Here is a 55,988-nt window from a genome sequence, read left to right as displayed (position 1 = left end):
GGCGGACGTACCGCTCGGGTTCTGCCACGGGGGCGATCGGTATCCGCGGATCGGGCCCGGAGCCCAACACCAGCGCTGCGGCCGGCGTGCCATCCACTTCCGCGATGTACGGGAGGTTCTCGGTCAGGTACCGATCGACCTGGTCGACCCGTCTGGGCTGTTCCGAGAACGGCTTCGTGCCCCACTGCTCGGTGTTGCCGCGGTCGTTCATCCAAGCCACCGCGGAGTCGAGCATGGCCAGGACGGCAGGCGCGTCGGCCGGTCCACCGCGTCTGATGAATACGTCGCGGGTGGTGTCGTCCATGGCGGAATGGTAATCCGCGCACAGGCCGATCACGACCGAGGGCGTCACTCGTCCTGACCCCGGCCCCCGGGTCCAGAACCTCCGGAGGCCAGGGTTCGATTCATCGCCGCCAGCAGGCGCTCAAGGGTTTTGCGGTCACTGTCGGTGAGGCCACGAAGGATGGCCGCCTCGTTGGCCAGATGTTCCTCGATGAGCCGGTCGGTCAGAGCCACTCCGGCCGGAGACAGCCCGACCACTCTGCCGCGCGCGTCGGCGGCGGAGACCGAGCGGAACACGAGGCCGCGAGCGATCAGTCGGTCCACCCGCTTGGTCACCGCCCCGGTGGTCACCAGCATCCGTTGGCTCAGTTGGCCCGCCGTGAGCGTGTATGGCTCGCCCTCGCGGCGCAGCGCCGCGAGCACGTCGAAGTCCGTCCTGCCCGTTCGCCTGGATCACCTCCCGCTGGCTCATGGAGGTCGCGAAGATGCGGCCGCTCGCATTGCGGTTCGAGGTGATGAGCCTCGCGGTGATCAACGAGCACCGCGACCTGGAGCCCTGGTACCGCGAATTCAACGACCGGGCGTGGGGGCCGGCCAGGGTGTGCGTGGCGGCAGCCACCCAACACGGCTCCGCCGCCCTCGCTCGGCTGTACCCGGCGCTCGGCCGCCGGATCCACGACGCCGGCGACAAGGACTTCGACACCGTCGTTCCGCTGGCCCTGGCCGAGGCCGGCCTCCCCGCCGACCTGGCCGACGCCGCCCATCGCGGCGACCTTGACCAACAGCTGCGGGCCAGCACCGCCCGCGCACAGCAACTGGTGGGCGAGGACCTCGGCACCCCGACTGTCGTCGTCGACGACGTGGCCTTCTTCGGTCCCGTACTGACCGCGATCCCCCGTGGGGAGGAGGCTGTCCGCGTCTTCGACGGCGCCCGCCTGCTCGCCGGCTGCCGGGCCTTCTCCGAGCTCAAACGCGCCCGATCCGACGGCCTCACCTTCGCCTAGCCCCACAACGTCGACTTCAGCGCCGACCGGAGCTACGGGTACGCGAAGGTCCGCTTCGGCCTTCGCCGGCTACCAGCCTCAGCGCTCGGGGTGCCCCCGGTGCGCCGCCCACTCGGGTGCGAGGATCGACATCACGGTGGCGTCAACCCAGTCGTCGCCATCGCGCAGGACCTGCCGCAGCACACCCTCGGCGACGAAGCCGACCTTCTCGTACACCCGCCGGGCCCGGGGGTTGAAGGCGAACACCTCCAGCGAGATGCGGTGCAGGCCGAGCCGCTCGAAACCGTGGCCGACGACCAGGCGTACCGCCTCGGTGCCCAGGCCGCGGTCGCGGCCGGCGGCGGTCAGCAGGGTGCGGAAGTTGCAGTTCCGGTTGACCGGGTCCCAGTTGTTGAGGACCACCTCGCCGACGCACGCCCCGGTGGCGCGGTCCACGACCGCCAGGTCGAGCCGGTCGGTCTGCGCGTTGCGACTGCCGTACCACGAATGCATCCGCTCCTCGTCGAAAGCGTCGTCGGCCGGGCTGCCGGTCAGCCGGGCCACCTCGCGGTCGGCCACCGCAGCCCGGAAGGTGTCCAGGTCGTCGTCGACGAAGGGACGCAGGATCACCCGCTCGCCGGTGAGGGTGGGTTTGATCGAGAAGTCGGGGGTCGCCTGGTCACTGGGCATCGACTGATCCTCGGTGGGACACCGGCGGCAGGCAACCGGATTCCGGCTGCTGGCCGGCGGCTTCGAGGGCCCGGCGCGACGTGCGCACCGCGGTCGAGGACACCGCGGCCAGTTCGGGCCGCGCCGGCAGGAACACCGTGGGGACACCCAGCGACTGGTTCATCGCGGCGAGCTGGTACTCGGCCCAGAGGTCGGTGGTGTTACGCACGCCGCGGACGATCACTCCTACCTCGTGGAGGCGGCAGTAGGTGGCGGTCAACCCTCTCCAGGCCGCAACGGTGACCGAGGTCCACTCGGCCGGCAGAACGGCCCGAACGGCGGCCGCTCGCTCCTCTTCCTCGCTGCCCGGCTGCTTGATGCTGTTGACCGCGACGAGCACCACCACTTCGTCGAAGAGAACGCGTGCCCGGTCCACCACGTTCAGATGCCCGGAGGTGAAGGGATCAAAGGTGCCGGGGTAGACGGCTCGCACGGGTACGCGACCAGGGGTCCGTCCTGTCGGGCGCGCTCCTGCCGATGCTTCGGATGTCACGGCCGCAGGACCCGCTGCGCGTCGCGGATGACCTGCGCGGAGGCGAGGACGGCCCACGAGGCGAAAAGTTCCCGGAAGTAGGCCCCGTGCCGCTCGGCCAGCGCAGCATCGTGCTCGATGACGTCCAGTTCGTTGACGATGCTCAGGTCCACGTGCGACCGAAGTTGGGCTTCACTCGGCGTTCTCACCTGGCCTGCGAAGCGGTCGAACACCTGGCCGGTCTTCGCCAGCTCCCGCCAGCTGCGTCCACGGTCGCAGGCGCCATACAGGTAGACGATCTCCTCGGCGTCAACGCCAACGAGATCCCGCAACACGGCACGATCCGCCCGGTCGAGCAGGGTGCGGTCGAACCCGTCGGTGCCGTATACGGCGTGGGTGAGGCCCGCGGCCTGCACGTCAGGGCCGCACCCGAGCGCGGCGAGTCGTTCGCTGACTCGACAGAGGTGGGCGTACAGGGTGCCGCCGGGATGGGCGATCTGCTCAGCTCCATGCCGGCGAAGCCAGACCCGGACGCCGTCGTCGGTGCTCATGGTTTGACTGTAGGTATCGGCTGTCGGATTCGGCGGCCATCGGGCGTGGGCAATATGTCACAACGCCGTGGATACGTGGCGACCCATCCGCGCACCCAAGGGAGCGACAGTGGTCGATCCCTTGACACTGGAGATGCGATCGCTAACACTTGTCCGCAACGCGATCGTAACGAGCCGAACACATTGTGTCTGTAGTGGCGTGACGGGTCGGCGACGTCGCGTCCGGGTGCGTCACCCGTCCCTGCAGTGTCGAAGTCCGAGGCCGGAAGCGGCCGATCGTTGTTAACGCTCACATACATGATCTCTCACTGACTGGTCAGCCCCTGCGCGAAGGAGAGAGACACATGTCGAGAGTCCTCGCCCGGCTCTGCGCGGTTGCGGCCGCCGCGTGCCTGCTGTTCACCACCTGGTCGGCGGCGACACCGAGGGAGGCGGCAGCGCTCGACCCGACCGTCGGCTACCTGATGGCGCACTTCACCGGCGAGTCGTCGACCGACCAGCAGATCTACCTCGCCCACAGCACCGACGGCCTCCGCTGGACCGACCTCAACAACGGCGGGCTCGTGCTGCGATCCACCGTCGGCACCCGTGGCGTCCGCGATCCCGCCCTGGTCCGCTCGCCCGGCGGCGACCGGTACTGGATCATCGCCACCGACCTGTGCATCGGCTGCGGTCAGGACTGGTCGACCGCGATCAACAACGGCAGCCGCAACCTTGTCGTGTGGGAGTCCACCGATCTGGTCAACTGGTCGGCGCCATGGCTGCTGAACGTCGCCGGCGCGATTCCGGACGGACGCAACGCCTGGGCGCCGGAGGCGATCTGGAACCCGGCCACCGGTGACTACGTCCTCTACTGGGCCACGAACGTCCCGCTCAACGGCGCGACCAAGCATCGCATCTACTCCGCGCGTACGGCGAACTTCCGCAGCATCACCACCCCGCAGGTCTACGTCGACCGGCCGGGAAACCAGGAGATCATCGACACCCAGATCGTCGAGGTGCCAGCCGGAGTCGGTGGCTACCGCTACGTCCGGGCCTCACGGGACGGCCAGATCGCCCTCGAAGGCAGCAACTCCATCCTCGGCACCTGGACCAGCCTCGGGAACCTGTCCGGCATCGGGCTGACCGGGGCGCAGGTCGAAGGCCCGATGTGGATGAAGTTCAACAACCGTAACGAGTGGGTGCTCTACCTCGACCAGTACTCCAGCGGACGCGGCTACCTGCCCGTCCTGACCACCAACCCGTCGAGCGTGAGTAGCTACCGGCTGCCGGCGTCCGGCTCGTACGCGATGGGTGGCACCAGGAAACGGCACGGTTCGATCCTCAACCTGACCGCAGCGGAACAGAACCGCGTGCTCGCCCGCTGGCCCGCCACCGCGGTCAACCGGATCCAGTCGTACAACTTCCAGGACCGGTACGTACGGCACTACGACTACGACGTCCGCATCGACCCGAACGTCAGCCCGGCCCAGGACAGCCAATGGCGGCTGGTGTCCGGCCTGGTCGGCTCCGGCACGGTCTCCATCCAGTCGGTCAACTACCCGGGCTACTACCTGCGCCACTACGGGTTCGACTTCCGACTGGAAGCCAACGACGGCACCGCCACCTTCGCCGCCGATGCCACCTTCCGGCAGGTCGCGGGCCTCGCCAACTCCTCGTGGACGTCGTTCCAGTCCTACAGCCACCCGGACCGCTACATCCGGCACTACAGCTACCTGCTCCGGCTCGACCCGATCCCCGACGCGCAGAGCCGTGCCGACGCCACCTTCCGCGTGACCAGCTGAACCTGGTCCCTGATCTAGGAGTTCCGACTGTGGCACCACACCGACGAGTGCTGTCCGCCCTGGTGACCGTGATGATGGCGACGGTTGGCGTCGTCGTCGCGTCGTCGCCGGCCACCGCCGCCACCAACCAGTTCCGAGGCATGAACTGGGCCGTGTTGGGTGACAACTTCGCCACCGGCCCGCTCGTCGTGCAGGGCCTGAGCTCGTCCGACAGCAACGCGACAGTACGGGCCAAGGCCAACGCCCTCTACGACGACCTGGCGTCCACCATGGGGGTCAACACCGTCCGGCTGCCCATCAACACGCACACGGTGGGGACGGCCTGGTGGGAGGCGTACCGCGGCGCCATCGACGCCGCCACCGCCCGCGGGTTCAAAGTCATCCTCGCCTACTGGGAGGACGGCGCCGCCTCCGGTGGCAGGATCACGAACCTCGCCGCGTGGAACGCGATGTGGTCCACGGTGACCAACACGTACGGCTCGAACACCAACGTCTACTTCGAGCCGATGAACGAGCCGCACGGCTACAGCTCGGCGGAGTGGCGCACTGTCGCGGCGAACTGGCTCAGCTACCACTACTCGGCGGTGCCCGGCCGGGTGCTCATCGGCGGCACCGGCTTCAGCCAGGATCTGCGGGACATCTGCAACGACAGCCGCTTCAACTCGACCCTGCTGTCCTTCCACTACTACGCGTTCTTCTACGGCGCGATGACCTACGACGCCTTCCGCAGCCACATCCAGACCCGCCTGGGCAATTGCGCCTCCCGCGCGGTCGCGACCGAGTTCGGGGCGCCCATGAACGACGGCCGCAACTACGCCGACGCGGGCAGCACCGACAACTTCGTGCGCTACATCCGGGCCATGGCCCAGGTCATGCGCGACAACCAGATGGGCGGCACCTACTGGCCCGCCCTCGGCGGCAAGCCGGGCACCATCGGATACGACTGGTACTCGATGTTCGCGCTCAGCGGCAGCGGCACCGACCTCAACCTGACCGTCCGCAACACCTCCGGCGCGGATCGGATCCGGTACGCCTGGGGCGACACCATCGGTGGTGGCCCGACGACGCCGCCGCCGTCGACCGGAACGTTCTACCGGATCGATGTGCGGCACAGCGGCAAGGCCATGGACGTCCAGCAACCGAACACCGACAACGGTGCGCGCGTCGGCCAGTACACGTACGGCGGCAACGCGTGGCAGCAGTGGCAGTTCCAGGATGCCGGCAGCGGTTACTGGCGCATCATCAGCCGACACAGCGGAAAGTGCCTCGATGTGGTGAGCGCGTCCACCGCCGACGGTGCCGAGCTCGTCCAGTACACCTGCGGCAGCGGCACCAACCAGCAGTTCCAGATGGTCGCCAACGGCGGCTACTTCCAGCTGCGGGCACGACACAGCAACAAGTGCGTGGACGTACCGGCGGCGGCGACCGCGGACGGGGTGGTCCTCAAGCAGTACTCGTGCAACACCGGCGCCAACCAGCAGTGGTCGCGCACCACCGTATGACGGTCGTTGCGACCTGACGACCGATGGTGAACCCACTACCTCAACTGCGCCGTGAGCGGGGGAACACTCAGCTGGGCCTGGCGTTGCGCTACCGTCAAGGCGCGCACCCCGGCGTCGATCAGCCGGAGTCCGCCGGCCGTCGATGGCCCGTGGGGACCCCCACCAGATCCAAGGAGAACGCGATGCCGGAGCCTGAGCCCGCCCAAGAAGCCCCCGCGGTGGCTGCCGACACCTCAACAACGGCCGAGACTGAGACCGACCCGCCTGTCGTTCCCGCGAATCGGGCTGCCCGACGCGCGAAGGGCAAGGTCGTCTCGCCTCAACCGCAGGGAAAGGGTCAGCACCTCGGCGGCCGTGGCTCGGTCCAGAGCCCTCGGCAGTGGGGTAACCGCCGGAGCGGCTGATCCGTTGATGGGCGTGGGAGGAGCGAGGGTGACGCAGCAGAGGGCACTGGTGGTTCGGGGCGGTTGGGAAGGGCACCAGCCGGTCAAGGCGACCGAGGTGTTCATCCCCTTCCTGAAACGAAGCGGCTATGCCGTGCGAGTCGAGGAGTCGACCGAGATCTACGCCGATGCCGCCGTAATGGCCGCGACCGACCTCGTCGTGCAGTGCATGACGATGTCGCAGATCACCGCGGAGCAGGTGGCGGGCCTCAGCGCGGCGGTCATCGCCGGTACCGGCTTCACCGGCTGGCACGGCGGCATCGTGGACGCGTTCCGCGCGTCATCGGAGTACCTGCATCTGGTGGGCGGCCAGTTCGCGACCCATCCGGGTCTGGAGCCGTGTGAACGTCACGGTGGTCCGGAGGACAACTTCCTGCCGCACACGGTGCGCGTCACCGACCTCGGTCGGGAGCACCCGATCACCGCGGGCATCGAGGACTTCGACCTGGTCACCGAGCAGTACTGGGTGCTGCACGACGACCTGATCGACGTCCTGGCCGTGACCACCCACCCGACGCAGCCGTGGCACCCGTGGCACCGGCCGGTCACCTCGCCGGCGATCTGGACCCGGCTCTGGGGTGCCGGGCGCATCGTCGTGACGACCCCCGGGCACAGCCTGGACGTGCTGGAGCACGAGAGCGTCCGTACCGTGATCGAGAGGGGAATGGTGTGGGCGACCCGCACCGCATCGGCGTCGTAGGTCTCGGGGTCATCTCCCGCGCGTACCTGGACACCCTCGCGGACCACCCGGAGGTGAGCGTCGTCGCGGTGGCCGACCTGGACGCCTCCCGGTCGGCTGCGGTCGCCGCCACGATTCCCGGGGCCGAGGCGTCAAGCGTCGAGCGGCTGCTCGCCCGCCCGGACGTGCAGACGGTGCTCAACCTGACCATTCCCGCGGCGCACGCCGACATCTCGCTGGCCGCGATCGAGGCGGGCAAGAACGTGTACGTCGAGAAGCCGCTCGCGGTGACATTCCCGGACGGGCGCGCCATCATCGAACGGGCCGCGTCGGCCGGTGTCCGCGTCGGGTGCGCGCCGGACACCGTCCTGGGCACGGGTACGCAGACCGCGCGGGCGGCGATCGACGGCGGGCTCATCGGACGCCCGATGTCCGCGTCGGCCGTCATGGTCACTCCGGGGCACGAGCGCTGGCATCCCAACCCGGACTTCTACTACGCCCCGGGCGGCGGGCCGTTGCTGGACATGGGGCCGTACTACATCTCGGCGCTCGTCCACCTGCTCGGGCCGGTTCGCGCGGTGACCGGTGCCGCCAGCCGCCTGCGTGCCGAGCGCGTCATCGGCTCAGGCCCGCGCACCGGCGAACGGATCCCGGTGGGGGTGGACACCCACGTCAGTGGCGTGCTCGAGCACGCCAACGGTGCGCTCTCCACCATCACCACGAGCTTCGACGGCGTCGCGACGACGGCCGCGCCGATCGAGGTGCACGGGGAGGCCGGCACGCTCGCCGTACCCGATCCGAACTACTTCGACGGTACGGTCCGCCACTTCGCGCTCGGCGGCAGCGAATGGCGCGTTCTCGAACCGCAGGCGGGCTACGCCGAGAGTTCCCGGGGCATCGGTCTGATCGACCTGGTCAGGGCCGACGATCAGCGTCCACCACGCGCTGGCGGCGACGTCGCGCTGCACGTGCTCGAAACGATGACCAGCCTGCTCCGGTCGGCGGCGGAAGGCCGGCGGATCGAGCTGACGACGGTGCTGGAACGGCCCACGGCGGTTTCGCTCACTCCGGTCGAGGAGTGGAAGGCGTACCACGCGTACGGACACTGAACGGGCCCAGACAGGACCGAGAGCGCCAGAAGGGGCGACCGCCCCGGCCGAAGCCGAGGCGGTCGGTCGCGGGATGCCCCCCGTATTCGCGCCCCGCGCGTACTCAGTGGTTGTTGTTGAGCCAGATGCAGGAGTTGTCGCTGCCGGTCCACCGCCAGCACATGTGGTCGCGGGTCTGCGGCCCGTACTCGCCATCCACCGAGATGCGGAGGTCGGACTGGACGCTGCGCAACGCGCTCTGGGTGTAGCCGCCGAAGTCGTTGTCGACTCCGCTGGGGCCGAGGTACTTTCCGTAGATCCCCTGCAACGTCCGCTGCAGTTCACCGACGCCGGAGCTGTGGTCGCCACGGGTCAGCAGGCAGTTGAAGTTGATGGTGCTGGAGACGTACGCCGGGATCCAGGCGGTCGCGCCCCGGGCGCCGGACCAGGTGGAGGTGTAGACGCCTGCGCCGTTGCAGTGCGGCAGGGCAGCCTGGGCGGGCGAGGCGATCGCCACCGCGCCGCCCACGGATGTGACGGTCAGCGCGACGGCGAGACCGAGGCGGAGGAGACGTCGGAGCATGGGAACCCCCTGGTCGAGGTAAGGTCGCACGCGCAACGCTGCGTCGCGCGGCTTGCCACACCATCGTTTCCTTCGCCGCTCAGCCCGGACAGGAGCCGGACCGGAGATTGACCGGCACTTCGGGCCCGTCAGCGCAGAGCGGCGAGCTTGGTGTCGATCCCGCCGGTGTCGGCGTCCGGCAAGGACACCAGGATGTCCCGTGCCCGCTGCCAGGCCAGGCGGGCCGAGGCGGCGTTGCCGGCGGCGAGGTGGGCGTCGCCGAGGCTGACCAACGCGTCCGCCTCCAACCGCCGGTGACCGATGTCGCGGCGCAGGCGGACCGCGTTCTCGTGGCAGGTGACCGCCTCCGTGAACGCGTTGAGCTGGAGGTGGGCGTGCCCGAGACTGGCCCAGGTGATCGCTTGGCCGAGCACGTTGTCGACCGACGTGAACAGGGCCAGCGCCTGTTCGCAGCTCTCAATCGCGGCGTGGTGGTCACCGAGTTGGCCGTGGGACCAGCCAACCGCGTTGAGCGCGAAAGCCTGGCCGGTGACGTGTCCGGCCTGCCGATGCAGGCGCAGCGCCTCCTGGGCGTGACCAAGGGCCTGCTCGGGCTGGCCGGTCCGGTCGCGGATCCACCCGAGGTTGAGCTCGACCCGGGCCTGCCCGGCGAGGTCGCCCAGCCGCCGGTACCGGTCGTACGCCAGTTCCAGGTGCCGCCGCGCGGTGGCGTACTGGTTCAGGGAGATGCCCGCGAAGCCGAGCACCCCGTGGGCGTACGCCTCGGCCCGGTCGTCGGCCAGCCGGACGGCCGCCGACAACGCCGCGTGCAGGCTGTTGGTCCAGTCCTCGACGTAGCCGCGTTGGTTGAGGTAGGTGGTGATCGCCCAGGCGAGGTGACTGGTGTGACGGTCGAAGCCGTGGTCGCTCGCCAGCCGCACGGCCGAGAGCAGCACCGCGTGTTCGTCGGTGAACCACTCCATGGCCTGGTCACGATCCGCCAGTGGCATTGGCGCGACCCCGGGCCCCGGCGGGTCGACCGGCAGCCGGTCGCGCTGCGGATAGAGCAGTTCGTCGGCGGCGTACGCGACGGACAGGTAGTGGTCGAGCAACCGGGAGCGGGCCGCGTGACGGCTCGCCTCGCTGTCCTCGGCCGCGGCCAGTTCGGTGGCGTACGCGCGGAGCAGATCGTGGTACGTGAACCGTCCGGGGCGGTGCTCGCTGAGCAGGTGCGCCCGGGTCAGCTCGGTCAGGTGGCGGTGGACCTGGGCGGGCGCGATCCCGGCGAGGCTGGCGGCCGCCGCAACGGCGAAGTCCGGGCCCGGGTGGACGCTCAGCAGCCGGAACAGCCGGGCGGTGTGCGCGTCGAGGGTCCGGTACGACCAGGACATGACCAGCCGCAGATTGGTGACGGCCTCGCCGCCGTCGAACGCGTCCAGACGCCCAGCCACCGGGCGAAGGTTCGCCGCCAGTTCCCTCAGGCGGAACTCGGCGTGGATGGCGGCCCGCGCGGCCACGACGGACAGCGCCAGGGGCAACCCGGCCGAGGCGTTGACGATGGCGTCGACGGCCTCGGGTTCGGCGGTCACGCGTTCCGCGCCGAGACGTCGGGCCAGCAGCTCGCGGGACTCGGCCGCCGACATGACGTCCAGTGTGATCGGGTGAGCGCCGTTGACACTGACCAGGCCCAGGAACTGGTCACGACTGGTCACGAGGACGAAGCTGCCCGGTGCGCCCGGCAGCAGCGGTCGTACCTGGTCGGCGTCACCGGCGTTGTCCAGGACGACCAGCACCCTCCGGCCGTTGAGCAGACTGCGGTAACGAGCGATCTGCTCCTCCAACGCGGTCGGCGGATGGTCACCCGGTCCGGCGAGAGCGTTGACGAATCCGGCGAGCGCCGTGCTCGGGCTGACCGGGGTACCGCCCGGGTCGAAACCGCGCAGGTTCACGTAGAGCTGGCCGTCGGGAAACTGCGGGGCCACGCGGTGCGCCCAGTGCACCGCGAGCGTGGTCTTTCCCACCCCGGCGGTGCCGGAGACGATGGCGAGGCCCATCGCTGTCGGCTGGTCCACCGCTCGGGCCAGGATCTCGTCGAGGCGAGCCAGCGCGCCGGCCCGGCCGGCGAAGCCGAAGCTGTCCGCGGGCAGCTGCGCCGGGACACCGCCCGAGGCGGCCGGCGTCGGCCTTCCGTCGAGGAACCGGTTCCGCTCCGGCCCCCGGAGGCCGAAGGCGTCGGCCAACAACAGCATCGTCGCAGGTCGTGGCCGGGCGATCCGTCCCGCCTCCAGGTCCCGGAGGTGCCGGACCGACAACCCCGTCTTCGCGGCCAGATCCTCCTGCGTCAACGCGCTGCGTCGCCGTAGCTCTCGTACGGCCTCCCCGAACACGGGGATCACGCTATCGACCACGGTCAGCGTGGACAATCGGGCAGGCGACGCAATAGCCCGTCAACCCGGCCGGCGCTCAAGCAGGACAGGCGCGGGTCGCGGAGTGTGCCGGTGGGCGGTGTCCGGTGCTCATCGTGGAGGGCCGAAGTGGTGGGCCAGCGAGGCGCGCAGCGTGTCGGGGTCCCCGGCGGACCAGGCGATGAAGCAGTCGGGGCGTACGAGCAACGCGGTGGCGGTCGTGCCCTCCAGTGCCCCGGTGACCACGTCGACCCGGTCCCGCCACGGCGCGGCTACCTCGGCGAAGGCGCCCGTGGAGTCCAGCAGCAGCGGCCGGGCGGTGCGGGTCAGCTCGGCGAGGCGTGTCGAACCGTGGTCGCCGTGCACGACCACGTCGGGGGCGCAGCGGCCGGCCAACGGGTCGGCGGGGTCGGCGGGGTAGTGGATGTCCGCGCCGGACATCAGCGCCGCGATGTGCCCGGTCACCTCCGGCTTGCGCAGCAGTTCGGCGAAGAGTTCCCGCAGGCCGGTGATCTCGTCGCCGGGGCCGATGAGCGCCGACTGCGCCTGAGTGGACATGACGACCCGTTCGGCGACGGGGCGACGCTCCGTCTCGTACGTGTCGAGCAGGCCCTGCGGTGCCCGGCCGTGCACCGTGGCGGCGAGTTTCCAACCCAGGTTGACCGCGTCCTGTAGGCCCAGGTTGAGGCCGGGGCCGCCGATCGCGGGGTGCACGTGCGCGGCGTCACCGACCAGCAGCACCCGGCCGGCGCGGTAGCGGGCGGCGATGCGGGTGTTGCGGCCGGTCAGCCGCCGCAGCAGGCCGGGGCCGTCAGGCGCGTTGAGGGGGATGTCGGCGCCGAGCACCCGGGCGACGCTGGCCCGCAACTCCGCCAGGTTCATCGGGGTCTCGTCGTCCGTCGGCGTGTCGGGCCACTCGGTCGTGCTCAGGATCGCCGGGCGGCCGGGGAACGGGGCCCAGGCGATCAGGCCGCGTGCGGTGCGGGTGTGCTGGAACGGCGGGACGACGCCGTAGCCGGGGACGCGCAGGCCGCCCGTCTCGGGGTCGAGGGATGACGCGGGCACGGTCACCGTGGCGGTGCGGGAGATCGACCGGTCGCTGGTGACACCGGGAAAGTCGATGCCGGCCAGACGGCGCACCGCGCTGCGGCCACCGTCGGCGCCGACGAGGAAACGGCAGGTGAGCTGCGTACCGTCGGCGAGGTCGACCTCGACCCCGTCGGGGCGTTGGTGGAGGTCGATGACCTCGTGGCCGCGGCGCAGGTCGACGCCGAGCTCGACGGCCCGAGCGGCGAGGGCGGCCTCGAGCTGGGCCTGCGGTACCCCGAGCACGTAGTGCGGGTTCTCCGCGAGCACCGTGAGGTCCAGCGGGAACGCGCCGAAGGTGAAGGCGGGTTGGGGGATCGGCGGGGTGCTCTCACCGCTGAGTTGTGCGTAGAGGCCGCGCCGGTCGAGCAGGCGGACGACCTGGCCAACGAGGCCGTTGGCGCGAGCCTCGCCGGTGGGCGCGGTGTGGCGTTCGAGGACGACGGGGTGGACGCCGGCGAGGGCCAGTTCGCAGGCGAGCATGAGGCCGTTGGGGCCTGCTCCGACGATGACGACATCGATCATGATCGTGATCCTTTCGGGGTGTGCGTCATCGCCACGGCGGGCGCGGCACATGGCCGGTCCGCCGCGGGAGTGTGACGCGGCTTGAGACGTGGGTGAGGTTGTGCCCTGGGCGAGGGGCGGCTCAGTGCGACGGGGCAGGGAGGCCGGCGGCGACCTGGGTGAAGGCGTCGGTGATGAGGCGTTCGATCGGGGCGGGCGGGTCGGCGCTGTCGAGATAGTGCTGCATGGCGACGGCGACGGCTGCGCTGGCGGCGGCCGCGACGAGCCTCGGATACATGTCGGTGGCGAGGTCGGTGCCGGTGCGCTCGGCGACAGCGGCGGCAAGCTCGGCCTCGGCGATCGCGGCGGCGCGCAGCCGTTCGCCCTGTAGGGCGGGCTCGGCGAGCATGGTGCGTACGCCGGCAACCCACTGCGCGTGGCCGGGGGAGGGCATCGCCTCGACCTCGGGGCCGCGGGTGAACTGCTCCAGCGCGGCCTGGGTGAGCGCTGCCCAGAGCGGCTCGTCGGCGGGACGTTCACGCAGCGCGGCGGCGGTGCGCAGGCTGCGGTCGAGGTGGCGGGAGGCGATCGCCTCGGCCTTGCTGGAGAAGTAGTTGTTGAAGGTGCGGGGGGAGACACCGACCGCCTCGGCGATGTCCTCGACGCGGACGTTGTCGTAGCCGCGCTCTGCGGTGAGGTGGATCGCGGCCCAGCCGAGCGCCGCCCGCGTCTCGGCCTTCTTGCGCTCCCGTAGCCCCGTCATGCCACCCACGCTAGCATTAATTGCGTGACCCGCAAATATGCGTGCCACGCAAAATCGCCCCGGCTCGCGCCGGTTCCACTCACCCGGGGCGCGTGAGGTGGTCGCGTCGGGCAGGCGTGACGGCCCGCTGGCGAGGGGTGGCTGCTCCACCTGACAAAGGAACAGCCTCCGGACGAGCGCGGACGGTAGGCCCCGAGGACGGCGATAATGGGGAGCGGGATCGCGTCACAGGCCCTAGCATCGCCGGCATGGCAACGCGGCTTGTTCAGATCAACATGAAGGCTCGAAACGACGCCGCGCTGGGCGGCTTCTGGGCGCAGGCGCTCGGTTGGGAGGTCTCCAGCGAGGGGCCCGGCGTGACGAACCTCGAACCCGAGGGTTTCGTCTACCCCGACCCGGTCGCTGTCTGCATCGACCTCGTCGTCTCCCCGGAGCCCAAGACGGTGAAGAACCGCGTGCACGTGGACCTCGCCACCACCTCGGCGGAGCATCAGGCGGAAGTGGTTGCACGGCTGAAGGATCTCGGCGCGACAGCCGCCGATGTGGGCCAGGGTGACGTGCCGTGGACGGTCCTGGCCGACCCGGAGGGCAACGAGTTCTGCGTGCTGGACCCTCGACCGCTCTACCAGGACACCGGGCCGATCGCCGCCGTGGTGGTGGACTGCGCGGACCCGCGAGCCATGGCCCGGTTCTGGAGCGAGGCCACGGACTGGACGCTGCACGAGGTAACCGACCAGGGGGCGAGACTGCGCTCCGCCAAGGGCGTCGGCCCCTACCTGGAGTTCGTCCGTACCCCTGACGTGAAGAGCGGGTGGAACCGCGTCCATCTCGACGTCCGCCCGTACCCCGGTGACGACCTGGAGACCGAGGCGGCCAGGCTGCGGAGTCTCGGCGCGACCCCGATCGAGCTGGGCGAGAAGGTCCGGTGGCGGGTGTTCGCCGACCCGGAGGGCAACGAGTTCTGCCTCCTCACCCCGAGCTGACCCAACCGGCTTTCACTCAGTGAAAGCTCCGGTTCCTCAGCGGGGACACCACGCGGGACGATCCGGCTCCATCGACGTTCGTCGGCATGGAGGTCCGGTCGCATGGCTTTCGCGCGTAACCAGTGGTACGTGGCCGCCTACGGCAATGAGGTGGGGCGGAACCTGCTCGCCCGGACGGTGCTCGGTGAGCCGCTGGTGCTGTATCGCACCGGTGCCGGGAAGGCGGTGGCGCTGGCCGACCGGTGTGTGCACCGGCGCTTCCCGCTGTCGGAGAGCCGGCTCGACGGCGACACGATCGTCTGCGGCTACCACGGCTTCACCTACGATCCGACCGGCGCCTGCGTCTTCGTACCCGGTCAACAGCGCATTCCGCGCACCGCGCGGGTGGTCTCGTTCCCGGTGGTGGAACAGGACTCGTTCATCTGGGTCTGGATCGGCGACCTGGACCGGGCCGACCCGGCTGCGATTCCCCGCGCACCGTGGCTGGCCGACCCGCGCTACGCGGTGGTGCGGGGCATGGCGCCGCTGAACGCGCGGTACGGCCTGCTGGTGGACAACCTCCTGGACCTGTCCCACGAGACCTATCTGCACGGCGGTTACATCGGCACGCCGGAGGTGGCGAACACCCCGATCACCACCGAGGTGGACGAGGACCGGGGGATCGTCTACGTCAGTCGGCACATGGACGACGCCGAGTGCCCCCCGTTCTACGCGCGCTCCACCGGCATCCAGGGCCGGATCACCCGGTGGCAGGACATCGAGTACCACCCGCCCTGCCTCTACCTGCTGCACAGCCGGATCGCGCCGCAGGGTGTCTACCCGCCCGCCGAGGGCGAGGACCGCGAAGCGTTCCACGCCGAGATCGTGTACGCCATCACCCCGTCGACGGAGCACACCACCTATGACTTCTGGGCCGTGGCGCGCGACTTCGCGATCGACGACGAGTCGGTCAGCGAGTACCTCCACCACAGCAATCACACAGTTGTCATGCAGGACGTGACCGCGCTCAACATCCTGGAGCAGGTGATCGCGAGCGAGCCGGACCGGTACCAGGAGTTGAGCATCAACATCGACACCGGTGGCCTGGCCGCCCGGCGGCTGCTGGCGCGGATGGTCGGGTCCGGGACGGTGGGAGCGGCGCGGTGAGTTCCCGAGCGGACCCGGACCGGCTCTACCGGATCCACTGGGTGCCGGGCACCGACACTCTGCGCGGGACCTGCCACTGTGGGGCCGAGCGCCTCGCCGAGGATCCGGTCGAGTTGTGGGAGTGGTTGCTCGCCCACCCGCAGGGCCACCAGGGCGTGGCCGAACCGGTGCCCGGACCGCCGAGGCGGCTGGCGATGCGCGAGTGACGGTGGACGTGCTGACCGGTGTCGAGCTGGTGGTCGCCGGCCGGGATCAGGTGGCGGCCGAGGTGGTGGCGATCCGCCTGTGTCGCGCGGACGGCGGTGACCTGCCCGAGTGGACGCCGGGCGCGCACATCGACCTGGAGTTGGGCGCCGGGCTGGCCCGCCAGTACTCCCTCTGCGGTGACCCGGCGGAGCGGTCCGTCCTGCGGATCGCGGTGCAGCGGGAACCGAACGGGCGCGGCGGCTCCCGGCTGGCGCACGAGCGGCTCACCGTCGGCGCGACCGTCCGGGTGAGCGGACCGCGCAACACCTTCCCGCTGGTCGCGGCGCGGCGCTACCTCTTCATTGCCGGCGGCATCGGTATCACCCCCATCGCACCGATGGTCGCCGCGGCCAACGTCGCGGGCGCCGACTGGCGGCTGGTGTACGGCGGACGTAGCCGGGCCACCATGGCCTTCGCCACCACCCTGCGGGAGAGGTACGGCGACCGGGTGAGCCTGCACCCGCAGGACGAGACCGGGCTGCTCGACCTGGCCGGGTTGTTGGGCCGGCCCGGCACCGGGCTCGTCTACTGCTGCGGCCCGGAAGCACTGATCACCGCGGTTGAGGAGCACTGCCGCGGCTGGCCACCCGGCTGCCTGCACGTCGAGCGGTTCACCGCCCGGGGCGACACCGGCGCGCCGGAGACGACGATCGAGGTCGAACTCGCGCTCTCCGGGCGGACGGTGACAGTGCCGCCGGGCACACCGATCCTGCAGGCGGTGGAGGAGGCCGGGGTGCAGGTCCTCTCGTCCTGCCGGGAGGGCACCTGCGGCACCTGCGAGACGCCAGTGCTCGCCGGTGTGCCCGAGCATCGCGACAGCCTGCTCACCGCCGAGGAACGGGCCGCCGGGGACACCATGATGATCTGCGTCTCCCGGGCCCGTACGCCCCGGCTCGTCCTGGAGCTGTGAGCGCCCGACGTGGGCGGGGATGATGACGGGGTGCGCGCAGAACCGGGACGGTCGGTGACGAGCAAGGTGCTGGCGTTGCTCGACGCGTTCAGCCCGTCCACCCCGGCGTTGACCCTGAGCGAGTTGGCGCGTCGCACTGGGATGCCACTGCCCACCGTGTACCGGCGGGCCGCTGAGCTGGTCGCGTGGGGGGCGCTGGAGCGCGGCGACGACGGGCGGTACCGGATCGGTCTGCGGCTGTGGGAGGTGGGCTCGCTCGCCCCCAGGGGCCTGGGGCTGCGGGAGCTGGCCCTGCCGGTGATGGAGGACCTGTACGAGGTGACCCACGAGAACGTCCAGCTCGCCGTCCGGCAGGATCTCGAACTCGTCTTCATCGAACGGATCGCCGGGCGACACGCGGTACCCGTGCTCACCCGGGTGGGGGGTCGCTTCGCGCTGCACGCCACCGGCGTCGGGCTGGTCCTGCTCGCCCACGCGCCCGCCGAGGTCCAGGAGCAGGTGCTCGCCGCCCCGCTGGAGCGGTACACCGAACTGACCATCACCGACCCGAAGCGGCTGCGTCGCTGCCTCGCCGAGGTGCGCCGGGCCGGGTACGCGGTCAGCGACCGTCAGGTCACCATGGACGCCCTCTCGGTGGCCGCGCCGATCCGCGTACCGGAGGGTGTGGTGGCGGCGATCTCGCTGGTGGTCGCCCACGACCGGGCGGATCCGGTGGCGTTGGCGCCGCTGGTCCAGGCCGCCGGCCGGGTGGTCTCCCGGGCGCTGAACAGCTCCACCGGCTCTGCCGTCTGATGTAGACAGACTGCAAATCGTTGACGCCCGATCAAATTCTGCATTACGTTTCCGGTGCGCGTGTTACCCGGAGGTCCGGCACCGACGAGAGGGAGCACCCATGTCACTGGACGGCAAGGTCGCCATCGTCACCGGCGCCGGGCGGGGCCTCGGCCTCGCCTACGCGCAGGAGTTGGCGCGGCGGGGCGCCTCGGTCGTGGTCAACGACGTCGACGCCGAGGCCACCGCCGACGCCGTAGCGGCGATCGAGGCGTCCGGCGGCCGGGCCGTCGCGGTGGTCGCACCGGTCGGCCCGACCGAGACCGCGAAGGAGCTCGTCAGCACGGCGGTCGAGCACTTCGGACGGCTGGACATCCTCGTCACCAACGCCGGCGTGCTGCGCGACACGGTGCTGTGGAAGATGAGCGACGACGACTTCGACACCGTCATCAACGTGCACCTGCGCGGCACGTTCACCACAGTCCGTGCGGCGGTGCAGCACATGCGGCAGGCCGGTGAGGGCGGGCGGATCATCTGCGTCGGTTCACCCACCGGGCAGCGGGGCACCTTCGGCCAGACCAACTACGCGGCCGCCAAGGCGGGCATCGTCGGCATGGTCCGGACCTGGGCGCTCGAGCTGAAGCGGGCCGGCATCACCGCCAACACCGTTGTCCCGGTCGCCGCGACCGCGATGACCGCCACCGTTCCCTACTTCGCCGCGGCGGTGCGGGCCGAGGCGAACGGCGAGCCGATGCCCGCGTTCTTCCGACAGGAGCTGGGATTCGGCACGGCGGACGACGTGGCCGGGCTGGTCGCGTTCCTCAGCTCCGACGCGGCGGCCTCGGTGACCGGGCAGGTGATCGGTGTCGGCGGGGACCGCCTGCAGATCTGGACCCACCCGGAGGCGGCGCTGACCGCGCACCGCGAGGGCGGCTGGACGTACGACGCGCTGGTGGAGGCCTGGCCGACGACGTTCGCCGGTGCCGCGCAGAGTGTCGGCGAACGATTCCCGAAACTCCCCGAGGAGTTCGAGACCGCGCCGTCCTGACCGGCCCGAGCAGACCTGCCCGCACCGACCCGCACGACGAAGGTTGGCCCCATGTACCAGCCCGCGATCGACCTCGACGACGTCACGGCGATCGACGTGCACGTGCACATCGAGGTCGACGACCACGGCCACACCTCACTGCCCGAACCGCTGGTGGCAGCGGCGTCGGCGTACTTCAAGACCGACGGCCCACGGCCCGCGGTCGACGCGGTGGCGCGGTACTACCGCGAGCGGCACATGGCGGCGGTCGTCTTCACCGTGGACGCGCGTACCCAACTGAAGCACCAGCCACTGTCCAGCGTCGACATCGCCCGCGCGGCGGCCGAGCACGCCGACGTGCTCATCCCGTTCGGGTCGGTGGACCCGCGCACCGGGGAAGCGGCAGTCGAACTCGCCGACCGGTTGATCCGGGAGGAGGGCGTACGCGGCTTCAAGTTCCACCCCACAGTGCAGGGCTTCGACCCCAGCCACGACGAGTACGCGCCGCTGTGGGGCCTGCTGGAGCGGGCCGGCGTCCCGGCGCTCTTCCACACCGGGCAGACCGGCATCGGCGCGGGTACGCCGGGCGGCTACGGCCTGCGCCTCGGTCGGTCGAACCCGATCCTGCTCGATCCGATCGCGGCCGACTTTCCCGACCTCCAGATCATCATGGCCCACCCGTCGGTGCCCTGGCAGGACGAGGCGTTGTCGGTGGCCACGCACAAGCACAACACCTGGATCGACCTGTCCGGCTGGAGCCCGAAGTACTTCCCGGCCGAGCTGGTGCGCTACGCGAACTCGCTGCTGAAGCGCCGGGTGCTCTTCGGCACCGACTACCCGATGCTCACCCCGGACCGGTGGCTTCGCGACGTGCGGGCGACCGACCTCAAGCCGGATGTGCTCCCGGGCATCCTGAAGGACAACGCGGCCCGACTGTTGGGCCTGGCCCGGTGACGACGAGAGGAAACGCCATGACGACGACCATCACCTACGACCGGCTCGGCGACCTCGCCGGCACCGATCTCGGCCACACCGGGTACCGCACTGTCACCCAGGACCAGGTCGACCTGTTCGCGGACGCCACGGATGACCACCAGTGGATCCACGTCGACCCGGAACGGGCGAAGACCGGTCCGTTCGGCGCGCCGATCGCGCACGGCTTCCTCACCCTCTCCCTCGCGGTTCCCTTCTGGACCGAGCTGCTCGAGGTGAAGGGCGTGACCACCAAGGTGAACTACGGCCTCGACAGGGTGCGCTTCCCCGCGCCGGTCGTGGTCGGGGCGCGGGTGCGGATGCGGGCCACCGTCGTCGAGGTCGTCGAGGTCCGCGGCGGCTACCAGATCGCCGTGGACCAGACGATCGAGATCGAGGGCGGCGCCAAGCCGGCGGTCGTCGCGCGAGGGCTGTACCGCTTCTACGCCTGAGCCCGGGGGCATCCGTCGAGCCGGGCGAGCACACCACCTCCACCCCCAGGAGAATGATGATGCACCAGCACGGAATCGGCGCCTGGGTGGCCAAGCGCCGGCTCAAGTCCCCGGACCAGATCGCGATCATCCACGGCGACCGGTCGCCCATGACGTACCGCCAGTTCGCCGACGCCGTGGACCGGATCTCGGCGGTGCTGCGGGAGCGGGGCGTCGGCAAGGGTGACTCCGTCGCCTACCTGGGCGAGAACAGCCCCGAACTCCTCCAGGTGATGTTCGGGGCGGCGCAGGTCGGGGCCGTCTTCGTGCCGGTCAACACCCGGCTCGCCGTACCCGAGATCGCCTACGTCCTCGCCGACTGCGGCGCGCGGGTGCTGATCCACGACCCGGACTTCGCGGTGCCGGTGGCCTCCGCCGCGGCGACCGCCCGGACCCCGTACGTCATCGTCAACGACGAGGGCAGCGCGGACCGGCCCGGGCTGGCCCGGCTGGCCCGAGGCGTCGTCACCCCGTTCACCGATCATGCCGACACCGCCCACGAGGATCCGGCGGCGATCGTCTACACCTCGGGCACGACCGGCCGGGCCAAGGGCGCGGTGCTGACCCACGGCAACCTCACCTGGGTGGCGCTCAACTGTGTGGTCGACTACGACGTCGTCTCCACCGACGTCGCGCTCATGATCTCGCCGCTGTTCCACGTCGCCTCGCTCGGGATGGGCGCCCTGCCCGTCATCCTCAAGGGCGCCACGATGGTCATCGAGAGGGGCTTCGAGCCGGGCCGCGCGCTCGCGCAGATTGAGCGGCACGGGGTCACCATGCTCAGCGGTGTGCCGACCACCTACCAGCTGCTGGCCGACCACCCCGCCTGGGCGTCCACCGACCTGTCCACGTTGACGAAGCTCACCTGCGGAGGTTCGGCGGTGCCGGCCCGCATCCTCAACGCGTACGAGGCGCGGGGCCTGTCGTTCTCCCAGGGTTACGGCATGACCGAGGCCGCGCCGGGCGCCACCGCGCTGCCGCCCACGATGACCCGCGTCAAGCAGGGCAGTGTCGGCCTGCCGCACTTCTTCACCGACGTGCGGATCACCGATGCGGCTGGTGCGGTGCTGCCCGCCGGCGCTGTCGGTGAGATCGAGGTGGCCGGTCCCAACGTCTTCCCCGGCTACCACGGGCTGCCGGAGGCGACCGCCGAGGCGTTCACGGCCGACGGGTGGTTCCGCTCCGGCGACCTCGGCCACCTGGACGCCGACGGTTACCTCTACATCTCCGGCCGCCTCAAGGACATGATCATTTCGGGGGGCGAGAACATCTACCCGCTCGAACTCGAGCAGCTGCTCACCGAGGTCGACGGGGTGACCTCGGCGGCGGTCATCGGCGTACCGGACGAGCGTTGGGGGGAGGTGCCGTGGGCGATCGTGACCGTGCGGGAGGGGGCGTCCGTGGACACCGCCACCGTCCGGGCCCGCCTGGACGGCAGGATCGCGCGCTACAAGCTCCCGAAGAACGTCGTCATCGTGGACGAGCTGCCGCGGACGGCGTCGGGGAAGGTGCGGAAGGCCGATCTGCGGACCCGATTCGGCGCCTAGTCGCGGGCCGGGCCGCGACGAGTTCGGCGAACTCCGCAGCGGACGCCTCGGCCAGCTTGTCGTGCACCCGGCGGTACGTCCGCACCGATCTCGGGGCGGGCCATTCCGCGTCCATGAACTCGGCCGGCAGCCTCGGGTCGGCGCGCAGCAGCGCGAGCCAGTCCGCCACGAGCATGGTTCGTACGGTGAGGGCGCTCGGCGCCATCGTCAGTGCGGACGGGTCGTCCCACACCTCGATGAAGGCGAGGTGCGCGCGTCGGATCGCCTCGATGTCCCAGGCCGCGCGCACGCTCTCGCCGATCGGGAAGCCGGCGAGTTCGCGGGCGTGGAAGGCGACCACGGTGTTGGGCGCGAGGTCCTGCCGCAGCCGTTCCAACGACCCGGCGAGGTCGACCTCGCCGGGCGCGAGCCAGAGCCCGTCCCGCAGCGGCGCGAAGCCCTCCCAGGTGAGGGTCGAACGCAGCCGGTGCCGCAGCATCCGCTGGCCCTCCGGGATCGAGAAGGTGACCAGGGTCCACCCGCTGCCCTGCGGGTCGAACGGGCGCGGCCCGCGAACGCGGTCCGTCGCCTCGCGCAGCACCGCCGCCCCGTGCTCGGTGAGTGAGAACAGCGTCTCTCGGCCGCTCCTGCTGCGGGCGAGGATGCCGCTGTGCACGAGACGGTCGAGGGTCGCGCGGGTGGCCGGCGCGGCGACGTCCGCGCCTTCCAGCACGTTGATCAGGGCGCTCGCCCGGATGGGTCCGGTGGCGGCGTCGACGACGTGCTCGCCGAAGAAGGCGAGCAACAACTGCTTCGGCTGACGACTACCCACAGCGCTTCCCTTCGGCGAACTCGTTGGCCTGGCCGCCGATCACCGCGTGGATCGCGGGGCCACAGCCTGCCCGCGCTTGGCCCGCTGGATCTGGTCGTAGACGTGCGTCCGCAGTTCCGTGAAACGGGGCAGAGCGCGGGTCGTGATCTGATCGCGCTCCGGCGGCAGGTCGATCGCGAGGTCCTCCTGGACCCAGGTCGGCGACGTGGACAATACTAGAACCCGCTGACCGAGATACACCGACTCGTCGATGTCGTGGGTGACGAAGACAACCGAGATGGTGCGGCTGGCGTGCAGCTCGCGGACCAGGTCCTCCAGGTCGGCCCGGGTCTGCGCGTCCACGGCGGCGAACGGTTCGTCCATGATCAGGACGTCGGGCTGGTAGGCGATCGCCCGCGCGATCGCCACCCGCTGTTGCATCCCACCGGAGAGCTGCCACGGGTGGCTTCGCGCGGCGTGCGCGAGGCCCACCGCCTCAAGAGCGTCGACGACCAGCTTGTTCCGGGCCGCGCGGGTGAGCTTCTTGTGCCGCAGTGGCAGCTCGACGTTCCCGCGCACGGTCAGCCAGGGGTAGAGGCTGCGACCGTACTCCTGGAACACGACTGCCATGGCCGGGCTGGGCCCGGTCACCGGCGAGCCGTCCATCTCGACCACGCCGCTGGTGGGCCGCAGCAGGCCGGCGAGGCACTTCAGCAGGGTGGTCTTGCCGCAACCGGACGGCCCGACGATGCAGACGAGCTCACCGGCGTCCATCGTGAAGCTGATGTCTCCGATCGCCTCGACGGTGCCCGTCGCCGACTCGTAGACCTTCCGCAGGTGCTCCACCCGCAGCAGGGTGCTCCGATCAGGCACGGTTGACCTCCCTGATTCCGTGGTACCAGCGCAGAACACGCCGTTCGACGAGACCGAAAGCTACGGCGAGGAAGACGCCGACGAGACCGAGGAGGAGGATGCCACTCCACATCTCGGCGATCAGGTAGTTGCGCTGGAAGTAGGCGATCCGGTAGCCGAGGCCGGAGGAGGAGGCGAACATCTCGGAGATGACCATCAGGATCAGCGCGACCGAGAGGGCCTGCCGAACCCCGGCCATGATCCGTGGGCTGGCGGCCGGGAGCACCAGGAACCAGAGCCGCTCCCACCAGGTGACCTGGAACGATTCCGCGGTCTCCGTCATGACGCTGTCCGTTCCCCGGACACCCTCGATCGTGTTCAGCAGGATCGGCCAGACCGCGCCGGAGGCGATCACGACGACCTTCATGGTGTCGGTGATCCCGAGCAGGAGCATCACCACCGGGATCAGCACCGGTGGCGGGATGGCCCGGAGGAACTCCAGCAGCGGTTCGAGGAGTTCGCGTAACCAGCGGGTCAGGCCGATGACGGTGCCGGCGGCGATGCCGAGCACGATGGACGCGGCGACACCGAGGCCGAGGCGGGCGAGGCTGGGAAGTACGTCCTCGACGAACGCCGGGCCGACCCAGGTCTCCCGGAAGGCTTTGGCGATCGTCAACGGGTCGGGGAAGAACCGACTCGTCGTTCTCGTCGCCACCAGACCCCAGAGCACCAGCAGCAGCGTTGGCAGCCCCAGCGGGTAGAGCAGGCTCGCCGCGATCCGGAATCCGACCGTCCGGCTGCGTGCCGTGGTGGCGATCCGCCCGGTGTACGCGGTCACAACGGCTCCTCTCCTCGTACCGACTGGTGCCACGACAGCACCCGACGCTCGATGAACCGGAAGACGATGTTCACCATGAGCCCGAGCAGGCCGGTGACCACGACCAGCGCGTACAGGCCGGGGGCGTCTCCGGCGGACCGGGACAGCTCGATCATGCGCCCGAGGCCAGGGTTACCGATCACCATCTCCGCGGTGATGGCGAGGATGAGCGCCACCGCCGCGGCGAGGCGCAGGCCCGTCATGAGGTACGGCAGGGTGGTCGGCAGGACGAGGTGCGACAACTGCTCCCGCCGGGTCAGACCGAAACTGCGGGCGGTGTCGCGAGCCACCGCGTCGACGTCGGCGACGCCGTAGATCACCTGCACGAACACCTGCCAGAACGACGCGTAGATGATGATGACGAGGGCGGCCTGCCGCTGGATGCCGAACATCAGCACGGCGAGCGGGATGAGAGCGACCGACGGGATCGGTCGCAGGAACTCGATCATCGTGTGGGTCGCGCGCCGCAGGAACGGCACCAGGCCGACGACGGTGCCGAGGACGACGGCGGCGACCGTCGCCACCGTCAGGCCGATCGCCCAGGACGTCATCGTGCTGCCCAGCCGCCGCCAGAACGCGAGGTCGACGAGCTGCTCGAACAGCCGCGCCAGCACGTCCGTCACGTACGGCAGGTACAGCGGGTTGATCAGGCCCAGCATCGGGATCAGCTGCCAGACGACGAGGAACCCGGTCAGGCCGACGACGCCCAGCATCGCCTTGCGTATCGCGCGCAGGCGTCGGGTGGGGAACACGCGCATGTCACTCCCGTCGTCAGGCGGGCGGCGAGGCCCTCCCCGGTCCGGGGTCGGGGAGGGCGGGATCGCGCCGGCTACTGCTGCTGGATGAGACGGTCGAAGTTGGGTTGCTTGTCGAGAACCTTGTACTTCTGCGCGAGCTCGGCGAGCGTCTGCAGGCTCGACCGGTCGACCTCCCAACCGAAGGCCGGCAGCCGCACCGACTCGGCCACCGGCGGAGGCAGCTCCAGGTTGTCCTTGATGGCCTGCCGCAGCGCCGCCTCGTTGGCGGGGTCCTTGGCCCACTCCAACGTCTTCTTCATCGCCGCGGTGAAGTCCTCGACCAGCTTGGCGTCCTTCTCGGTGCGTTCCTTGGTGGTGATGGTGGTGAGCGTGGTCAGGCCGGGCACCACCGCCTGGTAGGGCGCGACGATGAAGGTGTCGCCGCGGGCCTTCAGTTGGGTGACGAAGGGCTCGGGCACCCAGGCCGCGTCGATGTTGCCGGATTCGAGTTGGGCCGGGGCGTCCGGGAAGGCGACCTCGACGAACTTGATCTTCGTCGGGTCGCCGCCGTCCTTCTCGACCGCCGCCATGATCGTCACGTCGCCGGCCGCGCCCAGGCTGTTGACCGAGACCCGCTTGCCAGCGAGGTCGGCCGGCCGCTTGATGCCGGACTTCGCCGAGGCGACCACGGCGTTGATGTCGTCGCCGTCGGCGTACGAGGAGGCGTAGTTGCCGATGATGACGACGCCGAGATCGCGCAGGTCGGCCCGGAACGGGCCGAAGGGCTGGCCGATCGCGAAGTCGATGTCGCCGTTCAGGAGCGCCGGAATGGCCTGCGCGCCGCCCTGGGCGGGCAGCACCTCGACCTGGAGCCCGCGCTCGGCGAAGATGCCCGCCTTGACGCCGCCCCAGAGCGCGGCGGTCTCGGTGATGGGCAGCGCCGCGACCCGGACCTTGCGCAGGTCGCCCGAGGGCTGGTCGGACGGGTTGGACGCGTCGGAGTCGGTACATCCGGTGAGGGCGATCGCGGTAGCGGCGATCAGCCCGAGAGCCATGACCTTCTTCATTGACGAGGCCCTTCCTGGGCGGGGGTGGTGGGTGCGTCGGAAGTCGGCGGATGCCTCGGATCTGCAGGTGAACTACCGCTGCGTGGGGGCGCACGCCGCTGTGGTGGCCATGGTCAGTCACCCCGGCATTGAAAGTCAATAATTTCTGACGCCCGTCATGAATAAGTTGAACAACGCTCTGCTGTGGAGGCGACGCGGTCAGACGTCCGGCAGGCCCACGTAGTTCTCGGCCAGGCTGGTGGCGTAGGCGCGGGAGGTGGCGACGTACCTCAGCGTGGCGGTCTGCAGCTTCGTCTCGTACGGGTCGTCGCGCTCCAGCCGGTGCAACATCGAGGTCATCCACCAGGAGAAGTGCTGGGCCCGCCAGACCCGACGCAACGCCGTGGCCGAGTAGGCATCCAGCAGATCGGTGCGGCCCCCGTCGTACCACGCGGCGAAGGCGTCCCCGAGCAGCGCGACGTCGGCGAGGGCAAGGTTCATGCCCTTCGCGCCGGTGGGCGGGACGATGTGCACGGCGTCCCCGGCCAGGAACAACCGCTCCCACCGCATCGGCTCGACCACGAAGCTGCGCATCGGGGTGATGGACTTCTCCAGGATCGGCCCCTCGTTGAGCGACCATCCCGGCACCGTCTCCAACCGGGCCCGCAGCTCCGTCCAGATCCGCTCGTCCGGCCACGCGGCGATGTCCTCGTCCGGCGCGACCTGTAGGTACAGCCGGGAGATCTCCGGGGAGCGCATGCTGTAGAGGGCGAAACCCCGCTCGTGGTTGGCGTAGATGAGTTCGTCCACCGCCGGCGCCGCGGCGGCGAGGACGCCCAACCAGGCAAAGGGGTACGCCCGCTCGTAGGTGGTCAGCACCCCCTCGGGCACCGCGCCGCGGCTCACCCCGTGGAACCCGTCGCAGCCGGCCACGAAATCGCAGTGCAGCTCCTCGTCCCGCCCGTCGCGTCGAAAGTGGACGACCGGCGAGTCCGAGTCGAGGCCGTCCAGGCGTACCGCCTCGGCCTCGAAGAGGATCGCGCCACCGGCCGCGAGTCGGGCGGCGATCAGGTCCTTGACCACCTCCTGCTGCCCGTAGACGGTGATCGCCCGCCCGGTCAGATCCGCCATCGGCACCCGGTGCGACTCCCCGGCGAAGCGCAGCTCGATGCCCTCGTGGCGCAGCCCCTCCCGTCGCAGCCGCTCACCGACGCCGCTGCGGCAGAGCAGGTCGACCGAGCCCTGTTCGAGGACCCCGGCCCGGAGCCGGTGCTCGACGTGGTCGCGGCTGCGGCTCTCCAGCACCACGGACTCGATGCCCCGCAGGTGCAGCAGGTGCGACAGCATGAGCCCGGCCGGACCGGCGCCGACGATGCCCACCTGGGTACGCATTCCCGGCATGCTCCTCTCCTCCCGGCGTCAGAACGGGTACCGCGGAATGGCACCCTGCACGGTGAGCCACTGGGTCTCCGTGAACGCCTCGACATTCGCCGCCGGCCCACCGAACCGGGAGCCGGTGCCGGACGCCCCCACCCCACCGAACGGCGCCACCGCCTCGTCGCTCACCGTCTGATCGTTGATGTGCACGATCCCGCTGGGGATCAGGTCGGCGAGGGCCATCGCCCTCATCACATCGCGGCTGAGGATCCCCAGCGACAGGCCGTACTCGGTCTGTCGGGCCAACCGCACGGCCTCGTCCTGGTCGGCGAAGGTGATCACCGGGGCGACCGGGCCGAAGACCTCCTGGGCGTACGCCGGGGTCGCGGGGGTGACGTCGGTGAGCACCGTCGGCCGATAGAACAGCCCCTCGTACGTGCCTCCGGCGGCCAGCCGGGCACCCGCGTCGACGCTCGCCGTGACCAGTGCGTGGACCTTGTCGCGCTGGCGCTCGTCGATGATCGGCCCGAGCGCCACCTGCTCCTTCGACGGGTCGCCGACCGGCAGGTGGTTCGCCTTCTCCGCCAGTCGCTCGACGTACCGCTCGGACAGACTCTCGTGCACCAGGTGCCGGCCGGTGGTCATGCAGATCTGGCCCTGGTGCAGGAACGACCCCCAGGCCCCGGCGGAGACCGCGAGGTCCATATCGGCGTCGTCGAGCACGATCAGCGCCGAGTTGCCGCCGAGTTCGAGGTGTGCGCGTTTGAGGTGGCGCGCCGCCGCCTCGCCGACCTTGCGGCCGGCAGCGGTCGACCCGGTGAAGCTGATCACCCGTACGTTCGGGTCGGCCACCAGCGCCTCCCCGACCTCGACCCCACCGGGAAGGACGTGCAGCAGCCCGTCCGGCAGGCCGGCCTCCTCGAAGACCCGGGCGATCGAGACACCACCGCAGACCGCCGTGCGGGGATCGGGTTTGAGCACCACGGCGTTGCCCAGCGCCAGGGCCGGGGCGACGGACCGGGTGGCCAGGATGAGCGGGAAGTTGAACGGGGAGATGACCCCGACGACGCCGACGGGCAACCGGCGAGCCAGGCTGAGCCTCGGTTGCGCGCTCGGGATGATCTCGCCGAGCGGGTGCGAGGCCAGCGCCGCCGCCTCGTAGCACTCCTGCGCGGCGGTGTCGGTCTCGACGCCGGCCTTGGGTGGGATGGACCCGGACTCCCGCACGATCCAGTCGCCGATCTCGGCGGCGTGCCGCTCGAACAACTGCCCGGCCCGGCGCAGCACCGCGGCCCGCTCGGCGTAGCCGGTGGCGGCCCAGGCGCGCTGGGCGGCGGCGGCGCGAGCACAGGCGCGGGTCACGTCCTCGGCGTTCGCCACGCCGACCTGGCCGATCTCCTCGCCGGTGGCGGGGGATCGTACCGGTGCCGTGCCGCCGGCCGGTTCCACCCAGCCGTCGCTGTGCAGGGTGCCCTGCCAGGTCGTGACGTCCAGCAGTGTCATGGCGGTCCTCCTCGGAGCGTGGGGCCGGTGGGCCGGCCCGGGGTGACCGGGCGGACTTCCGCTCACGAAAGGCCCGGAGGTGTTCGCTTACCGAACGGCCGTTCTCTTTATGAACGTTGGCACGTGGTCCGGCTCGCGTCAACGCATCGCCCGACATGAGTGCCGAGCACTGTGGACCTGTCGTTGACGGATGAGATTCCCCGTCGTACGTTCGAGATGAGTACGGCAGTCCGCATAGCGAACGGCTGGCGGCAGCACGGTTCGGGCAGGAGGCGGGGAGGCCCATGGCGAAGCTCGTCTCGCTGACCGACGGCGTGGCGCACCTGGTCCGCGACGGCGACGTGGTGGCCCTGGAAGGGTTCACGCACCTCATCCCGTTCGCCGCCGGCCACGAGATCATCCGCCAGGGGCGGCAGGATCTGACGCTCGTGCGGATGACCCCCGACGTCATCTACGACCAGCTGATCGGGGCGGGCTGCGCCCGTCGCCTGGTCTTCTCCTGGGGTGGCAACCCCGGCGTCGGGTCGCTGCACCGCTTCCGGGACGCCGTGCAGCACGCCTGGCCACGTCCACTCGAACTGGAGGAGCACAGTCACGCGGGCATGGCCAACCGGTACGTCGCCGGGGCGTCCGGGCTGCCGTTCGCCGTCCTGCGCGGCTACACCGGCACCGACCTGCCTCAGCACACCGCCAACATCCGGCCCATCACCTGCCCGTTCACCGGCGAGACGCTGACCGCGGTGCCCGCCCTGCGTCCGGACGTGACGGTGGTGCACGCCCAGCGCGCCGACCGCAACGGCAACGTGCAGATGTGGGGCATCACCGGGGTGCAGAAGGAGGCGGTGCTCGCCGCCCACCGGTCACTGGTCACCGTCGAGGAGATCGTGGACGAGTTGGAACCCGTACCCGGACAGGTGGTCCTGCCCGGCTGGGCGGTCACCGCGGTGGCCGAGGTGCCCGGTGGCGCGCACCCCTCCTACGCCCACGGCTACTCGGTGCGGGACAACGACTTCTACCGGGACTGGGACGCCGTCAGCCGGCACCGCGACACCTTCCGGGCCTGGCTGGACGAGCACGTGCACAAGGCCGGCGCGGCGGCATGAGTCAACGCAGCGAGCGGGGGGACGCGATGGCGGACTGGACCGCGGACGAGATGATGACCGTCGCCGCCGCACGGCAACTACGCGACGGCACCGCCTGCTTCGTCGGGATCGGGCTGCCCAGCACCGCGGCGAACCTCGCCCGGGCGACCCACGCCCCGAACCTGGTGCTCATCTACGAATCCGGGTGCCTCGGCGCGAAGCCGGACCGGCTTCCGCTCTCCATCGGAGACGGGGTCCTCGCCGACACCGCAGACGCGGTCGTCTCGGTGCCCGAGGTGTTCAACTACTGGCTCCAGCCCGGCCGGATCGACGTGGGCTTCCTCGGTGCCGCGCAGCTCGACCGCTACGGCAACATCAACACCACTGTCGTCGGCGGCGACTACGACGCCCCGATGGTCCGGCTGCCCGGAGCCGGTGGCGCCCCGGAGATCGCCGCCTCCTGCGGCGAGGTCGTGGTGATCGTCCGGCAGGACCTCCGGACGTTCACCGAACGGGTCGACTTCGTCACCTCGGTCGGGTACGGGACGGGCCCGGGCGACCGGGAGCGACTCGGCCTGCGGGGCGGAGGCCCCCGGGTCGTGATCACCGACCTCGGCGTCCTCGAACCCGACCCGGTCACCTGCGAACTCACACTGACCCACCTGCACCCGGGCGTGACCCGGGAGCAGGCGCGGGCGGCCACCGGCTGGGACCTCGCCGTCGCCGAGGGACTGGCCACCGGTGCGCCACCGACGGCACGGGAACTCGCGGTGCTGCGGGCGCTGGAGGCGACGAAGTCCGACGGGAGACGACAATGACCACTCAGGACACTCAGGCCAGCAGCAGACTGGTGCTACCGCGGTACCGGCGCGACGACGTCGACGCCCACCCGCCCCTGCTCAGCCCCGGCTACACGTCGACAGTGGCGCGGGCGCCGAGACACCCACTGGTCCACCTGCCGCAGCGGCTGACCGAGGTCACCGGGCCGCTGCTGGGGGAGGGGCGGCTCGGTGCGCTCGACCACGACCTGACCCGGCAGCACGACGGTGAGCCGCAGGGGCAGCGGATCATCGTGCACGGGCGGGTCCGCGACGGTGACGGCCGACCGGTACCCCGCACGCTTGTCGAGATCTGGCAGGCCAACGCCGCCGGTCGGTACCGCGACGCACGCGACACCTGGCCGGCGCCGCTCGACCCCCACTTCGAGGGGGTGGGCCGGGCGCTCACCGATGACCAGGGGCGTTACCGGTTCATCACCGTGCAGCCCGGCGCCTACCCCTGGCGTAACCACGACAACGCCTGGCGGCCGGCGCACATCCACTTCTCCCTCTTCGGCCGCGCGTTCACCCAGCGGCTGGTCACGCAGATGTACTTCCCGGGCGACCCGCTCTTCTTCCAGGACCCGATCTTCAACGCGGTTCGCGACCCGAAGGCGCGGGAACGGATGATCGCCCGGTACGACCACGCCAGCACCGCACCGGAGTGGGCGCTGGCGTACGAATTCGACATCGTGCTGCGCGGCCGGGAGAGCACCCCTTTCGAGGACGAGGACGACGATGAGTGAGCAGCTGGGCGTCATGCCCGCGCAGACCGTCGGGCCGTACCTGCACATCGGTCTGCACTGGCCCGACGGCCCGTACGTCGTACCCGAGGGCACGCCGGGCGCGTTCTGGATCAGCGGTCGGATCGTCGACGGCACCGGGACGCCCGTGGTCGACGCGATGGTGGAGAGCTGGCAGGCCGACCCGGAGGGCCGGTTCGACCATCCGGACGACCCGCGGGGGGCCCGGCCGCCCGCGCTCGCGGGTTTTCGCGGATTCGGGCGAAGCGAGACCGACGGGCAGGGGTGGTACCGGCTGCTGACCGTCAAGCCGGGTGCGCTGCCCGAGCCGGACGGCGGCACCGAAGCCCCCCACCTGACCCTGTCGGTCTTCGGGCGTGGGCTGCTGCACCGCCTCGTCACCCGGCTCTACTTCCCCGACGAGTCGACGGCGAACGCCGCCGACCCCGTGCTGCGCAGCGTCGACGCTGACCGCCGTGACACCCTGCTGGCCAGTCCCGCCCCGGACGGGTTCCGGTTCGACATCCACCTTCAGGGCGACCGTGAGACCGTCTTCTTCGCCCTCTGACGGCCTGCTCGGCGGCCTCTCCGGTGCTTCGGACGTGGACGCGGAACTCAGCGACCCGGCAGTGCTCCAGGCGATGCTCGACGTGGAGGCCGCGCTCGCCCGGGTCACTGCGGACGCCGGCATCGTGCCGGTACCGGCGGCCGAGGCGATCGCCGAGCAGTGCCGCGCCGAGCGGTACGACCCGGCGGCGCTCGGCCGGGCCGCCGACGCCACCGGCAACCCGGTCGTCGCGCTGGTGGGCGAGCTGACCGCCGCCGTGCCGGAGCACGCCCGAGCCTGGGTGCACTTCGGAGCGACCAGCCAGGATGTGCTGGACACCGCGCTGGTCCTGGTGGCGTCGCGGGCGCTCGGGCCGCTGCTGGCTCACCTCGACGTCGCCGTGGAGGCCGCCGCCCGGCTGGCCGACGCCCACCGGGACACCGTGATGGTCGCCCGGACGCTCGGGCAGCAGGCGGCACCCAGCACGTTCGGGCTCAAGGCCGCGGGCTGGTTGACCGGTCTGGTCCAGGCCCGGGACCGACTGCGTCAGGCCCGCGCCGCACAGCCCGCGCAACTCGGTGGCGCGGTCGGCACCCTGGCGGCGTTCGGCCCGGCCGGTGCCGAGGTCACCGAGCGGTTCGCGGCGCACCTGGGCCTCCCGACCAGCCCGCTGCCCTGGCACACCCGCCGTCAACCCTGGCTCGACCTGGCCGCCGCCCTCGGTGGGCTCCTGGTGGCCGCCGGCAAGATCGCGCTCGACGTCGGGCTGCTCGCCCAGAACGAGGTGGGTGAGGTCGCCGAGGGCGGCGCCGGACGAGGCGGCTCCTCGGCCATGCCGCACAAACGCAACCCGGTGGACTCGATCCTCGTCACCGCCGCGGCGCGACGCGGTCCGGGTCTCGTCGCCACCCTGTTCGCCACGGCGGTGCAGGAGCACGAGCGGGCCGCGGGCGGCTGGCACGCCGAGTGGGAGCCGCTGCTCGATCTGCTGCACGTGACCGGTGGCGCCGCCGCCCGGTGCGCCCGGATGCTGGCCGGGCTGCAGGTCCGCCCGGAGCGGATGCGGGAGAACCTCGACGCGACCGGCGGACTCCTGCTCGCCGAGGCGGTCGCCGCGCGTCTGGCGCCCGCCGTCGGCCGTCGCGTCGCCCACGATCTGGTGACCCGCGCCACCGCCGAACCCTCGTTCCGCGCCGCGCTGCTCGCCGACCCCGAGGTCCGCGCCCACCTGTCCGACACGGAGCTGGCCGAGGCGCTCGACCCGTACCGCTGGCTCGGCTCGGCCGGCCGGTTCGTCGACCGTGCCCTGGCCGCTGCTCGGGGCGTGGACGGATGACCACCCGGTTGCATCTCACCGTCGACGGCCCGGCCGCCGCGCCGGTGCTGCTGCTGGGCAGCTCCCTCGGCACCGCCGCCGCGATGTGGGAACCCCAGGTGCCGGCGCTCGCCCGACGGTTCCGGGTCATCCGGTACGACCACCTGGGCCACGGCCGTTCGGCAGTACCACCCGGGCCGTACACGCTGGACCTGCTGGGCCGGGAGTTGCTGCGGACGCTGGACGACCTCGACGTGCCGTGGGTCCACTACGCGGGGTTGTCCCTCGGGGGCATGGTGGGCATGTGGCTCGCCGCGCACGCGCCCGACCGGGTGCGGCGGTTGGCGCTGCTCTGCACGTCGGCGTCGCTCGGCCCACCCGAGCAGTGGCGGGAACGGGCCGCGACGGTACGGGCCGAGGGCCTGCCGGCGATCGCCGACGCGGTGGTGGCCCGCTGGTTCACCCCGGCCTTCGCCGTCGCCCGGCCGGCGGTGGTCGCCACCCACCGCGCCCTGCTCACCGCGACGTCCTCGGCCGGATACGCCGCCTGCTGCGAGGCGATAGCCGCGATGGACCTCCGACCCGACCTCGGCCGGGTCGCCGCGCCGACGCTGGTCATCGCCGGGGCGGACGACCCGGCAACCCCGGTGGAGCACGCCCGCGAGATCGTCGGTCGCATCCCACGGGCTCGGCTGGCGGTGGTCGACGCGGCGGCGCACCTGGCCAACGTCGAGCAACCCGAGCAGGTGTGCCGACTCCTGTTGGAACACTTCCACGAGGGACGTGGTGACGCATGAACGACCGCGAGCGGCACGAGGCCGGCATGACGGTACGTCGACAGGTGCTGGGTGACGCGCACGTGGACCGGGCGGTCGCCGGCACAGACGCGTTCACCGCCGACTTCCAGGACTTCATCACCCGCTACGCCTGGGGGGAGGTGTGGAGCCGGCCGGGCCTCGACCGGCGAACCCGTAGTTGCATCACCCTCGCCGTACTCGCCACCCTGCACCACGACGAGGAGTTGGCGATGCATGTCCGGGCCGCGCTGCGCAACGGGCTCAGCCCGGAGGAGGTGGCGGAGGTCCTGCTCCAGGTCGGCGTCTACGCTGGTGTACCGGCGGCGAACCGGGCGTTCACTGTGGCCCGGGAGACCCTGCGGCAGGAGGCCGGGTGAGCGTGAGCGAGGAGGCGACGAGGTCGCCGGAGTTCGTTCAGTCGCTGGAGCGCGGCCTCGCGGTGATCCGGGCGTTCGACGGCGAACATCCGCAGCTCACGCTCAGCGAGGTGGCCAGACGGACCGGGCTGACCCGGGCCGCGGCGCGCAGGTTCCTGCTCACCCTGGTCGAGCTGGGCTACGTGCACACCGACGGCCGGCTCTTCTCGCTGCGGGCCCGGATCCTCGAACTCGGCTACGCGTACCTGTCCAGCCTGAGCCTGCCCGAGGTCGCGCAAAGGCACATGGAGGCGCTGGTCGCGCAGGTGCACGAGTCCTGCTCGGTGTCGGTGCTCGACGGTGACGAGGTGGTCTACGTCGCCCGCGTGCCCACCAAGCGGATCATGACGGTGGGGATCAGCGTCGGCACCCGGTTCCCCGCGTACGCCACCTCCATGGGCCGGGTGCTGCTCGCCGCGCAGCCGGTGGAGTGGCTGGACGACTACCTCGCCGCCGCGCAGCTGCGGCCGCTGACCCGGCGCACCGTCACCGACCCGGCCAAGCTGCGCGCCGTCCTGACGAAGATCGCCGCCCAGGGGTACGCCATCGTGGACCAGGAGTTGGAGGAGGGGCTGCGTTCGGTGGCCGCGCCGATCCACGGCGAGAACGGGTCGGTGATCGCCGCGGTGAACGTCTCCGCGCACGCCAGCCGGGGGTCCTTCGAGATGATCCGTCGAGAGCTGCTCCCGCCGCTGCTGGCCGCCGCGAAGCGGATCGAGGAGGACATCCGGGGCGGCCTGAGCCGGACACCGACGGCCGACGCGCGCGGGCTCAGCTCAGCTTGACGGCCGGCGCGGTGACGACCCGGGCCGGACGGCCCAGGTACCACTCGGCCACCGCAAGGTTGATCACCCAACCGGCCACCACCAGGCCGGCCCGCAGGTTCCCGTCGGGCTGTTCGCCGGTCGCGAGCAGGTACGGCGCGTGGGTGAACGCCTGGGTGCCGGCGCCGAGGCCGATCGCGTAGCCACGCACCATCCACCTGCGGTGCCGGGCGATGTCCCGGCGGAGCACGGCGGCGAGACCCACCAGGATCGAGCCGGCCATGGCCGAGCCGAAGACGAGCCGCATACCGGCGAGCACGTCGTTGTCATGGGCCGGCAGATCGTACGCGACGGCCATCCACAGGCCGGTGAACGCGACAGTCAGCCCACAGGGGACGAGCACCCGGCCGGCCCGGCGGTGCCAGCCGTGCCGGCGCAGACGGGGTACGAACTGGAACGCGCCGAGGACCGTGTACACCACCGCGCCGACGATGTGCAGCACCACCGGCAGCGGATCGGCGACGAAGCGTGCGTTCGCCGGGGTGACCTCCGGTCCGCTGCCCAGCTCGGTGAGCCGCCCCGCGCCGGCGAGCATCGGTATCAGGCCCAGCAGGATCAACGCGGCCGGTAGCCGCCACTCGCGCATCGTCATGCCACCGATGGTGGACGCCGCACCCGCCCCCGCTCATCGGCAGATGGGCCGCGACCGGGTCGGCCCATGGTCGGACGCCGCCGTCGTACTTCCGCCGGTCAGAAGCGCCTCCGGCCGCGGTTGGTCTCGTACGCCCACATCGCCACCTCGACCCGGTTACGCACACCCAGCTTGGTCATCAGGCTGGTGACGTGCGACTTGACGGTGCTCAACGTGATGTACAGCTCGTCGGCGATCTCCTGGTTGGTGCGTCCCCGCGCGACGGCGACCAGGACCTGTTCCTCCCGGTCGGTGAGCGCCTCGATGGGCTGCTGGCGCGGCGCGGCCGGATCCGCGTCGGCGAACGCCTTCAGCAGGCGCGTGGTGACGCTCGGCGCGATCAGCGCGTCCCCGTTGGCGGCGGCGTGCACGGCCTGGCTGAGCAGGTCGGGACCGGCCTCCTTGAGCAGGAAGCCGCGGGCGCCGGCCCGCAGCGCCGCGTACACGTACTCGTCGAGGTCGAAGGTCGTGATGACGACCACCGCGAGCGGCTCCGGGACCGTCGGCCCGGCGAGCGCCCGGGTCGCCTCGATGCCGTCCATGCCCGGCATCCGGATGTCGAACAGACACACGTCGGGGCGGAGCCGGCGGGCGAGCTCGACCGCCTGCCGGCCGTCGCCGGCCCCACCGACGACCTCGATGCCGGGCTGGGTGTTCAGGATGATGGTGAGGCCGGTGCGGACGATCTCCTGGTCGTCCGCCACCAGCACGCGAACCGTCACGCGCCGGCCCCCTCGCGCGGAAGCACTGCCGTGACGGTCCACCCACGGTCGGGGTTGGGGCCGGCCTCGCAGGTGCCGCCGAGCAGGTCGGCTCGCTCCATCATGCCCACCAGGCCGAAACCGGGCGAGCCGGTCGGGCGGGCGGCACCGGCCTCGCCGTCGTCGCTGACCCGCAGCCGCACTGACGTGTCGTCGGCCGCGACGCTGACCTCGATGCGGGTGGCGTGGCGCGCGTGGCGACGGGCGTTGGTGACCGACTCCTGGGCCAGCCGGTAGAGCGCGGAGCCGACAGTGGGCGGCAGGTCGCCGAGGTCGCCGCGCAGATCCACGTCGATGGTCGGCCCGGTGCGGAACTGGCCGGCGAGCCGTTCGATGTCGGCGACCTGCGGATTGGGCCCCAGGTCGGCGGGCTGGTCGCGGCGCAGGACGCGGACCATGGCGCGCATCTCGGCAAGCGCACGGGACGCCTCGGCCTCGATGGTGTGCAGCGCCTCGACTGCGGCACCCGGCTGGCTCGCCGACGCGGCGATGCCGGCCTGGGCGCGGATCGCCATCGCCGACACGTGGTGGGCCACCGTGTCGTGCAGGTCCCGGGCGAGCCGTTCCCGCTCCAACAGCTTCACCTGATCGAGCTCGCGCAGTCGGGCGGCGGCGCGGAAGCGGATCGCGGCACCCAGCGTGGCGGCGGCGAACATCACCGCGAAGCCGGCGACCAGTTCGCCGCCGTCGATCGAGCCGACCAGGCCGGCGGCGATCACCTTGGCCACCACGAAGAACGAACCGAGCACGGCGTCCCGGCCGGAGCCCCAGCGGAACAGCGCGTAGGTCAGCAGGACCAGGAAGCTCGCCGTGAACAGCTGGCAGGGATCACCGGGCAGCACGTACGGGGCGACAGTCGTGCAGCCGAACGCGATCACCACCATCGCCAGCGGCCTGGTCCGTCGCCACAGGATCGTGGGCAGCAGCGCGAGCGCGACGGCGACGCAGCCCACCCGCCACGGTAGATCGGGCCGGAAGATTCCTTCCACCACGATCGCCGGAGCGAGGACCACGATCACCGCCCAGTCGCGCCACACCCGCGACGGGGTGGGGGAGACACGCGGCTCGGCCAACACCGCGTGCAGGCGAGGGTGCATGGGACTCATCGTACGAACGGTGGTGCGACTCCAGATCGTCCCAAAGTACGATCGGGTGCGGGCGATCTTCCTCCCGCGATTGATCAGGGCGTCCCGAGGGCGCCCTGATCACCCGTGCCGGTTGCCAGCTGATCTCGGTAGCGTTACGTTGAGGTTTCATCGACGTATGTCGACATCGTCAAGGTCCGGGGGCCCGCATGTCCACGTCTGTCACTCGTCGTACCGTCCTGGCTGGCGGGGCCGGTGCCGCCATCGGCCTGGCCCTGCCCGGCCTCGCCGCCCACGCCGGTGGCCACCAGCCCACCAGCGTGAGCTTCACCCTCGACGCGACAACGCTCGACGGCGGTGAGCAGGTCACCTCGGTCACCCTCGACACCAGCCGGCTCGGGCCGATCGACCCGGCCGGGCTGACCCCCGGCACGTTCAGCGTGCACGCCAAGGCGACCAGCCCGATCCCGATCGTTCCCGGCGACCTGATCTTCAGCGAGTACGACCTGGACCGCACGGTGACCGCGGCCCGCCTCGACCGGCACGGAAACATCGTGCTGGAGCTGAGTCACGCCGAAGGTCAACCCGGCGGTGGCACCCTCGGCTACATCCTGAGCAGGGGCCGCAACGTCCGCCTCGACCTCGTCTACACCATCACGCAAAACACCCCGATCGCCCGACGGCACGCCTCCCCGCTCACCATCACGCGCTTCGTGCAGGGGCAGCTGTCGAACCCCGAGGTGGACGCCTTCAGCTACCACGTCTCGGGCTCCGGCCTGAAGTACCGGCTGTACTCTCCCGACCACTCGCCCCGGCACGGCCGGCGCCCGCTGATCGTCTGGCTGCACGGTGGCGGCGAGGGTGCCTCGCTGCCCGACGGCTACTACGACAACGAGACCACACTGCGCGCCAACCGGGGAGCGCTCGGCTTCGCCACCCCACAGGCTCAGCGGATCTTCTCCGGCGCGTACGTCGTCGCCCCGCAGAGCACCTCCTACTGGATGGAGGACGGCCCCCGGTTCGCCCCGCTGATCCGCGAGGTCATCCAGGACCTCGTACGCCGCAAGCGGGTCGACCCGGACCGGATCTACGTGGTCGGTTGCAGCAACGGCGGCTACATGTCCCTGGAGATGACCGTTTCCTACCCCGACCTGTTCGCCGCGTCGGTGCCGATCTGCGGCGTCGTCGAGCCACTCAGCGGGGAGGGCCCGCCGCTGATCAGCGACGCGGAGCTGGCGAAGATCCAGACCCCGACCTGGCTGGTCACCTCACGCGACGACGACACCGTGCCACCCGAGACCAACACCATTCACGCCCACGACCTCATCCCCGGGTCGCTGATGAGCCTGTACGACCAGGTCGTCTGGAACGGCTACCGGTTCCCCGGCCACTGGTCCTGGATCTACGTGGCCCGCAACGACCCGAGCCTGAACGGCACCCACATCTGGCAGTGGATGGCCCGCCGCCGTCGGTGATCGGCGCTCTGGTGACCGCGCCGCGTCTCTGCCATCGGCCGAGACGAATCGGTGGCGGGGCCGTCGCGCTCCGCAGGGCCGGGAGACTTGAGACTTCGAAGCGGCGTTGCTCGGCCTTCCGCCTCCGGCGAAGGCTGACGCCCATGGATCAGACGTGGATCAGGGCCGCGCGCCGGCTCCCGCACGCCCCGGTCCGGCTCGTGTGCTTTCCGCACGCGGGGGGCTCCGCCAGCTTCTATCTCCCGCTGGCCGGGCTCTTCGGCGACGGGGTGGAGGTGCTCGGCGTGCAGTATCCGGGCCGCCTCGACCGCCACCGCGAGCCGGCGATCACCGATCTCGGACTGCTCGCCGACCGGGTGGCCGACGCGCTGACCGACACGGTCGAGGGCCCGTTCGCCTTCTTCGGCCACAGCATGGGTGCGATCCTCGCCTTCGAGGTGACCCGTCGGCTGGAACGACGGGGCGCGCTCGGGCCGGAGGTGCTCTTCGCCTCCGGCCGGCGTGCTCCCTCGGTGAACCGCGAGGAGAACGTGCACAGTTGTGACGACGCGGGGGTGATCGCGGAGTTGCGCCGCCTCGGCGGCACCGACGCCAGCCTGCTGACCGACCCCGACCTGATCAGCATGATCATGCCGGCCCTGCGGGCGGACTACACCGCGATCGAGTCGTACCGTTGTGATCCCCCGCAGGCGGCTGTCGGCTCACCGATCGAGGTGTTGATCGGCGACGCCGACCCGCGCGTGGCGGTGGAGGACGCCAAGTCCTGGGCATTGCACACCAGCGCCACCTGCGCGATCCGCGTCTTCTCGGGCGGGCACTTCTACCTCGCCGAGCAGGCGAGCGAGGTGGCCGGGCACGTCGCCGCCCGCCTGGGCCTGCTGAGTCCGTTGGGGCGGCCCTGACCCCGCGGCCGCGTGCGCCCGGAGAACGACCGCTGTCGTCGCCGGCCGACGCTCGCCGTCCGTATCATCTCGGCATGCTGCCGCAGCGGGAGGCACGCATCAGCCGGCGGGCGGTGCTCCTGGCCGCCGGCGGGCTGCTCGTCGGGTGCTCCCCCCAGCCCGAGCCCGACAAGGTCCACCTGCGCCTCGCCACCGGCCCGGCGGGCGCGGTGTACCGGCGGATCGGCGGCGCGCTCGCCGAACACATCTCCGAGCACGTGCCGGGCGCCACTGTCACCACCGTGCCGAGCAGGGCGTCCACCGACAACATCCGGATGCTGCGGGCCGGCGAGGTGCATCTCGGGCTGACGAGCCTGGACGTCCTGATCACCACCGACGGCAGCGCGCCGCAGGGACTGTCGGCGATCTGCCGGCTCTACGACAGCCACCTGCACCTGGTGGTCATGGCCCGGTCCGGGATCGACGAGTTCCGGGACCTGGCGGGCAAGCGTGTCTCCCTCGGCGCCCGTGACTCGGGCACCGAGTTCACGTCACTGCGCGTCCTCAAGCTCGGCCCGCTGAAGGCCGACGGGCGGTCGCTCAACCAGGCCGACTCGGCGGCGAGCCTGCGCGACGGCACTATCGACGCGATGTTCTCCCTGACCGGCGTCCCGACACCGGCCATCACGGAGCTGGCGCAGCACCACCCCATCCGGCTGATCCCGCTGGACGCGCAGGCGGACTCGCTGTGCACGGCGTACCCCGGCCCGTACGCCCCGGCCATGATTCCCGCGACCGCCTACGCCGACGTCCCGGCCACGCGGACGGTCGCGGTGCCGAACGTGCTCCTCGTGCGCAACGACCTGCCCGCCGACCTGGTCTACGCCATCACCGGCACCATCTTCACGCACTCCGGGACGATCGCCTCCGGGAGCCGCGACGAGCCCGAGGCCGTCCCCGAGGCGTGGCAGATCAACGTGCGGACGGCGATCTCGACGGCGTCGATTCCGCTCCATCCGGGCGCGGCCGCCTGGTTCCGCGACCACAAACGCTGACCCCTCGCGACGAGAGCGAGCGCTCAGGCCGGGTCGCCGGGCGGCGGGTCCGCCCCGGTGACGACCGGCAACGCGAGCACCGCGGCGAAGCCGTACCCGGAGCCGTCCGGACGGGGCAGGCCGTCCTCCAGCCGCAGTTCGCCCCCGGCCCGGCCGACCAGATCGGCGCAGATCGCCAGGCCCAGGCCGGTCCCGGACACGTTCTGGTGCTGCGGCGACCGCCAGAACCGCCGCAGCGCCTGGGGCCGCTCGGAAGCGTCGATTCCCCGACCGTCGTCCCGGACGGCGATCGTCACCACACCCGAGGTCGTGGCGTCGCCGTCGCGTCCACCGCTCGCGCCGCCGGGGGAGACGCGGGCGTTCACCTCCACCACGCGCGCGTCCGACAGCCGCAAGGCGTTGCTGATCAGCTCGTCCAGGATGCTGCCCAGCCCGCCCGGTGGCTCCAGCAGCCGCAGCCCCGGCGGCACGTCGACAGTGAGGGTCTGCCCCGCTGTCGCCGTCAACGCCCGCCACCGCTCGACCCGCGTCGTCAGCACCTCGTCGAGGTCCACCGGTGACGCCGTCCGCATGCTCTCCATCCGCGCGCTGGCCTGGAGCGAGTTCAGCATCCGCTGCATCGCCTTCAGCTCGTCGACGGCGACGTCGTACACCTGCCGCCCGTCACCGTCGGGGCGGACGTGTCGGTCGAGGCTCTCCACGGCGAGCCGCAGGCTGGTCAACGGATTGCGCAACTGGTGTGACGCGTCGGACACGAACGCCCGCTGCCGCTGTACGGAGTTCTCGACCGCGTCCATCATGGTGTTGAACGACTCGGCCAGCCGGCGCAGTTCCGGCGGCCCGGCCTCGGCGTCGACGCGGATCGTCAGGTCGCCCTTCGAGATCCGCGAGGTCGCCGCGTCCAGCTTGCCGACCGGCCGCAGCACCCAGGCCGAGACCGGCCAGGCGACGGCCACCAGCGCGATCAACGGCAGCAGCCCGAGCCCGGCGAGGCGGGCCCAGCGGACCAGGATGCGCTCGCGTGTCGTCGACAGGTCGGAGATCGTCACCACGGCGCCGACGACCTCGCTGTCACGGCCTACCGGCTCGGCGACCACGAGGGCGGAGTCGTTCCAGGGCGCCCACTCCCCGGACGGCTCGGACCGCGCGCCGGCCAGCGCGGCGGTCACGATCCGGGGCAATGTCGGCTCGGCGCGCGCCGCCTCCTGGTACGCGTCCGCCGGGCCGAGCAGTACCGTGCCGGACGTGTCGATCACCGCGACCGGGATGCCGTACAGGCGGTGGTAGCGGGTCAGCTCCTGTTGGAGCGCCTCGGTCCGCCCGGTCGACAGCGCCGTGTCGGCCAGGGACGCGAACCGACCGACGTCGCCCAACCGGTCGACATAGGTCTCCTGCATCTCCCGCTCGGCCACCGTGACGCTGAGCGGCAGCCCGAGGGCCGCGATGAGCAGCACCGCAAGGGGCACCAGGACGGCGAGCAGGCGACGATGCACGGCGCGTCAGCCAATCAGCTCCGGTCGGTCGGACAGCAGTCGATAGCCGACCCCGTGCATGGTGCGGATGGTCACCGCCGACCCGACCTTGTGCCGCAACGCCGCGATGTGGGTGTCCAGGGTGCGACTCGACGGCTCCCAGGTCGCGCCCCAGATCTGGTCGAGGATGACGTCCCGGCTCACCACGTTCGGCGCCCGCCGGGCGAGCAGCGCGAGCAGCTCGAACTCCTTGCGGGTCAGCGCCACGGGCGTGCCGTCGACGGTGACCTCGCGGGTGCCCAGGCCGATCCGCATCGGACCGAGGACCAGCGGCTCGTCCGGCTGGCTCATCGCCCGGGCCACCCGGGTGCGGCGCAGCACGGCGTCGATCCGGGCCAGCAACTCCGGAACGCCGAAGGGCTTCACGATGTAGTCGTCCGCTCCGGCGCGCAGGCCACGGACCCGCTCGAACTCCTCCGAGCGGGCCGTCACGGCGATGACGGCCGTCTCCGGGCAGTCGCGCAGCCGCCGGATCACGTCGAGCCCGTCGCCGTCGGGCAGACCAAGGTCGACGAGCACCACATCGGACGGTGCCGCGCGCATCGCCTCGGTCGCGCTGGCGAGGCGGAGCACATCGAAGCCTGCCTGGGAAAGGACGGTCACGAGACCCCGTGCCACCCGGTCGTCGTCCTCGATGACGGTGATCCGCATAGCGGCGGATTGTACGCCCGACATCGACGCTCTGTTATCCCGTCAGTTCTTGGGATTTTTCTGACACCATCGACGTCCCCGTCGGTCGAGACTAGGGCGACGCATCGGCGGATGCGCATGCGCTGACGAGGGGGCCTCGACATGACACCGACAAGCAGGTGCCGGGCCACCGCGCGGATGGTCGCCGTGATCGGCGTCGTCTCGCTCGTCGCCGCCTGCTCCGGCAACGGAGGCGCCACCGGCTCGGGGGCCGACGGCTACCCGAACCGGAACATCACGTTCGTCGTGCCGTTCAGCGCGGGCGGCCCGACGGACACGGTCACCCGAATGATCGCCGAGCCGATGGCCGCGCAGCTCGGCGGCAAGATCGTGGTCCGCAACGTCGAGGGCGCGGGTGGCACGGTCGGCGCCGGCGAGGTGGCGCAGGCCGAACCCGACGGCCTCACCGTGCTCATGCACCACATCGGCATGTCGACGGCGCCCGCCCTCTACGAGAAGCTGGGCTACCAGCCGCTCAAGGACTTCGAGACGGTCGGGCTGGTCACCGAGGTGCCGATGACGATCGTCGCCCGCAAGGACTTCCCGCCCGCGACGCTTTCGGACCTGGTGGCCTATGTCAAGGCGAACGCCAACAAGGTCACCCTGGCCAACGCCGGTATCGGCGCGGCGTCGCACCTGTGCGGACTGCTGTTCCAGACCGCCGCCGGCGTGAAGCTCCAGGAGGTCCCGTACCAGGGCACCGGCCCGGCCCTGACCGACCTCGTCGGCGGCCAGGTCGACTTCATGTGCGACCAGACCACCAACACCAGCGGACAGATCTCCGCCGGCAAGGTCAAGGCGTACGCGGTCACCACGCCGGCGCGGGTGAAAAGTCTGCCGGACCTGCCCACCACTGCCGAGGCCGGGTTGCCCCAGCTCCAGGTCAGCGTGTGGCACGGCCTGTACGTCCCGGCCGGCACGCCGCCGGAGGTCGTCCGGAAGCTCTCCGAGGCGTTGAAGGTGGCACTTGCCGAGCCCAGGGTCGTCGAACAGATGGCCAAGCTCGGCACCGCGCCGGTCGCCCCTGAGGCCGCGACCCCGCAGGCGCACCGCACCAAGCTCGAAGAGCAGCTCGGAGCCTGGGCGAAGGTCATCGCCGACGCCGGGGTCAAGGCCTCCTGAGGTGGAGCGCCATCGGTCCTTCCCGGACATCCTGGCCGGGGGAGTCTTTGTTCTGATCGGGGGCTCGTTCGCGGTGGGGTCGCTCAGCTACGAGCTGGGCACCCCACTGCGAATGGGACCGGGCGCCTTCCCGCTGCTGCTCGGCGTGACGGTGGCCGCCCTGGGCCTGGCGGTCGTCGTCAAGGGGCTGGTCGCCGGTGAGGTGATCACGTTCGGGCCTGTCCCCTGGCGCGCCGTTGCGGTCGTCACGCTCGCGATCGTCTTCTTCGGGCTCACCGTCCGCCGTCTCGGGTTCGTGCCGACGTCGGCGGTGACCGCCCTGCTCACCACCCTGGCCAGCACCCGCGTACGGCTGCGTACGGCCGTGGCGGTGGCGGCTGGGCTGACCGTGGCCAGCACGCTCATCTTCATCGTCGGACTCCAGCTGCGGATCCCCCTGTGGGGCCCGTGGCTCGGCGTCTGACGAGGCCGCGGGACTGAGGCATGGGGCTCCTCGACAACCTCGCGCTGGGCTTCTCGACCGCGTTCCTGGTCCAGAACGTCCTGTACTGCTTCGTGGGTGTGCTGCTCGGGACGGCGGTCGGCGTCCTGCCCGGGATCGGGCCGACGGCCACGGTGGCGATGCTGCTGCCGATCACGTTCAGCTTCGAGCCGGTGACCGCGCTGATCATGCTGGCCGGCATCTACTACGGCGCGCAGTACGGCGGCTCGACGACAGCTATCCTGATCAATCTGCCTGGCGAGTCCTCGGCGGCGGTCACCGCCCTGGACGGGCACGAGATGGCCCGGCGGGGCCGGGCCGGCGCCGCCCTGGCGGCCGCTGCGGTCGGGTCCTTCGTCGCCGGCACGGTGGCCACCGTCGCGTTGGCCGTCGCGGCGCCACCGCTGGCCAGCGTCGCGTTGAAGTTCGGCCCGGCCGACTACTTCTCACTCGTGTTGTTCGGCCTGATCGTGTCGATCGCGCTGGCGCGCGGCTCGACGCTCAAGGCCCTGGCGATGATCGCGCTCGGCGTGCTGCTCGGGACGGTCGGCCAGGACATCTACACCGGCACGCCCCGGTTCGTGTTCGACCAGCGCGAGCTGTACGGCGGCATCGACTTCGTGTCGGTGGCCGTCGGCATGTTCGGGGTGGCCGAGATCCTGCGCAACCTGGAGAACGAGCGGACCCGCGCGGCGATCGTCAGCAAGGTGACGACCCTCTGGCCGACCCGCGAGGACCGGCGGCGGATCGTCGGCCCGATCGCGCGGGGCACCGGTCTCGGCGCGGCGCTCGGTGTCCTGCCCGGCGGCGGCCACGTGCTGGCGTCGTTCACCTCGTACGCCGTCGAGAAGCGGATCTCGAAGCGGCCACAGGAGTTCGGGCACGGTGCCATCGAGGGTGTCGCCGGTCCCGAGTCGGCGAACAACGCCGCCGCGCAGACGTCGTTCATCCCGCTGCTCACCCTGGGACTGCCCGCCCACCCGGTGATGGCCCTGATGGTCGGCGCGTTCATCGTGCACGGCATCACCCCCGGTCCGAACGTGATCACCGACGAGCCGGCGCTGTTCTGGGGCCTGATCGCGTCGATGTGGATCGGCAACGTGCTGCTCCTGCTGCTGAACCTGCCGCTGATCGGCATGTGGGTGCGGATGCTGCGCATCCCGTACCAGGTGTTGTTCCCGATGATCATCTTGTTCGCCGCGATCGGCACCTACTCGCTGAGCCTCAACGCGTTCGACGTCTATGCGATCGCGTTCTTCGGGCTCCTGGGTTACGTCCTGATCAGGTGTGGGTGCGAGCCGGCGCCCCTGCTGCTCGGCTTCGTTCTCGGCCCCCTGCTGGAGGAGAACCTGCGCCGGGCGCTCATCATCTCCCGTGGCGACCCGTCGGTCTTCCTGACCCGACCGATCTCGGCGGTGCTCCTGGCCCTGGCCCTGGTGGCGCTCGTCGTCACCGTCCTCCCGACGATCAAGAAGCGCCGCGAGGTCGTGTTCGCGGAGGAGGAGTAGCCGCTGTGTCCGGGAGTCGGCGCCGGCCGGCCGCCGGCGACCGGGCCGGTGTCGGGACGGACCCCGGAGGCCCGGCCGCGACCCGTTGTGGACGGCCCGGTGTCGGAGTTTGGAAGGCCCTCGATCATGAGGCATGCTGAGCTGATGCGGCACCCGGTTGATCTTTCATCGACATCCCGGCACACGGTGCACTTCACCGCACCGGACGCGGTGTCTGAACTCAGTGAGCAGGACCGGCAGTCCCGGGTCGAGCACGCCTGGAACCGGGACGACCTTCTCCTGGTCGATGGCCTGGGCTGCTTCGTGCGATGCCTGGTCGAGGCGACGTGCACCGAGGGGCATCCGGTCGTCCTCAACCTGTGGGCGGCACTCGACGAGGTCGACGCGCAGCGCGCCGTCGAGCTCTGGTGGGGTCCGGAATATTCGTCGCTGGCGATGCCGGGACGACTGGCGAACGACCTGCCGCTCTGGGGCCTGCGCGATGCGCGGGTGCGGCTCGCCGTTCGCGACGAGCAGTCGTACCCGTTTGTCGAGCCGGGTCTGGATTCGCGGGTCGCGGAGATCCTGCGCCAACCCCTGCCGCATTCGGACCTGGCGACGGACTAGCTTGATCTTCAACCTGCTGGGCGGTGGCATCGACCCCGGCTAATCATGGGGACAGACCTTGATCGATCATTCCTCGTGTCCAGGGAGGACGATCGCAAACCAAGGGACGCCGGGCCGCGCCCGCTGTGACGCGAGACGCGGCCCGGCGAGGACAGTGACTCAGGAACCGTGCTGCCAGCCGCTGAGGTACGCCTGCTGCTCGGTGGTCAGGACGTCGATGCTGACGCCTTCCGCGGCCAGCTTCAGCCGGGCGACCTCCTTGTCGATCTCCGACGGCACCTCGTGGACTCCGGGCGCCAGGTCGGAGTGGCTCCCGATCAGCCATTCCGCCGTGAGCGCCTGGTCCGAGAAGGACATGTCCATGACGGCGGCGGGGTGCCCCTCGGCCGCGCCGAGGTTGACCAACCGGCCCTCGGCGACGAGCAGCAGCCGGCGACCCGACGGCAACACGTACTCGTCGGTGCGGTGCCGGATGCCGGTGCGCTTCTCGACAGCCATCTTCTCCAGCCCGACGACGTCGACCTCGACGTCGAAGTGGCCGGCGTTAGCCAGGATCGCGCCGTCCTTCATCAGCTCGAAGTGCTCGGGTCGCAGGACGCCCGAGTTGCTGGTGACCGTGATGAAGATGTCGCCCAGCGGGGCGGCGTCGCGCATCGGCATGACCCGGTAGCCCTGCATGAGGGCGTCCAGCGCCTTTGTCGCGTCCACCTCGGTCACGATCACCTGGGCGCCGAGACCGGCGGCCCGCTCCGCCAGCCCCTGCCCGCAGAAGCCGAAGCCGGCGACCACGACGACGCGTCCGGCGAAGAGCACGTTGGTCGCGCGCATGAGCGCGTCCATCGAGGACTGGCCGGTGCCGTAGCGGTTGTCGAACATGTGCTTCGTGTCGGTGTCGTTGACCGCGACCATCGGGAAGCGCAGCGCGCCGTCCTGGCTCATCTGCCGCAGCCGCTGGACGCCCGTGGTCGTCTCCTCGCAACCCGCCTTGATGTTCGACAGCAACTCGGTGCGGCTGGTGTGCAACGTGTTGACGAGGTCGCAGCCGTCATCGAAGACGTAGTCCGGCTGGATGTCCAGAGCCGAGTTGATGTGCTGGTAGTAGGTGTCCCGGTCGACCCCCGTGCGGGCGAAGACGCTGATGCCGTACTCGTGGACGAGGGCGGCCGTGACGTCGTCCTGGGTGGACAGCGGATTTGACGCGCAGAGCGCGATCTCGGCACCGCCGACGTGCAGGGTCCGCATGAGGTTCGCGGTCTCGGTGGTGACGTGCATGCAGGCGGCGATGCGAACGCCAGCGAAGGGACGATGCTCGGCGAAACGTTCTCGCACCTGGCGGAGCACCGGCATGCAGCGATCGGCCCATTCGATGCGGCGGATGCCGTCCGCCGCCAGAGCGGGGTTCGCGATGTCGTGTTTGGGAAGTTGATCCATGAATCTACCCTAATCAGTCGTGGCGTTGGCTCGGTCGCCGACGCGCGTCTCATCTGTTGGGTTGGCGGGGATCCGGGCGCGCCCCGGCAGCGCGACCGCCGCCGCGACGGCGGCCACGACCGCCACGGCCGCCGCGATCAGCAGGGCGAGTCGGAACCCGGCCGCCAGCGAATCGGCGGTACGCGCGCCGAGGCCCGTCGTCCGCTGTTCGGCGAGGCTGATCAGCACCGCGACGCCCAGCGCGGTGCCACCCTGCTGCGCCGTGTTGACCAGGGCGGAGGCAAGGCCCTGCTCGCTGTCGTCGACGTCGCTGGTGGCCGCCACCGTCGAGGTCGCGAAGAAGGCTCCGAAGCCGACACCGGCGAGCGTGAGGCCGGGCAGCACCACGCCGAGGTAACCCGCTGACGGGGACAGCCGACTCAGCACGAGCATGGCCAGGCCCACGATCAGCGCGCCGCCGACCAAGACCGGTTTCACCCCGAAGCGAGTCGCCAGCATCGCCGCCACCGGCGCGGCGACGACCACGGTCAGTCCCAGCGGGAGGAAGGACAACCCGGCGACCAACGGGTCGTTGTTCTTCACCTGTTGCAGGTAAAGGGAGAGCACCAGCACGACCGCGCCCATCACGCCGGGCACCAGCACGCTGAGGACGTTCGCCGTGGTCAACGAACGATTGCGGAAGATCGCCAGACGCACCAGCGGGGCCGAGGAGCGGGCCTCGACCGCCACGAACGCGACGAGCAGCACCACTCCGGCGCCCAGCGCCGTCAGTACCCGGCCCGAGGCCAGGCCCAGCCGTGGGACCTCGGTCAGGCCGTAGATGAGCACCGTGATCCCGGTCGTCGCGGTCACGGCGCCCAACAGGTCGTACCCCGTACGCGGCGCGGTCGAGCGCTCGTCGGCGAGCAACCGGTAGGCAAACAGCACCGCGAGGGCCACGACCGGCACGTTCACCAGGAAGACCGCCGGCCAGCCGGCGTAGTCGGTCAGGGCGCCGCCGATCAGCACGCCGAGCGCGAAGCCGCTCGCCGAGGCGGCGCTGAACCAACCCAGCGCCCGGTTGCGCTCGGCGCCCTCGGGAAAGGTGGTGGTGATCAGGGACAGCACCGCGGGGGCGACCATCCCGGCCCCGATGCCCTGCACGGCCCGTGTGGCGACCAGGAGCCAGGACGCGGTGGCCAAGCCGGCGACCAACGAGCTGACGCCGAACACCAGCAGGCCGACGACGAAGATGCGCCGTCGACCCAGCAGGTCTGCCATGCGCCCGCCGAGCAGGAGCATGCCGCCGAAACCCAGCGCGTAGGCGCTCACGACCCACTGGAGGCCGGTCGCGCTCAAGCCCAAATCGGACTCGATGGCGGGTAGGGCCATATTGACGATCGAGAAGTCCAGCAGCAGTGTCAGTTGCGCGAGGCAGAGCAGTACGAGTGCCCCGCTGCCTCTCTCGGTACGCGTCTGCATGACGTCTCCTCCCAGGGCCGGGCCGTGCGGTCCCAGCGGTCGTAGTCGCCGTCCTCGGTGAGTCGGTCGCGGTGATGCGTCACCAGCCGACAGAAGACCACTCGGGCATGGCGGTTGACACCCACGACCCCGCTCGGCCATCCGCCATGGCCGATCGGCCGCGGCGGTTTGTCATCGCGGAGTGGACGCTCCACCGATGGTGGTACGAGCGGTGGTCGCCATTGGCGCAGAGTATGACAGATATCGCAGATCGCAAGGTCGCCCGGTCCAGACTTACCGATCTGTGGACTCGATGTCGAGCCCTGGGGGAAGTTGTTAACAGATTTCGTGTCGGCGATGCATCGATCGGCACCTACCGGACTGGTCGCATTTGCGCATGTCGAGGTGGGTTACGCTGGGTGGTAGCGGCAGACCGTCCGCGAGGGCCAGCTCGGCTACACCCGCAAAATACCTGTTTCGAAAATTTTAACTTGTTCACATCGGACCCCTCACGGTAAGTTCCGATGAGACACGGGGGTGGTTGCATGGATTGCTGCGTCGACTTTTCCGACGTCGCGCTGCTGGTGACGAACATGATCGTCGCGGCACGTCCATCCATTGGCCCGCCCTGCTAGATCCACTCCGTCCTCATGTCCGTGCCTTGCCGCAGTCGCTGTGGCGGCACACCCCGATGCCACATGAGCAGAGGTATGAGACGTGGATCTAGATCCGGCCTCTATTGCCGACATCTATCTCGACCGCCACTTTCCCGGCAGAAAAATTGTCCCTCCGGTGCTACGGCAGCTCGATGAGGACTTCTGTCGGCAGGTTGGCGCCTGGTTCGACCAGGTGCCGGTCCGGCCGGAGCCCGAGACGATCCGGCTTTACGAGATGTTCAAGCGGGAAACCCACGCGCAGTACGAAGCGTTGGTCGAGTCCGGCCTCCGCGTGGAACCCTGGCTCGATCCCGGCCGGCCGCAGCCCTACGTCACCTCCAGACAGCTCTGCTCAGAGGTGCGTGACACCGGTGTCCTGCACATCTACCTGACCGCTCACGGCCATGGCGACGGCCCGGCCCGCAGTTCGGGCCATCCCATGACCGAGGCGACCGAGGTGCGGGTGAATGGCGTCCAGTTCTGTTACAACGATTTGTTCCGGGCGGTCCACGACTTCTTCGGTCACGTCATGCACGGAAATACATTCGGCCCCCGTGGTGAGTTCAAGGCGACCTATGATCACATGCAGATGTACTCGGCCGAGGTGCGTCCGGTCCTCGCCGCCGAGACCATCGCCCAGATCTGCTGGTTCTTCTATGGCCCACACCTGTCCGGAGAGCACATTCCGCCTGCGCGGCGACCGTTCTCCGAACAAAAGCCCGTGCTCTTCCCGGAGCACCTGATGACGCGATATCTGTCGCTCTTTGAAAGGATGCCATCGTGACCGACCCGGTCAACCTCGCGGCCCGCGTGCGCGCCGACTTCCCCATTCTCGGCACCGGGCTGGACGACGGAACCCCGCTGTCGTACCTGGACAACGCCGCCACCACGCAGAAGCCCGTCCAGGTACTCGACGCGGTCGAGCACTACTACCGCACGGCGAACAGCAACGTCGGGCGCAGCGTGCACGCGTACAGCATGCGGGCCAGTGACGCGTACGAGGGCGCCCGACGGGTCGTGCAGAGCTTCATCAACGCCGAGGACGCCCAGCAGGTCGTGTTCACGAAGGGCACCACCGAATCCATCAACACGGTGGCGCTGGCCTACGAGTCGATCCTCGCCGAGGGCGACGAGGTGGTCATCACCGGCATGGAGCACCACTCCAACCTGCTCCCGTGGCGGCGGCTGTGCGAGCGCACCCGGGGCACGCTGCGGGTGGTCCCGTTGCAGCCGGCGGGTGGCGTCACGATGGACGCGTTTCGTGACACGCTGTCCGACCGGACCCGGCTGGTGGCGGTGGCCCACGTGTCGAACGTGCTGGGCACGGTCAATCCGGTCGAGGAGATGATCGCCGAGGCGCACCGGCGCGGCATTCCGGTGCTCGTGGACGGCGCTCAGGCGGTGGCCCACCGCCCGGTCGACGTGCAGGCGCTCGACGCCGACTACTACTGCTTCTCCGGGCACAAGATGTACGCGCCGATGGGCATCGGTGTGCTCTACGGCAAGGCCGAGCACCTGGAGCGGCTCCAGCCGGCACTGACCGGTGGCGGGGTCGCCCGCGGCGTCTCCTGGGCCGGCGAGATCGACTACCTGCCGTTGCCCAACCGTCTCGAGGCGGGCACCCCGAACATCGGCGGCGCGGTTGGTCTCGCGGCGGCCGCGACGTATCTCGGCGACCTCGGGTTCGACCGGGTGGTCGCCCACGACCAGGCGCTGGCCCACCGGCTGCGCGACGCCCTCGCCGGTGCCGGCAACGTCCGGGTGCTGGGCGAGCACCACGAGGGGGCGATCGTGACCTTCGCCGTCGAGGGCCTGCACCCGTACGACGTGGGCAACCACCTCAGCGCGGCCGGGGTGATGGTCCGCACCGGCGTGCACTGCGCCATCCCGATGGCCGACCACCTCGGGCTGGTGGGCACGGTCCGAGCCTCCGTCGGTGTCTACAACACCGAGGACGAGATCGACCGGCTGATCGACGCAATCGGGACCGTACAACCGGGATTCTGGACCAAGGAGCACCCCGACGAGCGGTTCCTCTGATCATGACGGGAATCGACGTGGACAGCTTCAAGGCCGAGCAGCGGTCGCTCTGGAACGACCTCAGCGCGGCGTGGGACAGGTGGCATCCGGTGTTCGAGGCCGGAGCCGAGCCGGTGACGAGACTGCTGCTCGACGTCGGCGCGGTCCGGCCCGGTGCCACGGTGCTGGACGTCGCCAGCGGCACCGGCGAGGTCGCCGTCGCCGCGGCCGAGCGGGTCGGCCCGCAGGGGCGGGTCGTCGGCGTCGACCTCGCGGCGGACATGGTGGCGGTCGCCCGGCGTCGGGGTGCCGCCCATCCGCAGCTCTCGTTCATTCAGGGCGACGCGGAGGACCTGGGCCTGCCCTCCGCGTCGTTCGACACCGTGCTGAGCCGGTGGGGGCTGATGTTCCTGCCGGATCGGGCGCGGAGCCTGCGCGGGCTGTGCAGCCTGCTCCGCCCGGGCGGTCGGCTCGCGGGTACGAGCTGGTCAGTGCCGCCTCGGGCCGCCGTGATCAGTACGGCCTTCGGGGTCATCGGCTCGCGGCTTCAACTGCCCGCCCCACCGCCGGGCACACCCGGGCCGTTCAGCATGACCGATCCCGCCGCTCTGGTGGACGAGTTCGCCGCGGCGGGGTTCGCCGACGCGCAGGCCGACGAGGTGCAGCTGACCTTCCGCTTCGACACCGTCGACGACTTCGTCGCGTTCTCGCGCGACCTGTTGCCGCCGAGAATGCGCCAGCTCGTCGCCGACCGCATGGACGACGCCGAACGCGAGTCGTTGTGGACGGCGGTCGGTGAGCGTGTCGCCGGCCTCGTCGACGCCAAGGGCGCTGTCGACGTGCCGAGTACCGCCATCTGTTTCCACGCGACGAAGCCGGAGTGAGGCCATGGAACTCGACACCAAACTCGTCCACGCCGGATACGAGGTAACCGCCGCCTCGGGAGACATCGTCCCGCCGCTGCACCTGGCCACCACCTTCGAGCAACGCGCCCAGGACGACCTGCGGTACTTCTACGGCCGGGGCGAGAACCCGACCCGTGAGGCGTTGGAACGCTGCCTCGCCGCACTGGAGAACGCCGCGCACGCGCTGGTGTTCTCGTCCGGGCAGGCGGCCGGCGCGACAGCGCTGTCGCTACTGCGGCCCGGGCAGCGGGTGCTGGCCTCCGACGACGTGTACGGCGGCACGTTCTCCCTGTTCAAGACGCTGACGAAGTACGACATCCGAGTGGACTACATCGACCTCACCGACCTGGCGGCGGTGGCGGCGGCGATGGCCGACGACGTGGCCATGGTGTGGCTCGAGACCCCGACGAACCCACTGCTCAAGGTCGCCGACATCGGGGCGCTGGCGGAGCTTTCCCGACAGCACGACGCGCTTCTGCTGGTCGACAACACGTTCGCCAGCCCGGTGCTCCAACAGCCACTGGCGCACGGCGCGGACATCACCCTCTACAGCACGACGAAGTTCATTGCCGGCCACTCGGACGTCATCGGCGGCGCCCTGGTCTACAACGACGACTCCCTGCACGGCGAGTTCTTCGGGTACCGCACCGCGGCCGGCAACATCCCGGGCCCGCTGGACTGTTTCCTGACCCACCGCGGCCTCAAGACGCTCTCGCTCAGGGTCGAGCGACAGGTGCGTACGGCACAGCACATCGTCGAGTTGCTGCGGGGGTCGCCGAAGGTCGGCGCGATCCACTACCCCGGGCTGGAGGATCACCCGCAGCGGCACGTCGTCGAGCGGCAGATGACCGGGCCGGGGTCGATCGTCACGTTCGAATACCTCGGTGACGTGCAGGCCATGATGAACCGCTGCGTGCTGTTCGCCTGCGCGGTGAGCCTCGGCAGTGTCCGGTCGCTCGTGGAGTGCCCCGCGCTGATGACCCACCGCCCGATCCCGGAGCAGGACCGCCTGCGGCTCGGCATCACCAACAACATCGTCCGGCTGTCGCTCGGCATCGAGGATCCCCATGATCTCGCCAAGGATCTGACGGATGCTCTCTGACTTGACGGGCGCGGCGGGCGCTCCGCTACTGCTCGACGGCGGGATGGCCACCGAACTGCAACGGGCCGGCCTCAGCGTGACCGCACCGTGGTGGACGACCGCCGCCCTGCGCGACGAGGCGTCGCGTCGGTTGCTGCGTGAGGTGCACGCCGCGTACGTGGCGGCCGGCGCGGACGTCCTCACCGCCAACACGTTCCGCACGAACCTGCGGGCTCTCGAACGGGCTGGTGTCGCCGTCGACGCGGCCGTCACGTACGTGCGCAATGCCGTCGCGGATGCCCGGGCGGTGAGCGAGGCCGCCGGCGGGCGGGTGCTGGTGGCGGCGAGCGTGGCGCCCTTGGAGGACTGCTACCAGCCGAGCCTCGTCCCTGACGACCACACGTTGCGGACGGAGCATGACTGGCACGTGGGCGCGCTCGCCGATGCCGGGGTGGACATCGTCCTGGTGGAGACGATGAACACGAGCCGGGAAGCCCTGGCGGCCGCGCAGGCGGCCACCCGACGCGGCCTGCGGACCTTCGTGAGCTTCGTCTGCGGGGACGGCGCTCGGCTGCTGTCCGGCGAGTCCGTCGCCGAGGCCGCCCGGCGGGTCGAGGACGCGGGGTGCGCCGCGGTGCTGGTCAACTGCACGACACCCGAGCGGTGCGACGCGGCGCTGGCCGCGCTCGCCGACGCGTGTGCGGGCCCGATCGGTTGCTATCCCAACGTGGAGGACCGGTCGAGTCTGCCGGAGAACGTGCCGGTGGACCGGTACGTCCCGGTGCGCGACGGGCCGGCCGGGTTCGCGCGGACGGCCAGCGACTGGGCGCAGCGCTACCAGCTCGGCGTGCTGGGCGGGTGTTGCGGGACGACACCCGAGCACATCGAAGCCCTCGCCGCGCGGCTGGGCGGCAGGCACGCGCCGGGCCGGGTGGTCACCGGCTGACCGCCCGACCGCACTCGGACCGGAGCCAACGCC

The 55,988-nt window shown here is 70.8% G+C and carries 57 protein-coding genes (1 of these 57 running past the window's edge); 34 read left to right on the top strand and 23 right to left on the bottom strand.

What is annotated here, in order from left to right; all coding sequences use genetic code 11:
• Positions 1–352, bottom strand: the 5' portion of a protein-coding gene (locus ABZU52_RS11445; protein WP_354970965.1) for a GNAT family N-acetyltransferase. It extends 227 nt beyond the left edge of the window; the window shows 352 of its 579 coding nt (coding positions 1–352); the start codon lies at positions 350–352; the stop codon falls past the left edge of the window.
• Entirely contained in the window at positions 349–705 is a 357-nt protein-coding gene (locus ABZU52_RS11440; protein ID WP_354970964.1) for a MarR family transcriptional regulator, read from the bottom strand. The genes ABZU52_RS11445 and ABZU52_RS11440 overlap by 4 nt, the downstream gene beginning before the upstream one ends.
• Positions 706–767: 62 nt before the next feature.
• Between ABZU52_RS11440 and ABZU52_RS11435 the strand changes: the two genes are divergently transcribed.
• The gene (locus ABZU52_RS11435) at positions 768–1,286 is read left to right on the top strand and encodes a disulfide bond formation protein DsbA (protein WP_354970963.1); all 519 of its coding nucleotides are present in this window, start codon (positions 768–770) and stop codon (positions 1,284–1,286) included.
• Between the two features lie 78 nt (positions 1,287–1,364).
• Here the strand turns inward: ABZU52_RS11435 and ABZU52_RS11430 are convergent, their stop codons facing one another.
• The 3 genes from ABZU52_RS11430 to ABZU52_RS11420 are packed head-to-tail and all read right to left on the bottom strand — an operon-like array spanning position 1,365 to position 3,017.
• Positions 1,365–1,955 (bottom strand): GNAT family protein, encoded by a 591-nt coding sequence (locus tag ABZU52_RS11430; RefSeq protein WP_354970962.1) that lies wholly within the window; start codon positions 1,953–1,955, stop codon positions 1,365–1,367.
• Positions 1,945–2,427, bottom strand: coding sequence for a pantetheine-phosphate adenylyltransferase (coaD, locus tag ABZU52_RS11425; RefSeq protein WP_354970961.1), 483 nt, complete (start codon positions 2,425–2,427; stop codon positions 1,945–1,947). The genes ABZU52_RS11430 and coaD overlap by 11 nt, the downstream gene beginning before the upstream one ends.
• A 56-nt stretch (positions 2,428–2,483) precedes the next feature.
• Positions 2,484–3,017, bottom strand: coding sequence for a DUF6817 domain-containing protein (locus tag ABZU52_RS11420; protein WP_354970960.1), 534 nt, complete (start codon positions 3,015–3,017; stop codon positions 2,484–2,486).
• 344 nt (positions 3,018–3,361) lie between these two features.
• On the opposite strand from ABZU52_RS11420, the gene ABZU52_RS11415 reads away from it, so the two are divergent.
• From ABZU52_RS11415 to ABZU52_RS11400, 4 genes are all read left to right on the top strand, one after another.
• Complete coding sequence (locus ABZU52_RS11415) at positions 3,362–4,801, top strand: glycoside hydrolase family 43 protein (protein ID WP_354970959.1); 1,440 nt, start codon at positions 3,362–3,364, stop codon at positions 4,799–4,801.
• A gap of 29 nt (positions 4,802–4,830) precedes the next feature.
• A complete protein-coding gene (locus ABZU52_RS11410) occupies positions 4,831–6,303 on the top strand; it encodes an RICIN domain-containing protein (RefSeq protein WP_354970958.1) in 1,473 nt (490 codons plus the stop codon).
• Between the two features lie 432 nt (positions 6,304–6,735).
• A complete protein-coding gene (locus ABZU52_RS11405) occupies positions 6,736–7,446 on the top strand; it encodes a ThuA domain-containing protein (protein ID WP_354970957.1) in 711 nt (236 codons plus the stop codon).
• Entirely contained in the window at positions 7,416–8,534 is a 1,119-nt protein-coding gene (locus tag ABZU52_RS11400) for a Gfo/Idh/MocA family oxidoreductase (protein WP_354970956.1), read from the top strand. The genes ABZU52_RS11405 and ABZU52_RS11400 overlap by 31 nt, the downstream gene beginning before the upstream one ends.
• A gap of 103 nt (positions 8,535–8,637) precedes the next feature.
• On the opposite strand, the gene ABZU52_RS11395 is transcribed toward ABZU52_RS11400, so the two are convergent.
• From ABZU52_RS11395 to ABZU52_RS11380, 4 genes are all read right to left on the bottom strand, one after another.
• Positions 8,638–9,096, bottom strand: coding sequence for a peptidoglycan-binding domain-containing protein (locus ABZU52_RS11395; protein WP_354970955.1), 459 nt, complete (start codon positions 9,094–9,096; stop codon positions 8,638–8,640).
• A 128-nt stretch (positions 9,097–9,224) separates the two neighbouring features.
• Positions 9,225–11,462, bottom strand: coding sequence for a tetratricopeptide repeat protein (locus ABZU52_RS11390; protein WP_354970954.1), 2,238 nt, complete (start codon positions 11,460–11,462; stop codon positions 9,225–9,227).
• A 129-nt stretch (positions 11,463–11,591) separates the two neighbouring features.
• Positions 11,592–13,091 carry an FAD-dependent monooxygenase gene (locus ABZU52_RS11385; RefSeq protein ID WP_354970953.1) on the bottom strand — a complete coding sequence of 500 codons (1,500 nt, stop codon included), beginning with the start codon at positions 13,089–13,091 and terminating at the stop codon, positions 11,592–11,594.
• Positions 13,092–13,212: 121 nt separating this feature from the next.
• Entirely contained in the window at positions 13,213–13,833 is a 621-nt protein-coding gene (locus ABZU52_RS11380) for a TetR family transcriptional regulator (RefSeq protein WP_354970952.1), read from the bottom strand.
• 248 nt (positions 13,834–14,081) lie between these two features.
• Here ABZU52_RS11380 and ABZU52_RS11375 point away from each other — a divergent pair, with 248 nt between their 5' ends.
• The 9 genes from ABZU52_RS11375 (at position 14,082) to ABZU52_RS11335 (ending at position 21,926) form a co-directional block, all read left to right on the top strand.
• Positions 14,082–14,816 carry a VOC family protein gene (locus ABZU52_RS11375; protein WP_354970951.1) on the top strand — a complete coding sequence of 245 codons (735 nt, stop codon included), beginning with the start codon at positions 14,082–14,084 and terminating at the stop codon, positions 14,814–14,816.
• 102 nt (positions 14,817–14,918) lie between these two features.
• Complete coding sequence (locus ABZU52_RS11370; RefSeq protein WP_354970950.1) at positions 14,919–15,962, top strand: aromatic ring-hydroxylating dioxygenase subunit alpha; 1,044 nt, start codon at positions 14,919–14,921, stop codon at positions 15,960–15,962.
• Positions 15,959–16,168, top strand: a complete 210-nt coding sequence (locus tag ABZU52_RS11365; RefSeq protein WP_354970949.1) for a hypothetical protein — start codon at positions 15,959–15,961, stop codon at positions 16,166–16,168. The genes ABZU52_RS11370 and ABZU52_RS11365 overlap by 4 nt, the downstream gene beginning before the upstream one ends.
• Entirely contained in the window at positions 16,165–17,118 is a 954-nt protein-coding gene (locus ABZU52_RS11360; RefSeq protein WP_354970948.1) for a PDR/VanB family oxidoreductase, read from the top strand. The genes ABZU52_RS11365 and ABZU52_RS11360 overlap by 4 nt, the downstream gene beginning before the upstream one ends.
• Before the next feature lie 54 nt (positions 17,119–17,172).
• Complete coding sequence (locus ABZU52_RS11355; protein ID WP_354970947.1) at positions 17,173–17,910, top strand: IclR family transcriptional regulator; 738 nt, start codon at positions 17,173–17,175, stop codon at positions 17,908–17,910.
• Between the two features lie 100 nt (positions 17,911–18,010).
• Positions 18,011–18,937, top strand: coding sequence for an SDR family NAD(P)-dependent oxidoreductase (locus ABZU52_RS11350; protein ID WP_354970946.1), 927 nt, complete (start codon positions 18,011–18,013; stop codon positions 18,935–18,937).
• Between the two features lie 51 nt (positions 18,938–18,988).
• A complete protein-coding gene (locus ABZU52_RS11345; protein WP_354970945.1) occupies positions 18,989–19,870 on the top strand; it encodes an amidohydrolase family protein in 882 nt (293 codons plus the stop codon).
• Between the two features lie 17 nt (positions 19,871–19,887).
• Positions 19,888–20,340, top strand: a complete 453-nt coding sequence (locus ABZU52_RS11340) for a MaoC family dehydratase (protein ID WP_354970944.1) — start codon at positions 19,888–19,890, stop codon at positions 20,338–20,340.
• 59 nt (positions 20,341–20,399) lie between these two features.
• The gene (locus ABZU52_RS11335) at positions 20,400–21,926 is read left to right on the top strand and encodes a long-chain fatty acid--CoA ligase (protein WP_354970943.1); all 1,527 of its coding nucleotides are present in this window, start codon (positions 20,400–20,402) and stop codon (positions 21,924–21,926) included.
• Here the strand turns inward: ABZU52_RS11335 and ABZU52_RS11330 are convergent.
• The 7 genes from ABZU52_RS11330 to ABZU52_RS11300 all read right to left on the bottom strand — a co-directional run bounded on the left by ABZU52_RS11330 (position 21,850) and on the right by ABZU52_RS11300 (position 29,108).
• Positions 21,850–22,737, bottom strand: a complete 888-nt coding sequence (locus ABZU52_RS11330; protein ID WP_354970942.1) for a PaaX family transcriptional regulator C-terminal domain-containing protein — start codon at positions 22,735–22,737, stop codon at positions 21,850–21,852. The genes ABZU52_RS11335 and ABZU52_RS11330 overlap by 77 nt on opposite strands.
• A 39-nt stretch (positions 22,738–22,776) precedes the next feature.
• Entirely contained in the window at positions 22,777–23,589 is an 813-nt protein-coding gene (locus tag ABZU52_RS11325; protein ID WP_354970941.1) for an ABC transporter ATP-binding protein, read from the bottom strand.
• On the bottom strand, positions 23,582–24,406 hold the full coding sequence (locus ABZU52_RS11320; protein WP_354970940.1) for an ABC transporter permease: 825 nt from the start codon (positions 24,404–24,406) through the stop codon (positions 23,582–23,584). Before ABZU52_RS11320 ends, ABZU52_RS11325 begins: the two co-directional genes overlap by 8 nt.
• Positions 24,403–25,203 (bottom strand): ABC transporter permease, encoded by an 801-nt coding sequence (locus ABZU52_RS11315; protein ID WP_354970939.1) that lies wholly within the window; start codon positions 25,201–25,203, stop codon positions 24,403–24,405. Before ABZU52_RS11315 ends, ABZU52_RS11320 begins: the two co-directional genes overlap by 4 nt.
• Positions 25,204–25,274: 71 nt before the next feature.
• Entirely contained in the window at positions 25,275–26,249 is a 975-nt protein-coding gene (locus ABZU52_RS11310) for an ABC transporter substrate-binding protein (RefSeq protein ID WP_354970938.1), read from the bottom strand.
• Between the two features lie 198 nt (positions 26,250–26,447).
• A complete protein-coding gene (pobA, locus tag ABZU52_RS11305) occupies positions 26,448–27,629 on the bottom strand; it encodes a 4-hydroxybenzoate 3-monooxygenase (RefSeq protein WP_354970937.1) in 1,182 nt (393 codons plus the stop codon).
• Between the two features lie 18 nt (positions 27,630–27,647).
• The gene (locus ABZU52_RS11300) at positions 27,648–29,108 is read right to left on the bottom strand and encodes a benzaldehyde dehydrogenase (protein WP_354970936.1); all 1,461 of its coding nucleotides are present in this window, start codon (positions 29,106–29,108) and stop codon (positions 27,648–27,650) included.
• 284 nt (positions 29,109–29,392) lie between these two features.
• Here ABZU52_RS11300 and ABZU52_RS11295 point away from each other — a divergent pair, with 284 nt between their 5' ends.
• The 8 genes from ABZU52_RS11295 to ABZU52_RS11260 are packed head-to-tail and all read left to right on the top strand — an operon-like array spanning position 29,393 to position 35,611.
• Positions 29,393–30,211, top strand: coding sequence for a CoA transferase subunit A (locus ABZU52_RS11295; RefSeq protein ID WP_354970935.1), 819 nt, complete (start codon positions 29,393–29,395; stop codon positions 30,209–30,211).
• A gap of 26 nt (positions 30,212–30,237) precedes the next feature.
• Positions 30,238–31,008: a CoA-transferase gene (locus ABZU52_RS11290; RefSeq protein WP_354970989.1), complete on the top strand. Its 771-nt coding sequence runs from the start codon at positions 30,238–30,240 to the stop codon at positions 31,006–31,008.
• The gene (pcaH, locus tag ABZU52_RS11285; RefSeq protein WP_354970934.1) at positions 31,005–31,754 is read left to right on the top strand and encodes a protocatechuate 3,4-dioxygenase subunit beta; all 750 of its coding nucleotides are present in this window, start codon (positions 31,005–31,007) and stop codon (positions 31,752–31,754) included. Before ABZU52_RS11290 ends, pcaH begins: the two co-directional genes overlap by 4 nt.
• Entirely contained in the window at positions 31,747–32,319 is a 573-nt protein-coding gene (gene pcaG, locus ABZU52_RS11280) for a protocatechuate 3,4-dioxygenase subunit alpha (protein WP_354970933.1), read from the top strand. Before pcaH ends, pcaG begins: the two co-directional genes overlap by 8 nt.
• Entirely contained in the window at positions 32,294–33,634 is a 1,341-nt protein-coding gene (gene pcaB, locus ABZU52_RS11275; protein ID WP_354970932.1) for a 3-carboxy-cis,cis-muconate cycloisomerase, read from the top strand. Before pcaG ends, pcaB begins: the two co-directional genes overlap by 26 nt.
• Positions 33,631–34,410, top strand: a complete 780-nt coding sequence (gene pcaD / locus ABZU52_RS11270; RefSeq protein ID WP_354970931.1) for a 3-oxoadipate enol-lactonase — start codon at positions 33,631–33,633, stop codon at positions 34,408–34,410. The genes pcaB and pcaD overlap by 4 nt, the downstream gene beginning before the upstream one ends.
• Entirely contained in the window at positions 34,407–34,787 is a 381-nt protein-coding gene (gene pcaC, locus ABZU52_RS11265) for a 4-carboxymuconolactone decarboxylase (RefSeq protein ID WP_354970930.1), read from the top strand. Before pcaD ends, pcaC begins: the two co-directional genes overlap by 4 nt.
• Positions 34,784–35,611 (top strand): IclR family transcriptional regulator, encoded by an 828-nt coding sequence (locus tag ABZU52_RS11260; RefSeq protein WP_354970929.1) that lies wholly within the window; start codon positions 34,784–34,786, stop codon positions 35,609–35,611. Before pcaC ends, ABZU52_RS11260 begins: the two co-directional genes overlap by 4 nt.
• On the opposite strand, the gene ABZU52_RS11255 is transcribed toward ABZU52_RS11260, so the two are convergent.
• From ABZU52_RS11255 to ABZU52_RS11245, 3 genes are all read right to left on the bottom strand, one after another.
• Positions 35,598–36,242, bottom strand: coding sequence for a DUF2306 domain-containing protein (locus tag ABZU52_RS11255; RefSeq protein WP_354970928.1), 645 nt, complete (start codon positions 36,240–36,242; stop codon positions 35,598–35,600). The genes ABZU52_RS11260 and ABZU52_RS11255 overlap by 14 nt on opposite strands.
• Positions 36,243–36,340: 98 nt before the next feature.
• The gene (locus tag ABZU52_RS11250; RefSeq protein ID WP_354970927.1) at positions 36,341–37,003 is read right to left on the bottom strand and encodes a response regulator transcription factor; all 663 of its coding nucleotides are present in this window, start codon (positions 37,001–37,003) and stop codon (positions 36,341–36,343) included.
• Complete coding sequence (locus tag ABZU52_RS11245; protein WP_354970926.1) at positions 37,000–38,148, bottom strand: sensor histidine kinase; 1,149 nt, start codon at positions 38,146–38,148, stop codon at positions 37,000–37,002. The genes ABZU52_RS11250 and ABZU52_RS11245 overlap by 4 nt, the downstream gene beginning before the upstream one ends.
• Positions 38,149–38,336: 188 nt before the next feature.
• Here ABZU52_RS11245 and ABZU52_RS11240 point away from each other — a divergent pair, with 188 nt between their 5' ends.
• The 3 genes from ABZU52_RS11240 (at position 38,337) to ABZU52_RS11230 (ending at position 41,538) form a co-directional block, all read left to right on the top strand.
• Positions 38,337–39,602, top strand: a complete 1,266-nt coding sequence (locus ABZU52_RS11240) for a PHB depolymerase family esterase (protein WP_354970925.1) — start codon at positions 38,337–38,339, stop codon at positions 39,600–39,602.
• 143 nt (positions 39,603–39,745) lie between these two features.
• Positions 39,746–40,504, top strand: coding sequence for an alpha/beta fold hydrolase (locus tag ABZU52_RS11235; protein ID WP_354970924.1), 759 nt, complete (start codon positions 39,746–39,748; stop codon positions 40,502–40,504).
• A gap of 74 nt (positions 40,505–40,578) precedes the next feature.
• Positions 40,579–41,538: a TAXI family TRAP transporter solute-binding subunit gene (locus ABZU52_RS11230; protein ID WP_354970923.1), complete on the top strand. Its 960-nt coding sequence runs from the start codon at positions 40,579–40,581 to the stop codon at positions 41,536–41,538.
• A gap of 23 nt (positions 41,539–41,561) precedes the next feature.
• On the opposite strand, the gene ABZU52_RS11225 is transcribed toward ABZU52_RS11230, so the two are convergent.
• Together ABZU52_RS11225 and ABZU52_RS11220 are read right to left on the bottom strand one after the other, a co-directional pair.
• On the bottom strand, positions 41,562–43,031 hold the full coding sequence (locus ABZU52_RS11225; RefSeq protein WP_354970922.1) for a HAMP domain-containing sensor histidine kinase: 1,470 nt from the start codon (positions 43,029–43,031) through the stop codon (positions 41,562–41,564).
• A gap of 6 nt (positions 43,032–43,037) precedes the next feature.
• On the bottom strand, positions 43,038–43,721 hold the full coding sequence (locus ABZU52_RS11220) for a response regulator transcription factor (RefSeq protein WP_354970921.1): 684 nt from the start codon (positions 43,719–43,721) through the stop codon (positions 43,038–43,040).
• 141 nt (positions 43,722–43,862) lie between these two features.
• On the opposite strand from ABZU52_RS11220, the gene ABZU52_RS11215 reads away from it, so the two are divergent.
• From ABZU52_RS11215 to ABZU52_RS11200, 4 genes are all read left to right on the top strand, one after another.
• Positions 43,863–44,882: a tripartite tricarboxylate transporter substrate-binding protein gene (locus tag ABZU52_RS11215; RefSeq protein ID WP_354970920.1), complete on the top strand. Its 1,020-nt coding sequence runs from the start codon at positions 43,863–43,865 to the stop codon at positions 44,880–44,882.
• A gap of 1 nt (position 44,883) precedes the next feature.
• Complete coding sequence (locus ABZU52_RS11210; RefSeq protein ID WP_354970919.1) at positions 44,884–45,345, top strand: tripartite tricarboxylate transporter TctB family protein; 462 nt, start codon at positions 44,884–44,886, stop codon at positions 45,343–45,345.
• A 20-nt stretch (positions 45,346–45,365) separates the two neighbouring features.
• Positions 45,366–46,871, top strand: coding sequence for a tripartite tricarboxylate transporter permease (locus tag ABZU52_RS11205; RefSeq protein WP_354970918.1), 1,506 nt, complete (start codon positions 45,366–45,368; stop codon positions 46,869–46,871).
• Positions 46,872–47,015: 144 nt separating this feature from the next.
• Positions 47,016–47,477, top strand: a complete 462-nt coding sequence (locus tag ABZU52_RS11200) for a DUF2199 domain-containing protein (protein ID WP_354970917.1) — start codon at positions 47,016–47,018, stop codon at positions 47,475–47,477.
• 159 nt (positions 47,478–47,636) lie between these two features.
• Here ABZU52_RS11200 and ABZU52_RS11195 read toward each other — a convergent pair whose 3' ends face one another.
• Both ABZU52_RS11195 and ABZU52_RS11190 read right to left on the bottom strand, forming a co-directional pair.
• Positions 47,637–48,908 (bottom strand): adenosylhomocysteinase, encoded by a 1,272-nt coding sequence (locus ABZU52_RS11195; RefSeq protein WP_354970916.1) that lies wholly within the window; start codon positions 48,906–48,908, stop codon positions 47,637–47,639.
• 9 nt (positions 48,909–48,917) lie between these two features.
• Positions 48,918–50,369 carry an MFS transporter gene (locus tag ABZU52_RS11190; protein ID WP_354970915.1) on the bottom strand — a complete coding sequence of 484 codons (1,452 nt, stop codon included), beginning with the start codon at positions 50,367–50,369 and terminating at the stop codon, positions 48,918–48,920.
• 696 nt (positions 50,370–51,065) lie between these two features.
• Between ABZU52_RS11190 and ABZU52_RS11185 the strand changes: the two genes are divergently transcribed.
• The 5 genes from ABZU52_RS11185 to ABZU52_RS11165 are packed head-to-tail and all read left to right on the top strand — an operon-like array spanning position 51,066 to position 55,955.
• Positions 51,066–51,788, top strand: a complete 723-nt coding sequence (locus tag ABZU52_RS11185; protein WP_354970914.1) for a crotonobetainyl-CoA--carnitine CoA-transferase — start codon at positions 51,066–51,068, stop codon at positions 51,786–51,788.
• A complete protein-coding gene (locus ABZU52_RS11180) occupies positions 51,785–53,044 on the top strand; it encodes a cysteine desulfurase (protein WP_354970913.1) in 1,260 nt (419 codons plus the stop codon). Before ABZU52_RS11185 ends, ABZU52_RS11180 begins: the two co-directional genes overlap by 4 nt.
• A 2-nt stretch (positions 53,045–53,046) precedes the next feature.
• Positions 53,047–53,907 (top strand): methyltransferase domain-containing protein, encoded by an 861-nt coding sequence (locus ABZU52_RS11175; protein ID WP_354970912.1) that lies wholly within the window; start codon positions 53,047–53,049, stop codon positions 53,905–53,907.
• Positions 53,908–53,911: 4 nt separating this feature from the next.
• Complete coding sequence (locus ABZU52_RS11170; RefSeq protein WP_354970911.1) at positions 53,912–55,030, top strand: aminotransferase class I/II-fold pyridoxal phosphate-dependent enzyme; 1,119 nt, start codon at positions 53,912–53,914, stop codon at positions 55,028–55,030.
• A gap of 1 nt (position 55,031) precedes the next feature.
• A complete protein-coding gene (locus ABZU52_RS11165; RefSeq protein WP_354970988.1) occupies positions 55,032–55,955 on the top strand; it encodes a homocysteine S-methyltransferase family protein in 924 nt (307 codons plus the stop codon).
• The last annotated feature ends 33 nt before the right edge of the window (positions 55,956–55,988 follow it).

It is taken from the genome of Micromonospora sp. NPDC005220 (assembly GCF_040607895.1).
Taxonomy (GTDB): Bacteria; Actinomycetota; Actinomycetes; order Mycobacteriales; family Micromonosporaceae; genus Micromonospora.
The sequence above is the reverse complement of the archived record's forward strand: the minus strand, read 5'-3'. Positions and strand labels throughout refer to the sequence as shown.

Coding starts and splice junctions, on each gene's coding strand:
- ABZU52_RS11430 (WP_354970962.1), bottom strand. CDS start 1,955: ATGCCCAGTGACCAGGCGACCCCCGACTTCTCGATCAAACCCACCCTC.
- ABZU52_RS11190 (WP_354970915.1), bottom strand. CDS start 50,369: ATGCAGACGCGTACCGAGAGAGGCAGCGGGGCACTCGTACTGCTCTGC.
- ABZU52_RS11200 (WP_354970917.1), top strand. CDS start 47,016: ATGCGGCACCCGGTTGATCTTTCATCGACATCCCGGCACACGGTGCAC.
- ABZU52_RS11340 (WP_354970944.1), top strand. CDS start 19,888: ATGACGACGACCATCACCTACGACCGGCTCGGCGACCTCGCCGGCACC.
- ABZU52_RS11255 (WP_354970928.1), bottom strand. CDS start 36,242: ATGACGATGCGCGAGTGGCGGCTACCGGCCGCGTTGATCCTGCTGGGC.
- ABZU52_RS11345 (WP_354970945.1), top strand. CDS start 18,989: ATGTACCAGCCCGCGATCGACCTCGACGACGTCACGGCGATCGACGTG.
- ABZU52_RS11240 (WP_354970925.1), top strand. CDS start 38,337: ATGTCCACGTCTGTCACTCGTCGTACCGTCCTGGCTGGCGGGGCCGGT.
- ABZU52_RS11385 (WP_354970953.1), bottom strand. CDS start 13,091: ATGATCGATGTCGTCATCGTCGGAGCAGGCCCCAACGGCCTCATGCTC.
- ABZU52_RS11310 (WP_354970938.1), bottom strand. CDS start 26,249: ATGAAGAAGGTCATGGCTCTCGGGCTGATCGCCGCTACCGCGATCGCC.
- ABZU52_RS11415 (WP_354970959.1), top strand. CDS start 3,362: ATGTCGAGAGTCCTCGCCCGGCTCTGCGCGGTTGCGGCCGCCGCGTGC.
- ABZU52_RS11295 (WP_354970935.1), top strand. CDS start 29,393: ATGGCGAAGCTCGTCTCGCTGACCGACGGCGTGGCGCACCTGGTCCGC.
- ABZU52_RS11420 (WP_354970960.1), bottom strand. CDS start 3,017: ATGAGCACCGACGACGGCGTCCGGGTCTGGCTTCGCCGGCATGGAGCT.
- pobA (WP_354970937.1), bottom strand. CDS start 27,629: ATGCCGGGAATGCGTACCCAGGTGGGCATCGTCGGCGCCGGTCCGGCC.
- ABZU52_RS11205 (WP_354970918.1), top strand. CDS start 45,366: ATGGGGCTCCTCGACAACCTCGCGCTGGGCTTCTCGACCGCGTTCCTG.
- ABZU52_RS11215 (WP_354970920.1), top strand. CDS start 43,863: ATGACACCGACAAGCAGGTGCCGGGCCACCGCGCGGATGGTCGCCGTG.
- ABZU52_RS11435 (WP_354970963.1), top strand. CDS start 768: ATGCGGCCGCTCGCATTGCGGTTCGAGGTGATGAGCCTCGCGGTGATC.
- ABZU52_RS11315 (WP_354970939.1), bottom strand. CDS start 25,203: ATGCGCGTGTTCCCCACCCGACGCCTGCGCGCGATACGCAAGGCGATG.
- ABZU52_RS11230 (WP_354970923.1), top strand. CDS start 40,579: ATGCTGCCGCAGCGGGAGGCACGCATCAGCCGGCGGGCGGTGCTCCTG.
- ABZU52_RS11195 (WP_354970916.1), bottom strand. CDS start 48,908: ATGGATCAACTTCCCAAACACGACATCGCGAACCCCGCTCTGGCGGCG.
- ABZU52_RS11370 (WP_354970950.1), top strand. CDS start 14,919: ATGGCTTTCGCGCGTAACCAGTGGTACGTGGCCGCCTACGGCAATGAG.
- ABZU52_RS11220 (WP_354970921.1), bottom strand. CDS start 43,721: ATGCGGATCACCGTCATCGAGGACGACGACCGGGTGGCACGGGGTCTC.
- pcaG (WP_354970933.1), top strand. CDS start 31,747: ATGAGTGAGCAGCTGGGCGTCATGCCCGCGCAGACCGTCGGGCCGTAC.
- ABZU52_RS11290 (WP_354970989.1), top strand. CDS start 30,238: ATGGCGGACTGGACCGCGGACGAGATGATGACCGTCGCCGCCGCACGG.
- ABZU52_RS11395 (WP_354970955.1), bottom strand. CDS start 9,096: ATGCTCCGACGTCTCCTCCGCCTCGGTCTCGCCGTCGCGCTGACCGTC.
- pcaD (WP_354970931.1), top strand. CDS start 33,631: ATGACCACCCGGTTGCATCTCACCGTCGACGGCCCGGCCGCCGCGCCG.
- ABZU52_RS11175 (WP_354970912.1), top strand. CDS start 53,047: ATGACGGGAATCGACGTGGACAGCTTCAAGGCCGAGCAGCGGTCGCTC.
- ABZU52_RS11245 (WP_354970926.1), bottom strand. CDS start 38,148: ATGAGTCCCATGCACCCTCGCCTGCACGCGGTGTTGGCCGAGCCGCGT.
- ABZU52_RS11170 (WP_354970911.1), top strand. CDS start 53,912: ATGGAACTCGACACCAAACTCGTCCACGCCGGATACGAGGTAACCGCC.
- ABZU52_RS11300 (WP_354970936.1), bottom strand. CDS start 29,108: ATGACACTGCTGGACGTCACGACCTGGCAGGGCACCCTGCACAGCGAC.
- ABZU52_RS11235 (WP_354970924.1), top strand. CDS start 39,746: ATGGATCAGACGTGGATCAGGGCCGCGCGCCGGCTCCCGCACGCCCCG.
- ABZU52_RS11335 (WP_354970943.1), top strand. CDS start 20,400: ATGCACCAGCACGGAATCGGCGCCTGGGTGGCCAAGCGCCGGCTCAAG.
- ABZU52_RS11380 (WP_354970952.1), bottom strand. CDS start 13,833: ATGACGGGGCTACGGGAGCGCAAGAAGGCCGAGACGCGGGCGGCGCTC.
- pcaH (WP_354970934.1), top strand. CDS start 31,005: ATGACCACTCAGGACACTCAGGCCAGCAGCAGACTGGTGCTACCGCGG.
- pcaC (WP_354970930.1), top strand. CDS start 34,407: ATGAACGACCGCGAGCGGCACGAGGCCGGCATGACGGTACGTCGACAG.
- ABZU52_RS11375 (WP_354970951.1), top strand. CDS start 14,082: ATGGCAACGCGGCTTGTTCAGATCAACATGAAGGCTCGAAACGACGCC.
- ABZU52_RS11350 (WP_354970946.1), top strand. CDS start 18,011: ATGTCACTGGACGGCAAGGTCGCCATCGTCACCGGCGCCGGGCGGGGC.